This window comes from Mesorhizobium sp. M0968, from assembly GCF_040319065.1.
Classification (GTDB): Bacteria; Pseudomonadota; Alphaproteobacteria; order Rhizobiales; family Rhizobiaceae; genus Mesorhizobium.
The window spans coordinates 57,672-114,479 of the sequence record NZ_JAMYNL010000010.1 but is presented as its reverse complement, the minus strand read 5'-3'; the positions used below and the strand labels follow the sequence as shown (position 1 = coordinate 114,479).

General features: G+C 61.8%; 56 protein-coding genes and 4 pseudogenes (1 of these 60 cut by a window edge). 40 read left to right on the top strand and 20 right to left on the bottom strand.

Features of this window, described 5'->3' with window-relative positions:
* Positions 1–63: 63 nt before the first annotated feature.
* The 10 genes from nifA to NKH67_RS19215 all read right to left on the bottom strand — a co-directional run bounded on the left by nifA (position 64) and on the right by NKH67_RS19215 (position 9,381).
* Positions 64–1,827, bottom strand: coding sequence for a nif-specific transcriptional activator NifA (nifA, locus tag NKH67_RS19260; protein WP_353031590.1), 1,764 nt, complete (start codon positions 1,825–1,827; stop codon positions 64–66).
* 181 nt (positions 1,828–2,008) lie between these two features.
* Positions 2,009–2,305: a ferredoxin family protein gene (locus tag NKH67_RS19255; RefSeq protein WP_353031588.1), complete on the bottom strand. Its 297-nt coding sequence runs from the start codon at positions 2,303–2,305 to the stop codon at positions 2,009–2,011.
* Between the two features lie 11 nt (positions 2,306–2,316).
* Positions 2,317–3,624, bottom strand: a complete 1,308-nt coding sequence (locus NKH67_RS19250; protein ID WP_023678244.1) for an FAD-binding protein — start codon at positions 3,622–3,624, stop codon at positions 2,317–2,319.
* A gap of 9 nt (positions 3,625–3,633) precedes the next feature.
* Complete coding sequence (locus NKH67_RS19245) at positions 3,634–4,743, bottom strand: electron transfer flavoprotein subunit alpha/FixB family protein (protein WP_353031586.1); 1,110 nt, start codon at positions 4,741–4,743, stop codon at positions 3,634–3,636.
* Between the two features lie 18 nt (positions 4,744–4,761).
* Positions 4,762–5,613 (bottom strand): electron transfer flavoprotein subunit beta/FixA family protein, encoded by an 852-nt coding sequence (locus NKH67_RS19240; RefSeq protein WP_352748009.1) that lies wholly within the window; start codon positions 5,611–5,613, stop codon positions 4,762–4,764.
* Between the two features lie 187 nt (positions 5,614–5,800).
* Positions 5,801–6,181, bottom strand: a complete 381-nt coding sequence (gene nifW / locus NKH67_RS19235; RefSeq protein WP_352752956.1) for a nitrogenase stabilizing/protective protein NifW — start codon at positions 6,179–6,181, stop codon at positions 5,801–5,803.
* Complete coding sequence (nifV, locus tag NKH67_RS19230; protein ID WP_353031584.1) at positions 6,178–7,386, bottom strand: homocitrate synthase; 1,209 nt, start codon at positions 7,384–7,386, stop codon at positions 6,178–6,180. Before nifV ends, nifW begins: the two co-directional genes overlap by 4 nt.
* Positions 7,383–8,600 carry a cysteine desulfurase NifS gene (nifS, locus tag NKH67_RS19225; protein WP_353031582.1) on the bottom strand — a complete coding sequence of 406 codons (1,218 nt, stop codon included), beginning with the start codon at positions 8,598–8,600 and terminating at the stop codon, positions 7,383–7,385. The genes nifV and nifS overlap by 4 nt, the downstream gene beginning before the upstream one ends.
* Positions 8,551–8,796: a NifU family protein gene (locus NKH67_RS19220; protein WP_352491468.1), complete on the bottom strand. Its 246-nt coding sequence runs from the start codon at positions 8,794–8,796 to the stop codon at positions 8,551–8,553. The genes nifS and NKH67_RS19220 overlap by 50 nt, the downstream gene beginning before the upstream one ends.
* 264 nt (positions 8,797–9,060) lie before the next feature.
* A complete protein-coding gene (locus tag NKH67_RS19215) occupies positions 9,061–9,381 on the bottom strand; it encodes a HesB/IscA family protein (protein WP_023678237.1) in 321 nt (106 codons plus the stop codon).
* Positions 9,382–9,970: 589 nt separating this feature from the next.
* Between NKH67_RS19215 and hemP the strand changes: the two genes are divergently transcribed.
* Together hemP and NKH67_RS19205 are read left to right on the top strand one after the other, a co-directional pair.
* The gene (gene hemP, locus NKH67_RS19210; protein WP_352692227.1) at positions 9,971–10,075 is read left to right on the top strand and encodes a hemin uptake protein HemP; all 105 of its coding nucleotides are present in this window, start codon (positions 9,971–9,973) and stop codon (positions 10,073–10,075) included.
* Positions 10,076–10,107: 32 nt separating this feature from the next.
* On the top strand, positions 10,108–11,175 hold the full coding sequence (locus NKH67_RS19205; protein WP_353031580.1) for a hemin-degrading factor: 1,068 nt from the start codon (positions 10,108–10,110) through the stop codon (positions 11,173–11,175).
* Positions 11,176–11,266: 91 nt separating this feature from the next.
* Here the strand turns inward: NKH67_RS19205 and NKH67_RS19200 are convergent.
* A pseudogene (locus tag NKH67_RS19200) lies at positions 11,267–11,607 on the bottom strand (hypothetical protein).
* 445 nt (positions 11,608–12,052) lie between these two features.
* Here NKH67_RS19200 and NKH67_RS19195 point away from each other — a divergent pair.
* From NKH67_RS19195 to NKH67_RS19180, 4 genes and pseudogenes are all read left to right on the top strand, one after another.
* Positions 12,053–13,270 (top strand): cytochrome P450, encoded by a 1,218-nt coding sequence (locus NKH67_RS19195; protein WP_353031578.1) that lies wholly within the window; start codon positions 12,053–12,055, stop codon positions 13,268–13,270.
* A gap of 38 nt (positions 13,271–13,308) precedes the next feature.
* Entirely contained in the window at positions 13,309–13,545 is a 237-nt protein-coding gene (locus NKH67_RS19190) for a ferredoxin (protein ID WP_353031576.1), read from the top strand.
* Between the two features lie 289 nt (positions 13,546–13,834).
* A complete protein-coding gene (locus NKH67_RS19185) occupies positions 13,835–14,479 on the top strand; it encodes a nitrogen fixation protein NifQ (protein ID WP_353031574.1) in 645 nt (214 codons plus the stop codon).
* A 140-nt stretch (positions 14,480–14,619) separates the two neighbouring features.
* Positions 14,620–14,954: pseudogene (locus NKH67_RS19180) on the top strand (ABC transporter permease); the annotation flags it as partial.
* A 705-nt stretch (positions 14,955–15,659) separates the two neighbouring features.
* Here NKH67_RS19180 and NKH67_RS19175 read toward each other — a convergent pair.
* From NKH67_RS19175 to NKH67_RS19160, 4 genes are all read right to left on the bottom strand, one after another.
* Positions 15,660–15,809, bottom strand: coding sequence for an ATP-binding domain-containing protein (locus tag NKH67_RS19175; protein WP_352833768.1), 150 nt, complete (start codon positions 15,807–15,809; stop codon positions 15,660–15,662).
* Positions 15,810–16,254: 445 nt separating this feature from the next.
* Positions 16,255–17,010, bottom strand: a complete 756-nt coding sequence (locus tag NKH67_RS19170) for a zeta toxin family protein (RefSeq protein ID WP_353031572.1) — start codon at positions 17,008–17,010, stop codon at positions 16,255–16,257.
* Positions 17,003–17,335 (bottom strand): hypothetical protein, encoded by a 333-nt coding sequence (locus tag NKH67_RS19165; protein ID WP_353031570.1) that lies wholly within the window; start codon positions 17,333–17,335, stop codon positions 17,003–17,005. Before NKH67_RS19165 ends, NKH67_RS19170 begins: the two co-directional genes overlap by 8 nt.
* A gap of 4 nt (positions 17,336–17,339) precedes the next feature.
* On the bottom strand, positions 17,340–17,528 hold the full coding sequence (locus NKH67_RS19160; RefSeq protein WP_353031629.1) for a ribbon-helix-helix protein, CopG family: 189 nt from the start codon (positions 17,526–17,528) through the stop codon (positions 17,340–17,342).
* 101 nt (positions 17,529–17,629) lie between these two features.
* On the opposite strand from NKH67_RS19160, the gene NKH67_RS19155 reads away from it, so the two are divergent.
* The 5 genes from NKH67_RS19155 to NKH67_RS19135 are packed head-to-tail and all read left to right on the top strand — an operon-like array spanning position 17,630 to position 20,942.
* The gene (locus NKH67_RS19155) at positions 17,630–17,923 is read left to right on the top strand and encodes a multiubiquitin domain-containing protein (RefSeq protein WP_352833682.1); all 294 of its coding nucleotides are present in this window, start codon (positions 17,630–17,632) and stop codon (positions 17,921–17,923) included.
* A 4-nt stretch (positions 17,924–17,927) separates the two neighbouring features.
* Positions 17,928–18,317: an E2/UBC family protein gene (locus NKH67_RS19150; RefSeq protein ID WP_352833683.1), complete on the top strand. Its 390-nt coding sequence runs from the start codon at positions 17,928–17,930 to the stop codon at positions 18,315–18,317.
* Positions 18,314–19,702, top strand: a complete 1,389-nt coding sequence (locus NKH67_RS19145; RefSeq protein WP_353031567.1) for a ThiF family adenylyltransferase — start codon at positions 18,314–18,316, stop codon at positions 19,700–19,702. The genes NKH67_RS19150 and NKH67_RS19145 overlap by 4 nt, the downstream gene beginning before the upstream one ends.
* Positions 19,699–20,037 carry a ubiquitination-like system serine protease family protein gene (locus NKH67_RS19140; protein WP_352833689.1) on the top strand — a complete coding sequence of 113 codons (339 nt, stop codon included), beginning with the start codon at positions 19,699–19,701 and terminating at the stop codon, positions 20,035–20,037. Before NKH67_RS19145 ends, NKH67_RS19140 begins: the two co-directional genes overlap by 4 nt.
* A complete protein-coding gene (locus NKH67_RS19135; protein WP_353031565.1) occupies positions 20,034–20,942 on the top strand; it encodes an SDH family Clp fold serine proteinase in 909 nt (302 codons plus the stop codon). The genes NKH67_RS19140 and NKH67_RS19135 overlap by 4 nt, the downstream gene beginning before the upstream one ends.
* A gap of 63 nt (positions 20,943–21,005) precedes the next feature.
* Here the strand turns inward: NKH67_RS19135 and NKH67_RS19130 are convergent, their stop codons facing one another.
* Positions 21,006–21,158 carry a hypothetical protein gene (locus NKH67_RS19130; RefSeq protein WP_353031563.1) on the bottom strand — a complete coding sequence of 51 codons (153 nt, stop codon included), beginning with the start codon at positions 21,156–21,158 and terminating at the stop codon, positions 21,006–21,008.
* Between the two features lie 6 nt (positions 21,159–21,164).
* Entirely contained in the window at positions 21,165–23,759 is a 2,595-nt protein-coding gene (locus NKH67_RS19125; protein ID WP_353031561.1) for a 3'-5' exonuclease, read from the bottom strand.
* A 1,127-nt stretch (positions 23,760–24,886) separates the two neighbouring features.
* Between NKH67_RS19125 and NKH67_RS19120 the strand changes: the two genes are divergently transcribed.
* On the top strand, positions 24,887–25,249 hold the full coding sequence (locus tag NKH67_RS19120) for a hypothetical protein (protein WP_353031559.1): 363 nt from the start codon (positions 24,887–24,889) through the stop codon (positions 25,247–25,249).
* A gap of 295 nt (positions 25,250–25,544) precedes the next feature.
* Here NKH67_RS19120 and NKH67_RS19115 read toward each other — a convergent pair whose 3' ends face one another.
* From NKH67_RS19115 to NKH67_RS19105, 3 genes are all read right to left on the bottom strand, one after another.
* Entirely contained in the window at positions 25,545–26,762 is a 1,218-nt protein-coding gene (locus NKH67_RS19115; RefSeq protein WP_353031557.1) for an MFS transporter, read from the bottom strand.
* 57 nt (positions 26,763–26,819) lie between these two features.
* The gene (rpoN, locus tag NKH67_RS19110) at positions 26,820–28,256 is read right to left on the bottom strand and encodes an RNA polymerase factor sigma-54 (protein WP_353031555.1); all 1,437 of its coding nucleotides are present in this window, start codon (positions 28,254–28,256) and stop codon (positions 26,820–26,822) included.
* 70 nt (positions 28,257–28,326) lie between these two features.
* Positions 28,327–28,860 carry a peroxiredoxin gene (locus NKH67_RS19105; RefSeq protein WP_352646666.1) on the bottom strand — a complete coding sequence of 178 codons (534 nt, stop codon included), beginning with the start codon at positions 28,858–28,860 and terminating at the stop codon, positions 28,327–28,329.
* A 730-nt stretch (positions 28,861–29,590) separates the two neighbouring features.
* Here NKH67_RS19105 and NKH67_RS19100 point away from each other — a divergent pair.
* The 28 genes and pseudogenes from NKH67_RS19100 to NKH67_RS18965 form a co-directional block, all read left to right on the top strand.
* Complete coding sequence (locus NKH67_RS19100) at positions 29,591–29,755, top strand: hypothetical protein (RefSeq protein ID WP_353031553.1); 165 nt, start codon at positions 29,591–29,593, stop codon at positions 29,753–29,755.
* A 672-nt stretch (positions 29,756–30,427) separates the two neighbouring features.
* Entirely contained in the window at positions 30,428–31,630 is a 1,203-nt protein-coding gene (locus tag NKH67_RS19095; protein WP_353031551.1) for a cytochrome P450, read from the top strand.
* Between the two features lie 94 nt (positions 31,631–31,724).
* Positions 31,725–33,014: a cytochrome P450 gene (locus NKH67_RS19090; protein ID WP_353031549.1), complete on the top strand. Its 1,290-nt coding sequence runs from the start codon at positions 31,725–31,727 to the stop codon at positions 33,012–33,014.
* Positions 32,998–33,141: pseudogene (locus NKH67_RS19085) on the top strand (ferredoxin); the annotation flags it as partial. The gene NKH67_RS19090 and the pseudogene NKH67_RS19085, both read left to right, overlap by 17 nt.
* A gap of 168 nt (positions 33,142–33,309) precedes the next feature.
* Entirely contained in the window at positions 33,310–34,152 is an 843-nt protein-coding gene (locus NKH67_RS19080; RefSeq protein ID WP_353031627.1) for an SDR family oxidoreductase, read from the top strand.
* Complete coding sequence (locus NKH67_RS19075; protein ID WP_353031547.1) at positions 34,152–35,495, top strand: cytochrome P450; 1,344 nt, start codon at positions 34,152–34,154, stop codon at positions 35,493–35,495. The genes NKH67_RS19080 and NKH67_RS19075 overlap by 1 nt, the downstream gene beginning before the upstream one ends.
* A gap of 157 nt (positions 35,496–35,652) precedes the next feature.
* On the top strand, positions 35,653–36,645 hold the full coding sequence (locus tag NKH67_RS19070) for a polyprenyl synthetase family protein (RefSeq protein WP_353031625.1): 993 nt from the start codon (positions 35,653–35,655) through the stop codon (positions 36,643–36,645).
* Positions 36,646–36,792: 147 nt separating this feature from the next.
* Positions 36,793–38,343 (top strand): hypothetical protein, encoded by a 1,551-nt coding sequence (locus NKH67_RS19065; RefSeq protein WP_353031545.1) that lies wholly within the window; start codon positions 36,793–36,795, stop codon positions 38,341–38,343.
* On the top strand, positions 38,340–39,242 hold the full coding sequence (locus NKH67_RS19060; RefSeq protein ID WP_353031543.1) for a terpene synthase family protein: 903 nt from the start codon (positions 38,340–38,342) through the stop codon (positions 39,240–39,242). The genes NKH67_RS19065 and NKH67_RS19060 overlap by 4 nt, the downstream gene beginning before the upstream one ends.
* Before the next feature lie 28 nt (positions 39,243–39,270).
* Positions 39,271–40,377: a type 2 isopentenyl-diphosphate Delta-isomerase gene (gene fni / locus NKH67_RS19055; protein WP_502893773.1), complete on the top strand. Its 1,107-nt coding sequence runs from the start codon at positions 39,271–39,273 to the stop codon at positions 40,375–40,377.
* Positions 40,378–40,837: 460 nt separating this feature from the next.
* Positions 40,838–41,164 carry a helix-turn-helix domain-containing protein gene (locus NKH67_RS19050; protein ID WP_352798341.1) on the top strand — a complete coding sequence of 109 codons (327 nt, stop codon included), beginning with the start codon at positions 40,838–40,840 and terminating at the stop codon, positions 41,162–41,164.
* The gene (locus NKH67_RS19045; RefSeq protein ID WP_353031541.1) at positions 41,088–41,585 is read left to right on the top strand and encodes a HipA N-terminal domain-containing protein; all 498 of its coding nucleotides are present in this window, start codon (positions 41,088–41,090) and stop codon (positions 41,583–41,585) included. Before NKH67_RS19050 ends, NKH67_RS19045 begins: the two co-directional genes overlap by 77 nt.
* Positions 41,582–42,346 (top strand): annotated as a pseudogene (locus NKH67_RS19040) (type II toxin-antitoxin system HipA family toxin). Before NKH67_RS19045 ends, NKH67_RS19040 begins: the two are co-directional and overlap by 4 nt.
* A 520-nt stretch (positions 42,347–42,866) precedes the next feature.
* The gene (gene nifH / locus NKH67_RS19035) at positions 42,867–43,760 is read left to right on the top strand and encodes a nitrogenase iron protein (RefSeq protein ID WP_352571098.1); all 894 of its coding nucleotides are present in this window, start codon (positions 42,867–42,869) and stop codon (positions 43,758–43,760) included.
* 98 nt (positions 43,761–43,858) lie between these two features.
* On the top strand, positions 43,859–45,361 hold the full coding sequence (gene nifD, locus NKH67_RS19030) for a nitrogenase molybdenum-iron protein alpha chain (RefSeq protein WP_352623436.1): 1,503 nt from the start codon (positions 43,859–43,861) through the stop codon (positions 45,359–45,361).
* 128 nt (positions 45,362–45,489) lie between these two features.
* Positions 45,490–47,031, top strand: a complete 1,542-nt coding sequence (gene nifK, locus NKH67_RS19025) for a nitrogenase molybdenum-iron protein subunit beta (protein WP_352466635.1) — start codon at positions 45,490–45,492, stop codon at positions 47,029–47,031.
* 56 nt (positions 47,032–47,087) lie between these two features.
* Positions 47,088–48,578 (top strand): nitrogenase iron-molybdenum cofactor biosynthesis protein NifE, encoded by a 1,491-nt coding sequence (nifE, locus tag NKH67_RS19020; protein ID WP_353031539.1) that lies wholly within the window; start codon positions 47,088–47,090, stop codon positions 48,576–48,578.
* Positions 48,579–48,586: 8 nt separating this feature from the next.
* The gene (nifN, locus tag NKH67_RS19015; protein ID WP_352872959.1) at positions 48,587–49,969 is read left to right on the top strand and encodes a nitrogenase iron-molybdenum cofactor biosynthesis protein NifN; all 1,383 of its coding nucleotides are present in this window, start codon (positions 48,587–48,589) and stop codon (positions 49,967–49,969) included.
* Positions 49,935–50,432 (top strand): nitrogen fixation protein NifX, encoded by a 498-nt coding sequence (gene nifX, locus NKH67_RS19010; RefSeq protein WP_352872957.1) that lies wholly within the window; start codon positions 49,935–49,937, stop codon positions 50,430–50,432. The genes nifN and nifX overlap by 35 nt, the downstream gene beginning before the upstream one ends.
* 17 nt (positions 50,433–50,449) lie before the next feature.
* On the top strand, positions 50,450–50,929 hold the full coding sequence (locus NKH67_RS19005) for a NifX-associated nitrogen fixation protein (protein ID WP_352516022.1): 480 nt from the start codon (positions 50,450–50,452) through the stop codon (positions 50,927–50,929).
* Positions 50,930–50,956: 27 nt separating this feature from the next.
* Positions 50,957–51,733, top strand: coding sequence for a response regulator transcription factor (locus NKH67_RS19000; RefSeq protein WP_353031537.1), 777 nt, complete (start codon positions 50,957–50,959; stop codon positions 51,731–51,733).
* 455 nt (positions 51,734–52,188) lie between these two features.
* Entirely contained in the window at positions 52,189–52,722 is a 534-nt protein-coding gene (locus tag NKH67_RS18995) for a universal stress protein (RefSeq protein ID WP_353031535.1), read from the top strand.
* A 732-nt stretch (positions 52,723–53,454) separates the two neighbouring features.
* Positions 53,455–53,592, top strand: a complete 138-nt coding sequence (locus NKH67_RS18990) for a hypothetical protein (protein WP_353031623.1) — start codon at positions 53,455–53,457, stop codon at positions 53,590–53,592.
* Between the two features lie 468 nt (positions 53,593–54,060).
* On the top strand, positions 54,061–55,230 hold the full coding sequence (locus tag NKH67_RS18985) for a TlpA disulfide reductase family protein (RefSeq protein WP_353031533.1): 1,170 nt from the start codon (positions 54,061–54,063) through the stop codon (positions 55,228–55,230).
* 332 nt (positions 55,231–55,562) lie between these two features.
* On the top strand, positions 55,563–56,030 hold the full coding sequence (locus NKH67_RS18980; protein WP_353031531.1) for a NifX-associated nitrogen fixation protein: 468 nt from the start codon (positions 55,563–55,565) through the stop codon (positions 56,028–56,030).
* Positions 56,031–56,055: 25 nt separating this feature from the next.
* A complete protein-coding gene (locus tag NKH67_RS18975) occupies positions 56,056–56,259 on the top strand; it encodes a CCE_0567 family metalloprotein (RefSeq protein WP_353031529.1) in 204 nt (67 codons plus the stop codon).
* Entirely contained in the window at positions 56,256–56,576 is a 321-nt protein-coding gene (gene fdxB / locus NKH67_RS18970; RefSeq protein WP_352485057.1) for a ferredoxin III, nif-specific, read from the top strand. Before NKH67_RS18975 ends, fdxB begins: the two co-directional genes overlap by 4 nt.
* Before the next feature lie 27 nt (positions 56,577–56,603).
* Positions 56,604–56,808, top strand: the 5' portion of a protein-coding gene (locus NKH67_RS18965; RefSeq protein ID WP_353031527.1) for an exopolysaccharide production repressor protein. 119 nt of this gene lie beyond the right edge of the window; 205 of the gene's 324 nt are visible here — the first part of the coding sequence; the start codon lies at positions 56,604–56,606; its stop codon lies beyond the right edge, outside the window.

Sequence of the window (56,808 nt, the reverse complement as noted above, 5' to 3'; positions counted from 1 at the left end):
GCCTTGGGCGCGAAGGGTGTGAGGGAGACTACTTCGGGCTTACGTTTGACGTCATCACGAGGTCTAGAATTTCTTCACCTCGATACCATGCCGGCGCAGCGCGTAGCCGATTTGCCGCGGCGTGAGGCCGAGGATACGAGCCGCCCTGGCCTGAACCCAACCGGCCTTGTCCATCGCGTCGATCAGCCGGTCGCGTTCCGTCAGACGCGGGGGACAAGCGGGATCGTTCGGATCGCCGGCCGCAAGGGGAGATACGTTGCCTGCGGAGGCACCGATGCGACTGGCCGGCAGCCGCAATCCGACCGGCACTGCGTTGACCCGTGCGAGATCGTCGATGGTATTGCCGCCATTCGAGCGGTCGGCTCGCTTCCAGAGGAGCCAGGAAAGGCACTGGCTCTTCTTACAGGCGAAATCGGATGGCGTGATCGTCCTTGAACGCGCAAGTGTCGCCGTCCTTTGGACGCAGTTCTCCAGCTCGCGGACGTTACCAGGGAAGTAGCATTGCGAGATCAGGTCAAGCGCCGACGGCGCGAAGGCGAGTGCGCGATCGTTCTCCTTGTTGAATCGGTTGAGGAACGCGTTCGCAAGGCGTGGAATATCGCCGGGTCGCTCTCTGAGCGGAGGCAGGATAATTGGCACCACATTGATGCGGTAATAAAGGTCGGCCCTGAACTCCCCTTTTATGACGGCCGTCTCGAGGTCCTTGTTGGTGGCGCATATGAGGCGCACGTCGACCTGTAGCGTTTTGGTGCCGCCGACTCGCTCCAACTCGCCTTCCTGCAAGACACGCAACAACTTGGCTTGAAAGGCCGGCGAAATCTCGCCGATTTCATCAAGTAGCAGCGTTCCCTCATTTGCCAATTCAAAACGACCGGCGCGCTGGGAGATAGCACCCGTGAAAGCGCCCTTTTCATGCCCAAACAGTTCTGACTCCAGAACGCTTTCAGACAGTGCGGCGCAGTTCAATTTGACGAAAGACTTCTTCCTCCGACGTGAGAGCTTATGGATGGCTTGCGCAAAGAATTCCTTGCCGGTGCCGCTTTCACCCCGCAGTAGCACGGTGGAATTGGTCCCTGCTACGACCGAGACGGTTTCGAGCACCTGCTTGAGTGCGGGGCTTTCCCCGATGATCCCGTCGATTTTGACATCCGCATGCCGGGCAGGGTCGTAGGTCCTCCCCTCGTTGGGCGATTTCTCCGGTCTCCATTGCTTATGGACAGACCGCTGACGATCTGTACTCAGGATGCGATGGAGACGGATGGTCCGGCCGACAAGGTTGGCGACCATCGTCAGGAAGTATGTGTCCTCCTCGTCGCGAAGGTCGGTGGCACCGTTTCCGGGGCGGTCGATCGACAACGTCCCAAGGATCTTATGCTCAGCCTTTAGCGGGATACCGATAAAGGCAATCGGGATGGTGCCGCTGCTCGAAGATGTTTGAAGGTCAGCCTGAAACAGTTGGGACTTGCGGACGTCCGGTATGAAGAGCGGCGTCCCCGTAGCGACGATTTGATCTGTTATGGCCTGTGGTATGACGCGGCGAGTGCCTGATTGAGGTGCGTGGGAATTGCCGGCAGTTGCGGCAATCTCCGGCTCTCCTTCAGCGTCCAGGACGACGATTGCTCCGTGACGCATCTGCAGAAATGAAGGCAGGATGTTCACGACATTGGCGAGCGTAATCTCCAGCTCGCTGGGGGCGGTCAGCACCTTCGATATCTCGTAGAGTCCCCTGAGCGCGATATCTGCTTGGGGCATGCTTTTGATGGGCGGTTCAGGGCGGGTATCCCGAGGTGCTACCTCGTCGACCCGATCTTGCGGTACGTGAGCCATGGAAACACCTCAGCGGTTGTCGTCCAGAGTGCTCCTCCTTTTGTGTCTGAGTCTGAATTCTGAAAGCACAGTATTCACGAGCTTCTCTTCGTGGCGCGGCAATTCAAGCAAAGATAGACTTGGCGTTGGTCGCGACCTCAGGTGTACCAAGATTGACCCTCTTGATACGGTGCGTGCGTCCTCATCCGAATTTGAAGAGGACTCCGAAGCCGCCGCGTGGATAGTTCCACTCGATCTCGCCACTGGTCTCGCACAAAATCCGGCAGGTGCCGCACTCCATGCAGCCGTCGGCAGTGATCTCCACTTGACCTTTGTCGTTCAACTCATAACATTTCGCGGGGCAGACGTGGGTCAGCGCGAGCAAGTTCGCGCTTGGCCTCTCGTGCGGTCGCACTTTGATATGCGGACGGCCGGAATCCACCAAGTAGCGGTTCTGGTAAAGCTTGTCCTCGACACGTGACTTCGTCACTGCAGTCATTTCGTCTCCCCTCAGCGCCACGCCAATGCAAGGCGGACCGCGTCGCTGACCAGCCCCCAGCGCGAGCGCGCCTTGATGAAGGCCGCCGTGGTCGCCTTTTCCTTCTCGATCTTCGGCGTGCCGTCGACACGCATGAAGTTCTGCGCGGCTTGCGACATCAACCGCGGATAAGCCGTGAAGTAATTGCAGGAATTGGTGTGGAGCAAGGCCGGCATGTCTTTGTATTTCCTTAGGTCCTTGACCACGAAGGACTTGTCCAGCATGGCTTTGTAAAGGGCGAGATTCCGTTTGGTCATAGGACCGTTGCGGCTCTTGACCTCGATGATTGCCTCAGCCGCGATGCGGCCGGAGGTCATGGCGAGGTTCGAACCCTCGCGGTGAATGGCGTTGTTCAGTTGCGCGGCATCGCCGACCACGACCCAACCGTCGCCAAAGAGCTGCGGAATAGCCTTGTAGCCGCCTTCGGGAATGAGATGCGCGGAATATTCTTTCACTTCCGAGCCGGCAATCAGCGGCCGGATCGAAGGATGGGTTTTTAAGGCGTCGAGGAGGACGTAAGGGCTCTCGACCATCGCGGCGAAATCGGAGACGAGGCAGCCAATGCCCAGTGAGATCGACTCCTTGTTGGTGTAGAGGAAGCCGAGCCCGGCCATGCTGCGGGAGGTCGTGCCCACCGCCTCGATCACGCAGCCTTCATCGCCTTTGAGGCCGAACCGCTGCTCAATGACCTCTTCGGGCAGGAAATGCATTTCCTTGACGGCGAGCGCCACGGTTTGCGGCTTCGGCATCTCGCGCAGGCCGGCCCGCGTGCCAAGCAGTCCGCAGACACCTTCTGCGAGGACGACCACGTCCGCGTAGATGGCTCCGCCGGCCCGGTCTGTGCGGACGCCGATCACCCTGTCCTTGGCGTCACGGATGAGTTCCGTCACGGTCGTCTCGCACAGAACCGTCGCGCCGGCCTCGCGCACCTTACGCGAAAACCATTTATCGAACTGGGCACGGATGATCGTGTAGCGGTTGGGCTTCGCCTCATTGAAGTCGTCCGACCGATAGTGAATCCCGGTATGGGATGTGTCGTCCATCACCCAAAGCCGCTGTTCAACCAAATGCCGCTCGAGAGGCGCATCGTCCCGGAAATCCGGGATGATCTTCTCCAGCATGTTCGCGTACATGATGGCACCCTGGACATTCTTGGAGCCCGGATATTCACCCCGCTCCAACTGCAGCACCTTCAGGCCGTGGCTGGCCATGGTGTAAGCAGCTGCGTTTCCGGACATGCCGGCCCCAATAACAATGGCGTCGAATTGTTCCTCAATCATGTCCATCCCTTAGCTCGCAAGCTTGTCGCGACTGTGGGGCGACAGCCGCCGGGTGAAGGCTTCCGTCAGTGCGGGCAGGAAGCGGATCGCGTCGGTGACGATCCCGAGGTGAGCGAAATCGAAAATCGGCGCGTTCGGGTCGGTGTTGATGGCCACGATGAGATCCGCCCCCTCGACGCCAACCCGATGCTGGACGGCGCCGGAAATCCCGGCCGCTATGTAAAGCTTCGGCCGGATGGTCTTGCCAGTTTGGCCGATCTGCCGATCAGCCGGCATCCAGCCCTTCTGGACCAACGGGCGCGAACAGCCGTGCTCGGCGCCGATTGCCCGCGCGAGATTCTTCACAAGCTGCAGGTTCTCCGCCGCGCCTAGACCGAGGCCTCCCGCAACCACGACGTCGGCATAGGCAAGATTTGCCTTTGCCGACTGACTATCCGGCAGGAAGCCGAGGATTTTGGTAACGATCTCGTCCTCGGCTACCGAGAGCTTGTGCCGGATGACACGCCCGACCGGTTTATCCGCCCGCTGCGGCATGGGCATGACCCTCGGTCGCACTGTCGCCATCTGGGGGCGGAAATTAAGCGTATAGATCGTGCACAACAAGGAACCGCCGAAAGTCGGACGGGTGGCGGCGAGCGAACCGTCGGTATCCACATCGAGTTCGGTGCAGTCGGCCGTGAGCCCTGTCTGCAAGGTCGTCGCCACGGAGCCGGCAAGATCCCTGCCGAGTGTGGTGGCACCGAGAAGAAGGATCTCGGGTTTGTGGGTATCGACCAGATCCGTCATCGCCTTGGTGAATGGCTCGTTCCGATAGTCGGCGAGCAGCGGCGCCTCGACGATGTAGACAAGGTCGGCGCCATAAGCGAACGCTTCGGCAACGGCGTTCCCGATGGCCTCTCCCGGCGGTCCAAGCACGACGCCCGCAAGCTGGACCTGAAGCTTGTCTGCTAACTTGCGGCCTTCGCCGAGCAGTTCGTATGATACGGGATGGACCTGACCGCGTTCGAGCTCGATAAAAACCCAAACGTGCCGGTAGTCCTTGAAATGCGCGGGCAGCTCCTTCTTTATGCCGGCACGGCCGGCGGCAGGGCGAGGGGTTTCTCGGTTCGCGGTCGACATCGTCTGCTCCTTGCCCTCTCACGCGCCGCCGTTGAAGGCGAGCTCATGTTCCAATGCCGGCTGGCGGGTGAAAATTGCCGTGATGAGTTCGTCAGCGACATCGCGCAAGGCCATCTCGGCGGTGTCGATTTTTGCCGCCTTTTCCGCCCGCGCAGGAGGCGCGAAAACGCGCTTGACCACCGTCGGTGAACCGCGCAGGCCGCATTTGGTGAGATCCTCAATGCCGGCGTCGGCCGCACTCCATTTCAAGACCTGGCTGCGCGCGGCGCACAGGGCGTCCTGGATCGAGCCCCGGCGGATCTCGTTTGTGCCTTCCAGCATGGTGATGAGGCAAGGGAGCCTGCTCTTCAGCATCTGTGTGCCGCCTTCGGAGCGGCGCTCGACCTTGATCTCGCGTGCAGCAACGTCAATAGAGGCGATCTTCGCGACATAGGTCAGTTGCAGGAGTCCGAGGCGCTTGGCGATGCCAGGCCCGACCTGGGCGGTGTCGCCATCGATCGTCTGCTTGCCGGTGAAGACGAGGTCTGGCGTGCCGAACGTCTCGCCAACCTTCGCGATTGCCTGGGAAAGGGCGAACGAGGTCGCCAGCGTGTCGGAGCCGGCAAAATAGCGGTCGGTCAAGAGCACCGCTCGGTCGGCGCCGTAACCGAGCGCCTTGCGCAGCGCGTCCTCTGCCATGGGCGGACCCATAGTGAGCACGGTGACTTCGCCACCATGCGCGTCGCGCAGTCTGAGGGCTTCTTCGAGGGCGAACAGGTCGTAAGGGTTGATGATAGTCGGAACACCCTGGCGCATGATCGTGTTCGTCACCGGATGGACCCTTATCTGTGCCGAGTCCGGCACCTGCTTGATGCAGATTACGATGTGCATTGGCGGTTTCTCTAGGCTCCTGTCCGGATGCGGGCTTGGCGGTTATCACTTTGGTGCGCATCATTCGTGCCAACTGTTTTGCGCTGCCCCTATTCCTAGAACTTCGCTTGGTTGCTTCTGAGGGCGCCGTGGTGATGACCGGATTTGTCGGCTTCTCGACATTGTCGCGTCGCAACCCGTGTCGCGGTCATTCCTGTCCGAACCGCTTCAGTACGGAGTCGAACGGGACAAAGGTGCGGCCCGGCGTGGCAGGTTTGTTCGGATCGTGGTCTTTGAGCACCTTGAAGACCCGATGGGTGAGCGGCGAGGAAACCGCGAAGTCCTCGTAAGCGCGTTCGAGCGTCGCGCGCACCCGCGCGGCAATCACCTGGTCGGGCAGACCGGAGAAATCTTCTTCGGCAAGATATTGGCCCACGCGCTTCATGATATGGAGCCGCGAGACATTCAGCACCTTCGGGTCATAGGAGACGCCAAGGACTGAGAAGAACTCCTCCGCAGCCGACAGGCGCTTCAGTCGTGCGAGGATGTCGGCGACATCAATGGGGCGGCTGTCAGCGGAACAATTCATTGCATTCTCCCTGGTCGCAAAACTGTGGCGTCGGTGCGCTCGCGAACGGCTGACCTGGACCCGCACAGCTCCGCGAGGGATGCCTCGCTGCACATTCCATCGTAGAGCTCGACCAGTTGAGTTGCAGTGATGGTCGATTTGGTCTCGGCCGCCTCGCGCCGGACGCGGGCCACCATCGCGGCTGCCAGATCCGGGTCGAGATCGCGACCGCTTTCGCTCAGCACATGGGCAATCGCAGTAGCGCCGGAATGCTTGCCGATGACGATACGCGGGCAGCGGCCCACGAGAGCTGGATCGAGCCCCTGATAAGTACGCGAGTCCTTCAGCAACCCTGCGACGTGAATGCCGGATTCGTGGGTGAAAACATCGGCGCCGACGACCGGCTTAATGGCCGCGGTTTGCCGGCGGGCGGCCCAAGCCACCTGGGCGGCGAGGTCGGGCAATGCGGTCAGCTCGATGCCGGTATCCGCGCCGTCGAGGACCGCCATCGCGGCGGCCACCTCTTCCAGCGCGGCATTGCCCGCACGCTCGCCGAGCCCCAGGACGGTGACGGACGCATGGCGCGCGCCTGCGCGGATCGCGGCAAGCGTGTTGGCGGCAGCAAGTCCGAGATCGTTGTGCGCATGAAATTCAAGGTCGATTGGAGACTGCGCCACAAGCTCGGCGACAAGTTCGAAGGTCGAAAACGGGTCGAGAACGCCGACTGTGTCGGCTAGCCTGAGGCGGCTTGCGCCGGCGCGTGCAGCCGTCTCGATGACGCGGGCGAGATGATCCCGATTGGCCCGCGAGGCATCCTCGCAGCCCACCGCGACGAAGAAGCCGGCGGCGGCTGCGCGCCTGACCATATGCTCGATGACCTGGAGCGCTCCCGCCTTATCGAGGCCGAGCTTGGCGGCAAGTTGGATGTCCGACGCAGGCAGCGATAGATTGACGGCGTGGACGCCGCTCTCGATCGCTGCATCGAGATCCAGCGACGTCATCCGGCACCAGGCCATGAGCCGAACCGGGAGACGCCGCGCGACCACGGCGCGAATTGTTTCGATCTCGTCGGCGCCCATGACCGGCGTGCCGATCTCGATCTCTGTGACGCCGGCCGCCGCAAGAGACTCGGCGATCTCCAGCTTTTCCGTCGTGGTAAAGGCGACGCCGGGCGCCTGCTCGCCATCGCGCAAGGTCGTATCGTTGAGAAAGACATGACGGGTCATGAACGGTAGCCTGTTTTGCTGCCGCTCAGGCATAGACCGGATTCAACGTCTTCGGAGCTTCGCTTACCCGGCACAGAACTGGGAAAGCCACGCAGCTTCTCCACGATTGCCGGCATGACCTCGAGCACCCGGTCGACGTCCGCTTCGCCGTTGTCCCGCGCCAAGGAGAAGCGGACTGCCGCGTGTGGCGTTTTCATCGCGCTCAGGACATGGCTCGGTTCCAGAGAGCCGGAGGTGCAGGCAGAGCCGGAGGAACACGCGATGCCCACGCGGCTGAGGAGGAGTGGAATTCCATCACTTTCGACATGTTCGAAGGAGATGTTTGCGGTGTTCGGCAACCGTTCCAGGGGATCTCCAGTGACACAGGTGCTTGGGATGCGCTGGAGAATCCCGTCCTCTAAACGGTCGCGGAGCGACTTTACCCGTGTGGTCTCGTCGTCCATGAATTTCAAGGCGAGTTCGGCCGCCATGCCGAGCCCGACTATGCCGGGCGTATTCTCGGTGCCAGCACGCCGGTTGTGTTCTTGGTGGCCCCCCTTGATCAGCGAGTGGAAATTGACGCCACGTTTTACGAAAAGCGCGCCGATCCCTTTCGGCCCGTGCAGCTTGTGGCCGGAGAGCGACAGCATGTCGATTGCGGTCGACTTCAGCTCCATCGGAAGCTTGCCGACCGCCTGCACAGCATCGGTATGGAAAAGGGCGCCAACTTCCTTGGCCAACTCGGCAAGCCTGGCCACGGGGAAGATCACACCAGTCTCATTGTTCGCCCACATTATCGAGACGATTGCGACCTGTGGGGTGAGGGCGGCCATATAGGCGTCGAGGTCGAGCCGGCCACGGCAATCCACCGGGATCCTGTGCACCTTGACGCGGCGGGTCTTCTCAAGATGCGCGCAGAGCGTCAGCACGGCGGGATGCTCGACCGCGGACGTCACGATCTCGGTTCGGTTGGGCGTCGCCTCGAGCGCCGAAAGAAGCGCTGCATTGTCGCTTTCTGTCCCACCCGAGGTAAAGGTGATCTCATCGTCGAACTCCGCGCCGATCAGAGCTTGCAACTGCCTCCGCGCCTTTCTCACCGCCGCACTGACTGAGGCGCCAAGAGCGTGCGCCGACGAAGGGTTGCCGAATTGATCCCTAAAGAACGGCAACATCGCTTGCACGACCTCAGGATCGACCCGTGTGGTTGCGTTGTTGTCGAGGTAGACAGGTTTCATGTGCGATCCTCAGTTGACCGGAATGACGCGAGCGCGCGACCGCCTCATTGAGCCTCTGGCGTATGCCGTTGATGATGATGGGCCCGAACTGGCAGCCGGCGCAGACGCCCGAGAGTTTGACGTAGACCGGATCGGCGTCGACATGGACAAGTCCGCAGTCGCCGCCGTCAGCCCGCAGGCAAGGACACCCGAACACGACAACGTTATCGATAAGCCGAATTTGGCGGAGCGGCGCGATTTGGCTGCCAGCAGCTTGGGTGCCACCAGGAACCGAACTGTTTCGGGAGGCGACCTTCTTTGCATCCTACCTGAAGCGATTGCCGGTCCCAAGATCGGCTTCGACCTTGCCTTGTTCTCGAGGACAGGGACATCTGTTGTGCCGGCCATATAAGCCTCCTCTGCCGCAAATGAGTCCGTCGGCGGCAATCGCTTCATGGACCCGCACAGGCGCTTCGGGCGATCAACTGAAGGACTTGCCGCAGCCGCACTTCTCGCGCGCGTTGGGGTTATCGAAGACAAAGCCGGAAGATTCGAGCCCGGTGAGGAAGTCGACGGTCATGCCGGCGACATGCGGTTGGGAGCCCGCGTCCACGAACAGCTTGATCCCATCTGTCTCGGTGATCGCGTCGCCCTCGCGCGACACGCTCTCCAGGCCCATTAAGTATTTGAAGCCGGCGCAGCCGCCGGCCTGGACCATGATGCGAAAGCCTTCCGCCGGCTCGCTGGCGCGGGAAAGAGCAGTCTTGATGGCGGCAACAGCGTTGTCGGTGAGCGTAATCATGGCTCCCTTCTCCTCAGTCCGGGACCTGCTTGCGCATCACGTTGCATGCACCGTGCCAAAGCGAAAAAACGTTTCAACACAGCGCGGCATCTCTGACACTGCCGTGGTTCTTGTGAGTCCATTGCTGCGAAGGTGTCGGCCAACCGACACGTACTGTCGGGTTTGTCGGGTCCGCCACGCGGGATGTTGGGCCTGAGTTGTTGGCTGAACTCACATTAAACCAATGACCATTACAGAAGACTCCTTCTGAGCTTGCTTCGGCGCAATTGGCACGGTTTTTGAAGCTCCACTGGCGAGGCGGCAAGAGACTGCCGATCCACAATCGTGTCGTGGGTGCCCTCGCGATCGATGCGGCGAAGCAAGGGAGCAACATGGTCAGGACTGGGTCAGACACGCTTTGTTTGGCGAAGCAGCGCCGCCCGTGGCATCCGAATGACCGATTGGCCGATTGCGACAACACCCACAATCGCTCACCACCGCCCGGTGGCCACCGACCGGCTCGATGAGATTCCATCGGCATGTGCCTGCTCATGTCACTCGGGTCTCGCCGCTCCGATAGCACCCCCGGTTTTCGCGCGGGTGCGACGACGTGCGCACGCTGTCCAGCGACACTTTGTTCACGGGCCAGCAGCAGATCAGGGTCGAGCATTACGGCACGCCCTATCGGCTGAAGATTCCCCGGCAGGGCAGCTGATCCTTACACGTAGGTGGAAGCAGGGGTAAGACATGGACCAGCGCGAGAAACCGTCGCCGGACGAAATCCGGCGGGCGTGCGAAGACAATCCGAAAATCCGGGAGCATGATCTCGCCGCTCGATTGGGCATTTCGGAAGCCGAATTGGTCGCGGCGCATTGTGGTCACGGCGCGGTGCGCATCGAGCCGCGTGTCGATGATCTGCTGACCGGCCTCGAAGCGGTCGGAGAGGTGATGGCGGTCACCCGCAACCAAAGTGCCGTGCACCAAAAGATCGGCGTCTACGACAAAGTGGTCACCGGCAACCCGCATGCCATGGTGCTCGGCGACGAGATCGACCTGCGCATCTTCCCGAAAGCGTGGGCGTATGGCTTCGCCGTCGAGAAGCGCGAGGGAGCCGAGATCCGCCGCAGCCTGCAATTCTTTGATGCCACCGGCGAGGCGATGCACAAAGTACATCTCAGGCCCGCCTCGAACCTGCACGCCTATCAGAATCTGGCGGCAGAGCTCGTATCCTCCGACCAGGAGCCGATCATATCGGTCGAGGCGAGCGGGGCGCGCGATAACGCAGTGAGTCCAGACCAAGCCGCCACGGTCGAAGACTTACGCGAGCACTGGAGCCGGCTGAGCGACGTGCATCAGTTCTACCATATGTTGAAGACACTGAAGCTCAGCCGCTGCCAGGCGATGCGTATGGCCGACGAGGATTACGCGTGGCTGCTCGACAATGATGCCGTTGGCGCCCTGTTCCAACAGGCGGCCGAAGACGAGATGCCGATCATGTGCTTTGTCGGCAATCGTGGTTGCATCCAGATCCATTCCGGCCCGATCAAGTCGGTCAAGCAGATCGGGCCGCGGATCAATGTGCTCGACGAGAACTTCCATCTCCATCTTAGGACTCATCACATCCGCGAGGTCTGGGCCGTGCGCAAGCCGACGAGGGACGGTCACGTCACGTCCGTTGAAGCCTATGGCGCCGACGGCAAGATGATCATCCAGTTCTTCGGCACCCGCAAGGAAGGCGAACGCGAGGGCAGCGACTGGCGGTTTCTGGCCGAGAGTCTGCCACGCATTCCCGGTCCGACCGACAGGGATGTGTAGTGTGCCGACAGGCCCTCGGATTGAACCGGCCGCCATAGGACTCGGCACCACGTTCCGACAGCGGCTGCCAGGTCGTAGCGCATACGGACGGTCAGGTGTGCACGCCGGAATTGACCGCATCGATACAGTTAGGCTCGTCGTCGGCCGGACCGCTGCGCGCGAGTGGATCGCCGTCTAACCGCAAATCCTTGCAGCGGCTCCGAGCGATATAACGCATACGCCATCAGTGCCGAACCGAAGCGCGGCTCGACCTTGTTGATAATTTCGATCATCGCGCGCAAGCGCCGCCGGGTCTTGTCGGACCGCACCCGATCCTTGCGCTGGATCGCGTCGTTGCTCAGTCCGGGCCGTGCGAGCGATCTCCTCGCTCGTCGACCGGAAGGCAGTGCAGCAGCAGCAAGGTCGAACAGCCCGATGTCGCGGACTCGACAAAACCAACCGTGGATGTCGGTGGTCGGACGTTGTCGTAAGAATGATGGACAGGTGAGCATCAACCTAGCGGCGGTGGGCCCAGTGCAGGCTGGCATCGCTTGGTGCAGCGCCATGGGTACGCCTATCCGGCACGCGACTTGCTTTGACAATTTGATCAGCAGGGCATCAGCAGGGCATCAGCAGTGCGTCACGGAGCTCAGCGATTGACCAGCCTCTCAACCCTAACGGGGATAAGCGGCGGCTTTGCTTCATGACCGCAGCGCGGCGGAGATGCCCCTTCTGATTGAATTCGCAACCGATCTCGTCCGCGCTGGTGCAGGTGGGCTGTATCGGGCGACAGAATCTAGAAGGCGCCCGACAAGAGATGTACCCATGCTGGAAATCGACTTTATGAACAGCGGTGCAATCTCAATCGAGCCATGAACGCCAATGTAGAGAAAGCAAAGTGGCGACCAACCCCGTTCCAGATCATGTCCCGCCCGAAATGGTGAGGGACTTCAGCCTGTTTACGTCACCAGGGATGTCACCGACGCCCAACGGGGATCCGCAAGCAGCCGCCGCTTGCGTACATGCCGGGCCGCCGATCTTCTATTCGCCCTGCAACACGCGCGATGGGCGAGGTACCTGGGTCATCACTCGCGCCAGTGACCAGCGCCGGGTGCTGCAGGACGCCGAAACGTTTTCGAGCCATCGCAGCATCTTCGCGTCCGCGCTTGGCGAAAACTGGCCGATGATCCCGCTTGAACTGGATCCGCCTGCCCATGGCGTTTTTCGCTCACTACTCAATCCGCTGCTTTCGCCAAAGCGGGTGATGGCTTTGGAACCGGCTGTCCGCGAACGGGCGGCCGAGCTGATCGAAAGGATCGCCGCGTCGGGCACAAGCTGCGACGTCATGAAGGATTTTGCCTTTCCTTTCGCGGTGAGCATCTTCCTTCGCTTTCTGGGGCTGCCGGATGACCGACTCGACACATTTGTCGGCTGGGGGAAAGATCTGCTTCACGGTGACGATGTGAAACGCCCGGCGGCGGCCCGGACGATCGTGGCATTCATCGACGAACTTGCAGCCACGCGCCGCGAGGAGGCGGTTGATGATTTCATGACCTTTATCGTGCAGGCACAGGTCGAGGGCCGCCGGCTGACGGACACCCAAGTCCGCGGCATCGGCGTGCTTGTCTTCGTCGCTGGGCTCGACACGGTCGCAGCAGCTATAGGCTTTGACTTGGCCTACCTCGCGCGCAACCTCAAAGATCAGCAATTGCTGCGGAGCGAACCGGACCGGATCGTGCTCGCGGCCGAAGAATTGCTTCGCGTCTATCCGACCGTTCAGTTGATCCGCGTGGCAACGAAAGATATCGACTTCGAAGGCGCGCCGATCCGGAAGGGGGACTATGTTTCGTGCGCCACGATGATTGCCAATCGTGACCCGGCGGAATTCGAATGCCCTAACACGATCGATTTGGAGCGCGAGGACAACCGCCACGCCGCCTTTGGCTATGGTCCCCACCGTTGCCTTGGCTCACACCTTGCCCGGCGGGAGATTGTCATTGCCCTGGAGGAGTGGCTGGCGCGCATCCCGGCCTTCCGGATCAAGGAGGGTACGGCACCCATCACCTCTGGTGGCCATGTGTTCGGGATCGAAAATTTGATCCTGGACTGGTCCTAGCCCGCCCCGAGCCGGGGCACAGACATGGAGGCAGCGTCATGCGCATCATCGTCCAAAATGCCAAATGCCAGGGTCACGCCCGATGCGCGGCGCAAGCGCCGGACATCTTCAAGCTTGATGGCGAGGGTTACATCCTGCCTGGTGACATTGAAGTTGCGGAAGGGGAGGAGCTGCCTGCATCGCGAGGCGCGCGATCCTGTCCTGAACGTGCGCTGGAACTCACCCGCGGACGCTTTGAATCGGACGTCATTCAACCGAGAGTCTGGCGGGCTTGAACGGGGTCGACCATGTGGCCCACTGGAAAGGACGGCACGCGACCTCTGTCCCAGCACGGTCCACGTCCAACTCCGCGGGGCATTTCCGGCGCCGAGGTGTTCCCCATGAGCCGCAAACGGCAGGGCGGGGGTTCGCGAAACACCTCTTCCAATCACAGAATTTGCGACAGAGCCGATGGACCAGACGAAAATGACCGAACTACTCGACCGCGAGGCGATCCGCGACTGCCTCTACCCGAAGAACTGCCCGACCCATGTTGCGGCCGGCCGGGTCGCTGCATGACTTGATATGACAAACCAGGAGAACGGCACCATATTTGCCCAACACTATGCCCGGCTCAGCACCGGCCGATGGCCGCAGATCGAGCTGGAGAGGAGGTTCGACCAGCATGTGCTTGCCTGTGTGCTTTCACGTGCGCTCGAGGAGGGCGAGGCCGGCGAGGCGACGGTGACGGAGGCAACCGGCCTTTCGCGCGCCGAGCTGCGCGATGTCCTGGCCCGCTGTTTCCCTGCTATTCCTATCAACGCGTTTGCCTTGGAAGAGGTGAGCGAGCCCGAGCCGGATCCGGAGGAAGAACTTCTGCGCGGACTGCTGCTGGAGCATGCCCGGCCGGGCGACCCGGCGAGCGCCCGCTTCGCCAAGATCATCGCCCGGCGTGCCATGCGCAATGACCATCTCTGGCAGGACCTTGGCCTTTTTAATCGAAGCGACCTCGGCTGCCTGCTCGCCTCGCATTTTCCGACGCTGGCGGCCGGCAACACCCAAAATATGAAATGGAAGAAATACTTTTACCGCAAGCTCTGCGAGGCCGAAGGTTTTTCGCTGTGCAGCGCGCCCAGTTGCCGGGAATGCAACGATTTGGAAAGCTGCTTCGGCCCGGAGGAAGGCGAAAGCCGCCCCACACGGATCAAGACCGGCGTCGCCTCGGATTGAGAGCCGCTTCGTCAGTCGTACAGCGCCAGCGCTCGCGCCGTGCCATAGGTCTCTTGTCGAATGTCGACGGACCTTCGAGGATTTGAATGCTGTGCCTGCTGTCCGATTGCTCCAATGCTCGCTTCGGCGGGCGCCGTCACATGGCGGTGCAGGACCCGACCTGCACCATCGCCGCCGAGCAACTGCTGTTCTCCCGGTCGTTGCTCCTCGCCTGCCTGGCCGGGGTCTATTCGGAGCGGGCCGGCGTCTTCGACACCGGGCTCGAGCGCAAGATCTGGCCGGCACCTTTGCGGCGCCTCGGCGGCCGCGGTTAAAGGCTCGGCCCGGCTCGGCCTGGGCGCCGCCGTAGCCACCGCCGTGGATTTTTCGCGCTAGTGCACGGTTTCGCCTGGATTACCCATCGCGGCGGCCAGATTGTCTTCGGCGTCGCCATCAATTTCATTGCTGCCGCTCCACCATCATTCTAGGCCAGGCTTCCGGCAGGGCGCGCGCCGGCGCTCTCTGGGGAACCTGGATTCGGAGTCAGAGCCCGTTCGACCGATAGCCAAAGAAGAGGTACTTGCCGTAAATTGACCGAGACGATGTTCTGCCATCGCATCGATCTAACCCGTTGAGGGTGAACCGAAAAAACGGACGTTTCCCGATGCATTCCGAGAGGAACCGAAGCCTTCCGGTAGCTCCGTGCAACATCTGCAACACAGCCTAACACGCCCACCATGGTTGCGGGAAGGACTCATGCTGGAACTAGCCCTCGCTGTCACATTCTGGGGGAGGTTTCCCTACCTTCCATCATTGCCATGCTTACGCGTCTCGTTTGATCGAACCGTTGACGGCAACCTTTGCGGTGTTGCGCCGTACGCGCTGATCGACGACGTTTCGTTCCTTCAAATAATCTGCACACCGTTGCCTGTCTCGGCATCATCAAAGGGGCGGCAAGTGTGCTACGGCGCGCCTTGGGTAATTCAAGGCGGAGGATATCGCCGCCTATCGCATGCAGAATGCCCCGCGGCCTGGCGCACGAACTCCACGCTGAGTAGGTCCCCAACTGTTGTCCGCGACTTCCTCTACGCCACGCGCTCGACACGCTCGCCTGCAGGCTCTTGCGTTCGAAGTACGACATGTTCTTCATCTACCATACCAGCGACCATTGACGAGCCAATGGCCTCATAGTCACAACCCATCAGAGCCGCGGTCGGCTAACTGCGACGTATAGCGAATTCCTGCCGACAGCGTCCGAGCCATCGTACGAGGCCAAGTTCGGGATCACAACCACGTCGAATTCAAGCCCTTTGGCTTCTACCGGGGTCGTGAAATGAGTGTGAAACCGCATCGTCAGCTTTGAATGGCCGAGATCATTGGATTTCGGAAGTTCGCATCGAGATCGCCCTGCATCAACGCAAACCACCGATCAACATCCTGGTCGTCTGCACAAATTAGGGCCACGCTCGCGGTCTCCGGAGCGCGACAATGCGATCGATCGCCATCCGGGCGAACTCCGCGGGATCCTCGTATACGTCCAGCGGAGCATAGCAGGTTGCTCGACAGTTACCTTACACGAGGCGAGCAATCGCGAAGGGAAGCGGCAGTATATGAGAGCTGCGCTTGGAGTCACTCCCTCTACAATGTGATCCGTCAATACCACAATGACGCGGACAAGTGGTTGAAACACCTCGGCCTGTAGTTCGCTGTTAAGCAGCCCAGCAGTCCTTGTGCGCGGTGGCGGCGGTATCTTCGTCTACGGCACACTGCTTGCCGCCCGCCGACTTGATTGCCTTTCATTCAGCCGGAGGTTGGTCTTCTCGTGGTGCTACGAGGTCAAGCCAGGCGAGCACGGAGGCAGGTGGCGGCGCATCCCCATTGTCGCGCCAATCAAATAGCGCCTCGTTCCCCGCCCGTACGTGACAGACGGTAAAGGCCACTTCCCGATCGCGGCTATTGTCCACGAGAATAGCTGCGTCCGCGACGTCTAGCGCTTTATTGATTGCCTTCTGCGTGCGTGGGAACCGATCGAAGAGCTTTTGCGGGTCAACTGCATGACCGCCGCGGCTAACGCGTGTCTCGACGCGAGCAATGGAGAGCTCGGCCGAGGTAAGGCCGACGAAGAAAATGATGACGTAGTACCCTTCTGCTTGCATTTGCCGAATCTGGTCGATCTTGGAGACAACGGTGCCGTCGTCCTGGGGCTGCCAGTATGAGAAGACGGTCTCCATGGCGAAGGGGACTTTGTTGGCCAGGGCCTGGGCGACGAAGGCTTCGACGCCCTTCTGGGCGACGCGCATCCAACTCTGGTCGTCGTCGCGCAACTGCTGCGCCCAATGCGGGAGTGCGCCACTCCTTCGAGGCTCAGGCAATATCGACATCATCATGCGATCGGCGTTTATTAGCGGAATCTTAAGCACAGGGGCAAGCTGCTGCTGCCACATAGTCGACTTGCCCGAGCCATTGTGGCCGGCCAGCACAATGGCAAGAGGCTTGGAGGACTCGATCTGAAGGGCGACGACCCGCCTTACGGCAGGTCCAAGCTTATCCATTCGAGGCGACGAACTTGCCGCTGTGGAAAACGCCGTACACCTTCTGGCCGTCAAGTTCGCGCACGATCTCTTTGGGCCGGGCGTCATCGACGTAATAGAGCGGCACGCCCTTGGAAGGCCGGAGCGATATGCCCGGCCGCGAGATTTTGTCGGCTGCACGCTTCAGCGCCGACTGGCCGGCGGCGACATTTCGCGCCACCACGTCGGCCTTAGGTTTGGCGGAGGCTACCGTAACCTTGCCAAAGGTGACATTTCGGTTGGACTTAGGCTTGAGTCCACCGGTGCGCGGTTCGGCCGCAAATCTGATTTCGGTTTTCTTGGCCATTGTCTCAGCGCTCAAGCAAACGTCTGGCGACGTTGATTCTCTCTTTAAGGCCCTGTTGGAAGTCGGGATCCTTCCGACGAGCATCGATATGTTTTGATATGGCAGCGCGGATGATGTCCGACACGGGTCTATCCTCGACACTTGCCACTGTTTCCAAGGCTTCCGCCTGCTCGGCTGATAGCCGAATGGTCATAGCTTTTGGTGCTTTCATGGCACCAATATGGTTACATCGCACCTATCTTGTCAACCGGTATGGTGTCATGGTATCTCGGTATCAATTAACGGAGATATAAGATGAGCGACGAAATGAAAAAGGATGGCGCCGACGATGATCATGGTCATCATGGTGGCGATCAGAAAATCAACATCAAGATCGACCGGGAGACCTTTAAGGTCGACAAGGAGCGTATGACCGGGCACGAACTGCGCCTCCTGCCTACCCCGCCGGTGGGGCTGGAGCGTGATTTCTTCGAGGTTGTACCCGGCGGGTCGGATCGCAAGATCGCTGAAACCGATGTGGTTGAGCTCAAGAATGGGATGCGGTTCTTCACTGCCCCCGCTCAGATCAACCCTGGTTGCGAGGGCTAGGTCGATGCTCCCGGCGGCTGATGTCGAATTTCTCGAGGCGAAAGCGCCAGGCCATTCCACGGCGCTCGACTCCGGCATGATCTGTGTGAGGGTGCCGGAGTTTGTCTTGCCGCCCGGGCTGAGCGTCCGGAATGCAGACCTGCTGTTGCGCCTGTCGCCGGGCTATCCTGACGTGCCGCCAGATATGTGGTGGTTTTATCCGGGGGTGTTTCGGGCCGACGGCTCGCGCATCGAAGCGACCGATTCGATCGAGCACTATTTTGGGCGTGACTGGCAGCGCTGGTCACGGCATCTGGACCCGCAGCGCTGGATGGCCGGTATCGACTCCCTGGAGAGCTATTTCGCCTTGATCGCGAGTGAACTCCACAAGGCGGCGAAACGGATGGCAGCATGACTGCCACCCTCGTGCTTTCCAACCCGGTGATGAATGAGATCATGGTGGCCTCGGGCAACCCGCTCGAGACAGCCGGGGTGCTCCGAGCCGTGTTGGTTAGGACGCCTGCGGGCCATATCCGGCTCTTGGGCCGTGGCATCGACTGGGTGCCGGACAATGCCTATCTAGACCGCCGCCATGATGGCCTCGGAATCTCGTCGGAGGGATATGTTGGCTCGCTTGGGAAGGCGGAGGCCCGTGGTGAAATTGCTATCTGGTTTCACACTCATCCGGGCGTCGGCTCCTCGCCGCGGCCGAGCCAACATGACGAGCAGGTCGACGGTCAGATAGCAGACCTCTTCCGGGTGCGCACCGGGCAAGAGTTTTATGGCACTCTGATCGTGGCGCCCACTGGGCACGGCATCGCCTTTACCGGAACGTTGCAACACGAGGACGGCGCGCGCTTTGCGCTCGATCGGTTGTGGGACGTTTCCGACACTTGGCGCCTCGTCAAGTCCTACAACGATCCCTCGCCGCCACTGGCATCGATGTTCGACCGTAATGTGCGGGCCTTTGGCGGTGAGGTGCAGCGTACCCTGAGTGAGCTGACGATAGGGATCGTCGGTACCGGCGGCACCGGTTCGGCCGTCGCCGAGCAATTGGTACGGGTGGGTGTCCGGCATCTGCACGTGATCGATGCCGATGAGTTGTCTCTTTCCAACGTTACACGTGTTTACGGCTCCCATCCGGACCAGGTCGGGCAGCCCAAGGCGGAGGTGGTGCGCGATCATCTGCTTTCGATCGCTCCTGATCTGGACTGCCAGGTCCAAGTGGGGATGATCGTCGACCAGCCTATTGCCCGTGAACTCTGTGAGTGTGACCTTGTGTTTGGCTGTACCGACGACAATGCCGGGCGGCTGGTGCTGTCGCGGCTCGGGACCTACATGCTGACGCCGGTTATCGACATGGGAGTGCTGCTGTCGAGCGATCACGGGGGCAATCTGCGCGGTATCGACGGCCGCGTTACGGTGATGGCGCCGGGAACGGCGTGCCTCCTCTGCCGGAACAGGATCGATGTACGCCGCGCCGCAGCCGAGCTAATGAACGAAGACGAGCGCCATCGCCTCGCCGGCGAAGGCTATGCGCCCGTGCTGGCCGGCGTCGAGCCGGCGGTGGTCACCTTTACGACGGCGGTGGCCGCCGCCGCCACTTCGGAGTTGCTCGAACGGCTGACCGGTTATGGCCCGGATCCGAGACCCTCGGAAGTTCTGTTGCGGCTGCACGACCGTGAAATCTCAACCAATATTGTTGAGCCGCGCGAGCATCACTATTGTCATCCGGCCAGCGGCAAGCAAGGTCTCGGAAATACGACTCCCTGGCTCGAACAAGTTTGGCGGAATGCATGAAGATCAGGTGGTGGGACTGGCTCCCGTTCCGCAGATGGCGGGTCGTGGGGTTGGTCGAGGACGCGGACGAGCTTCCCCCTCGGCTGCCGCGCACCGGCGCTGTATTGGTGACCTCGGCTGGCTATGACAAGTGGGTCGCGTTCGACTGCCCGTGTAAGCGGGGTCACCGGATAATGCTCAACATAGACGAGGCCCGCCGGCCATACTGGCATGTCGCCCTGGGCAAAGATCGCATTCTCACCATCGCGCCTAGTATTGATTACACCGATGCGCAAAAGCGCTGCCATTATTTCATGCGCGATGGCCGCATTCAGTGGGCAAAGGATTGGCTATGACCAATGCAAAGATCGACAAAAAGTCCGAGAAACCACCAGCGTCGGTCGCCGCGGCCGCGCCGGCGCCCAAGCCATCCAAAACGCCACTCTATTCGGCCTTCAATGCGTCCCGCTATATGCGGCAGCAACTGATCAAGCAGATCGAGGAAGAGACCGGAGCCAAGCTGCTCTGCTACATGGCAACAGCAGAGATCGACCGCGACGATGTCATGTTCTTCGTCGACTTGATCCATAACGTGCCCAAAGGCAGCAGCATCGATTTGTTGCTGCACACGCCCGGCGGGGACGTCGATGCGGCTGAAAAGCTGATTGAGCTAGTGCGGAACCGCAAGGGCGACGGCAAGTTCCGAGTTATTGTTCCGGATCGCGCCAAGAGCGCCGGCACCCTGATCGCGCTCGGCGCGGACACTATCGTAATGAGCGACACCTCCGAGCTAGGTACTATCGATCCGCAGTACATCGGCAAGGATGCGCACGGCAACGAAGTGCACCTGTCCGTCTTTGACTACCTCTCTTCGTACGAGACCTATGCTGAGCAGCTGCGGAAGGACCCGAACGATCCCGCCGCTCGGGCGATGTTCGAGAAATTCGATCCGGCTGTCCTCAATAAGTTCAAACAGGTTAAGAGTCGCGCCCGCATCTTCGGCGAGAACCAGCTCAAGCGTCATGGCACGACCTACACCGCCATCGTCGCGCAACTCATGGACACCAAGACCTATCCTTCGCACGGACAGATGATCGGCGCCGATCACGCCAAGCAGATGGGTCTGCAGGTCGACGTGATGCAGATGGACGAGCCGTTGTGGCAATCTCTGTGGCAGCTCTACTGCCACTTCCGGCTAGCCCTAACTCAGCCAGGCATCAGCAAGATGTTTGAATCTGCCTACGCTTCCAACTCGGAATGAGCGTGCATGGTTGATTCCGGAATTTGGTAGTAAAGGCTACCGACCAGCTTAGGCTCCGGCAGCCTAGGAATCTAAGAAAGTGTGGCGCAGCTGGCGCCACGAGAGATTCAAGCCGCCGTTGATTTCGGGAACACCACCATCCCCTGCTTCTTCCATCAGACGCGCGCCAAGTACGGTTTGCGCACTTAAAACACAGCTGGCCGCGTAACGATTCATTCCCGTCTATCCAATCGAGAGTCTTCGCAGTTCCCCCGCCACATTGGCTCCGAACTGCAGATCATGCAGTCGGCTTTCGTTGAGGTCGGTAATCAGGGCGCCCATGTTCTGCCACCTGAGACGACGACCACCACCTGATGCCCGCATGCCTCGACCATCGACCAACTCGATCAGCTTGTCCTGGGCTTCGGGCGAGATACCGAGTGCATTGCCCGTATAGACGAACTGAAGTCCGGTCAGCTTGCCGAAGTCCCCTATATGCCTGTCCGGTTCAAACTCCGGCAGAATCTCTGGTACCCCCTGAACAAGAGTGGGATTAAGGATTTCGACCTCGCTCCACATGGCCGTGCCGATCGTGTTGGTGACCTCCGAAATCCACGGACTTGCGACGCCGTGGAACGAAAGGATCAATTCTCTTTTGGCGCGGGTCATCGCGACATAGAGTTTACAAGAAGTGCGATACGCCTCCTCTTCAGGAGCATCGTGCGGCGGCAAAATTCCGTCACGGCACTGAAGAATGATCAGCGTGTCAAATTCGTAACCCTTCGTCTGCTCCAGATCGCAAAACACGAGGCGATCCGAGCTGGGATCGTAGGCGCCGTCAAGCGCGGTGACGCCGCAACTCTTTGCGAATCCCTTTACGTCCCGGCTGGAAAACCCCGCAAAAGCGACGCACACGGTCTTGGCGCCTTGCTCCAACCGCGACGCGGCATAAGTCCGTGCATAGGCTATTTCCTCTTCCAGCGTATCCGCCGCAAGCGCCATTGGAACGTCGCCGCTGAAGTTCGCGAACTTTGGGTCCAGAATTTCCAGATCCTCACTGTTGAACATTTCCTCGTAAAGATTGTTTCGCAGCACGTCATAAGCTGCCGTGAGGATTTCTCGGCTGTTTCTATAATTCTGCCGGATACGTTCGCGGGTGATGCTGGCGAGACCCGCATCGGTAAGGGATCGGTGCTTCGGCAGTATGGTTTGGGCGATGTCGCCACACAGGAATATGTCGTTTGGTCCGGTTTTGACGAGATGTCGAATAATGCGAAGCTCAGTGGTGCCGAAGTCCTGTGCTTCGTCAACGAGGATGTTCGTGTAGAGGGGCCCAATTTTGTCCCGGTGCTTCGTCAATGCCGATGTCAAACCGAGATAGTCGATGACGCCTACATCGCGCATCTTCCTCTCCCAGCCGTCTAGTCCCTCCAGCAGGCTCTGCCTGCGTTCGGGTAAGATCGGAAACCTGCGACCCTTTCGCTCTAGATCCAAATATGTCGCGCGACCATCCGGTGCGACGGCACTTCTTATCCAGTCGAATTCCTCACGCAAATAGGCTTCGCCATTGACGTTGCGCGCAGTCATCGATCTGTGCAGCGGCATCAGTATCTTCGCGTCGTCATTGTTCGTCCACTGGCGGTAATACTCGCGGAACACCTCGTCGACATGTTCGCCAGACTTCCAGGTCACATCGCTGAAATGGCGGTCATTCTGCGGTTCGAACATATGCAGAAGCCGCTGAGCCAATTGGAAAAATGAGATGACTTCAATCCTGCCCCTCACCAAAGCGTCGGTGCAGGCGGCATCGACGAGCTGTCCGAGCAGGCCGGCAAGACTCCGGTTCAGCGTGAGCAACAAAATCTTCGCATTCGACGATTCCGCCAAGCGCATAGCACGGCGAACGGCTACACAGGTCTTGCCCGAACCCGAAACGCCAGAAAGCTGGGAAACACCGACGTAGTCGGCTTTTACCACCTTTTCCTGCTCGGGGTGAAGATAGAGAAACCACTCGTACCAGTTGGATCGTTTGTCAAATGCGGCCAGCCAGGCCTCGTATTCGGGAGACCCGATGCGCAGCCGACGGATGTCCTCCCCATCGGCCACCTCGAGCATCTCGGATTCGCCGACATCGTCGAGGAGCCCGATCCGGCCCATACTGAGATCGACATGGGCCTGTGCGCCGTCATAGTTACCCGCGAGGAGTAGACTAAAGACGGCCCGCGCGAGTTCAGCCTTCTGCGCTCCGGGAATCTCGCCGACCAGGGATTCGAGCTCGGCCGTGGTGGAGCGGGCGTCGAGCGCCTCAAGCTTCCTCGCCACGCTACGCGGGAGGCCGTCCAGCACGTGATCCATCGCTTCTGCGTCGAGGCGCTCGACGAGCGGCTTGTCGTGGTGGTCGGCGCGAAACTCGCTCCCATGTGCGATTTGGAGGCCCGATCCCGGAACCAGTTTCGTTCTGCCGTCCTTAACGGCAAACTGCTGACCACGGTGAGCATCGAGCCAATGGTCAGTGTCAGCGTGGTCGCCGACGAAGAGAAATCCGCAGGTCTTGTCCGTTTGCTGCGTTACAAGTCGCCAGCCGTCACCGAGATCGTATTTGACGCAATTGCGTATGCGGTTCTCGCCGTGGTTGGTGACGGAAATTCCAATGAATCGGAAAGGGTCTGGTTCTCCAAGGCTATTCAGAATTGCCTTGACTTTGATTGCCCTGTTCTTCCCTTGCCCCCCGGTTTGAATGGCGCGGTGTAAGGACTTATCGAATTCCTTCGTGATGAAATATGCGATTTGCCCGCCGCCGGGGCGGGCCTCGGCCTTGATGCCTGATGTGATGTTCACGATTCCCCCGGTTCTCTTGCTATACCCCAGCCGACAGTCCTGATCGGCGATGCTGGTTCTTCTCCGAAGAGTACTCTTACCGCCACCCTCGAAACGATGCCCGTGATCGGGCCTAGGCGGCTCAATCGAGCAGCCGGCCCCAATCACGAGCGCCACGCGGCTGCCACCTGGCCCCGATATCGCCTGAAGCAGGTCCGGTCGGAAGGTTCACCCTGGATCCTTTGCTTTCACTACCGAATGGCAAACGACAATTAGCCGTTGATTGTAGGCGCAAGTACAAGAGTTTGTCACTTGGCCTCCCCACCACGAGAGAAGACGTCTATATGGGAAAATTGCGGGGGATCATACATCGGCGTCGTTTCGCAAATGAGCCGACCGGATTGGTAGCGTGAGGGCATGAAAGTTCCGCAGAAGCGGCAGTTCATTGCGTCTCCTGCCGTGCCGCGGTGAGGGTCTGCGATGGCGCACCGCTCCATGACACCCGCAGGGTCCTTTTCGCCACCTCGCGGCCACATGTAGCAGCGAACGCTCCCGCTCAAGGGTCTCTCGCCGGTCGGCAGCACCAACCGCCGCAGATAGGGCCACCGTTGGTGGGAATTTCACCCTCTGAAAGGAAGGGGATCCGAACGGCTGCGAACTCCAGTCCCTTTGGCCGCAACAGCGCCGTACGCAGGACGTAGAACGTCTGGCTGCGGCTGCCGTACGGTGCGTGGCGTGAGTCCAGATCCTGCTAGATTGCAACTAGAACGTTACTAGCAACGGGGAGGGACATGGCTGCACCACAGAAATCCACGAAGACAATGAAAACCGCGAGCACGATGCACGTGCGTCGCGGTGATAGGGAGCTTCGTGCCCTCGGCCTGAGAAAAATAGGCGCATACACATGGGATGAGCGACTGCTGAAGCAGCCCGCCTTCGAAGGCACAGAAACAGTCAACGCGCCATTGGATTGCGCCAGATCAATGTCGTAGTCTCACGAGTGAAGACGCTCGGGCGGGCGATCAAAACGGTCGCTGGGAGACTGACGACGGAGCCGTCTACGGCAGCCATCCTCGCGGACCTTGCTGCCCAACCGGCGCTCTCTTCCTTCGCGACGGGCCCGCAAATTGTACATCGGAATCTCACGCTTGTTGGTCATTCGCGCTAGGAGCGGGAGTTCCCGCGGCATTGTGCTGGTTTGTTCTCGGTTAATCCTGGACATCAAACGTAGCCTCGGCTCCTACCGTCCTCAGGAAGCGGACCGGCTGCGGTTCAGGATGCTGGCGGTGGCGGCGATAGCGCCGGAATGGGTGGCTGAACACCAGGGGCCTCTCCTGGTGAAGATCGAGACCGCGATCGTCGATGGAGCCGATCAGGTGTCCGATCCCGAGCGGGGCGTCTTCCGGCTTTCAGAGATCGACGAGCTTCTCGAATCCGAGGGCGCTGCTGACTCCATCAGGCAGTTCCGGGAAGCGTTCTCCGGTCGGGTCCAGGATGAGCTTGCGGAGTGAACCCTGCGGGCGATCATCCGCTACCTAGGCACGAGCAGGCCTCTGTCATTTCATTGTAGGCGTCTGTGACGCAACAGCCCCGCTTCGGATACGCGCAGCGCTCATCGTCGCCAAATGGAAACCGGTGCCGGCGAGGTTCGCGTGTCTGGCGGCGAAGGTCGCCATGGCCCGGAGGTGAAGCCGGCGAGGCGCTTGCGCTGGTCCATGCGTAATCATGCGGAGGATCGCGCCGCGCCGTGCATGCGATTGCATCTCTCGTCCCGCTGCGCTGCTGAGGCCTCTTCTGTCAGGCGGTCTAGGTTTCGCGCTTCGGGCCGAGCAGGAACACTGTCAGGGCGGCGAGGAACGTGGCAACAGCACTGTAGGCAATGGCACTGGTAATCCCGGCATTGTCCACCAATAGTCCGCCGAAAATCGCGCCGGCTGCGATTGCCACTTGGAACGCTACGACCATCAGCACACCGGCGCTTTCGGCCTGCTCGGGAGCGGCGCGCCACACCATCCACGTCTGCAATCCCACCGGCACTGCGCCGAAGGCAAAGCCCCACGCGGCAACCGCAACCGCCGAGGCCGAGGCCGATGCTCCCGCCGTCAGCAGCGAAACAGCGGCTATCGCTATGAGCAGCGGTGCAAGGGCCGCGACTGCCTTGAGACTGTACTCGGCCAGCAGCCCGCCGGCCAAATTGCCGAAGAAACCGCCGATGCCAAAAGCAAGCAACACAAGCGAGATCGTCTCGACATCCAGCGCGGGAACCTTCTCGAGGAAGGCGCGGATATAGGTGAAGCCGGCGAAGTGGCCGGAAGCGACCAGCAGGACGACCAAAAGCGCGACCTTGATCGTCGGAATCTTGGCCACATCCAGCGGGCTGCGGAAGCTAGCCACTCCAACCGGAGGCAGCCTCGGAATGGTTATGAGTTGCACCAGCAGTGTAGCGGCGCCGACGACTGCGGCGACCATGAAGGCGCTTCGCCATCCCCAGATATCGCCGACATAAGCGCCGATTGGAGCTGCGCAAACGGTAGCGACGGAAACGCCGGTGAGGATGATCGACATGGCGCGCGGCAGGAGGTGGCTTGGAACGAGCCGCATCGCCAGTGCTGCCGACATCGACCAGAAGCCTCCGAGCGCTATGCCGAGCACGACGCGTGCCGTCAGGAGTACTGCCAGCGACCACGCGCCGGCCGCCAGAACGTCCGACAGGATCAGCAGCAGCGTCATCGCCCACATGACGATCCTGCGGTCCAGGCGCTTTGTGATGATGGCCACCGTCGGCGCCGAGATCGCCCCGACGATAGCGGTCGCCGTCATCGCCTGTCCAGCCGCACCCTCGGTGACACCGAGATCACGCGCGAGAGGCGTGAGGAGGCTGACAGGCAGAAACTCTGCCGTCACCAGCCCGAAGGTGCCCAAGGAAAGCGAAATGACCGCACCCCATGCGGGACCAGACGGTTGGTCGGGCTTTTCTGGGTCGTGCAGAACAGCGTCCATGACGCCTGCCGCGGATCGGGTCATGAACGAAGTCTCCACTTTGGATGCACTGCAACATGAGGTTGGCTGCCTTGACCCACATTAAAGACACAAGCGCATTTCGCGGCGGCGTTGCACGGAGGAGGGGATGTTCATTGCTTCGCGATATTTTGTGACGGTGCGGCGCGCAACATCGATGCCGGTTTCCTTCAGCCGGACAGCGATGTCATCGTCGGAAAGCACGTCGCCGGGAGATTCTGCGGCAATCATCGCTTTGATCCGATGGCGGACAGCTTCGGCGGAGTGCGCATCGCCGCCTTGGCAGGACGCGATCGCGACGGTGAAAAAATACTTCAGTTCAAAGACTCCGCGCGGGGTAAGCATGTACTTGTTCGAGGTCACCCGGCTTACCGTCGACTCGTGCACGCCGATCGCGTCAGCGACGGTTCTGAGATTGAGAGGCCGCAGGTGGGCGACGCCATGTTCCAAAAAGGCATCCTGCTGGCGCACGATTTCAGCCGCAACCTTAACAATCGTCTTGGCGCGCTGATCGAGGCTGCGGATTAGCCAGTTCGCGTTTTGCAAGCATTCGTTGAGAAATGCTTGATCTTTCGAATTTTGGACAGTTTGACGCGACACTTCGGCATAGTAGGTTTGGTTGATCAGCAGCTTGGGCAGTGTGGCCGGATCAAGTTCGATCTGCCACCCGCCTTCCGGCGAGGGCGTGACCCAGACGTCGGGTATGATTGATTCAGACGCACCGGATTGGAATCGGTTTCCAGGCTTGGGATCGAGCGCCCGAATCTCATGCATCATGTCGAGAAGGTCGTCTTCATCGACGCCGCAATGCTGCTTCAGTGCCTGAAAATCGCGTCGCGCAAGCATTTCAAGATTGGCAACCAAAGCTGCCATTGCCGGGTCGAACCGGTCTCGCTGGCGTAACTGGATTTCGAGGCATTCTCCGAGAGTTCGCGCAAAAATTCCCGGTGGATCAAAGTGCTGCAAGGTTCCGAGAACCCGCTCCACGTCAGCCTCCCGGACATTCAGGCTCTCGGCCAGCTCCAAAAGGTTTGCCCGAAGATAGCCAGTGTCTTCCAGATCGGCGGCAAGCTGGCCAGCGATCAGCCGCTCCTGTGGTGTGAACGCAGTGAGGGCGATCTGACGAGCGACATGGTCGTGCAATGTCTCGGCGAGGCTGGCAAACTCGTCGAGGGAAGGGCCATTACCCGGCGGGTTGTTGGTCGTGTTGCGAAGTGATTTCCATTGCCCGAGCCGTTCAGGCGACCCGGCCCCGGTCGGTCCGTCAACGGCGTTTGCGCGTGGGCCGACAGGCTGATCCGCTCCCGAAATCGAAACATCGCCAAAAGGCCCGCCATCGTTTGACGCAGATTCCAAGAGCGGGTTCTTCTCGATTTCCCGCTCCACGAACTGATGCAGTTCAGTATGCGCCAGTTGCAGCAAGCGAATCGACTCAATGAGTTGAGGCGATGCGACCATGGATTGCTTCTGGCGCTGAAGCAGGCTTGCTGAGGATTGCATGGTGAGCGCGATAATCCTGTCGAGGGAGCCTCTTGGGGCGGGCAATGGCACCAGTGAGACGTTTTCTAGGTCATGCGGCGGCTTTCAGCGTTTCGAGAACGTTTTGCGGGGATGAGACGCCATAGGGGTCGGCCTCGCAGTTGTCGGAGAAACCTTCCTCCTCGAACCACTGCTCCACCACACCATTGTTGATCAGGGCGGCGTAGCGCCAGGAGCGCATCCCGAAGCCGAGATTGTCCTTGGCCACCAGCATGCCCATCTTGCGTGTGAACTCGCCTGAGCCATCGGGAATGAGCTCGACCTTCTGCAGGCCCAAGGACTTCCCCCACGCATTCATGACGAAGGCATCGTTGACGGAGACGCAGTAAATCGCGTCAATTCCCTCCTTCTCGAACTCATCATAGAGCTTTTCGAAATTGGGCAGTTGGTAGGTCGAGCAGGTCGGGGTGAAGGCGCCAGGCAGCGAGAACAGGATGACGCGCTTGCCGGCAAAGTAGTCGTCAGACGTCTTTTCTTCCCAGCGATATGGATTAGGGCCCTGGACTGACTCATCGCGAACACGCGTGAGAAAGGTGACGAAGGGAACTTTCTTTTGAACGGTCATTAAGTTGCTCCTTAAAAAAACTGGCGCGCTGGATTCTCGCAGAGGCTGGCGCAATACCGAGCAAAGGCTCGTGTGCCGGGCACGGAATGAGGACCTCGCGGCTCGCAACTCCTTTTCCATCGCAATGGATGGGAACGTCTTGGCTGCTGGTCTTCGCCACCCGAACGAAATCAATCTGAGCGAGCTGGAGACCGTCGAGCCGCTTGGGCAACTTTCCACGGCTATGGCGCCGGAAGCGGGATCGATCACTCGCGCTCGTGCCCGCGAAAAAGTGATAGCGGCCGGAAGTAGCCAATGTCGGAAGCGTGTGGAGGCCTCAAATGTGACTTCACGCAAGAGACCCGCTTTACTGAGCTGGTTCAGCTTATTGTCGATGTTTGCCAGTGGCCCGCTGACCTTGGCTTGGGTGACCCTTTGATGGGGCTCTCGGGCACTCACATGCTGATCAGAACCGGTAAACGGCAATTGCGCGAGCGCCATGTGTTGGCGTGCCGGCATCGGACCAGCCGTGCGCAAAGCGGCTGCCGAGGAGGGACCTCCGGAGGAGATGATGTGCCGATGTTCAGCGGGAACGGGCACCGTCTCCTCAGGCCACGGTCTATAGCTTCGCGTGTCGGGCATGGCGCAAGTCGCTTTCATCGTGTTTTGATGGGCTCTGACCAGGAGCAGCAAGCGGCGTGCCATTTCAAATATAGATGCTTTTGGAGCCATCCTTTTTCTTGGGAGGACCGTGTCTTCAAGACCGGGCGCGCCCTATAACCGCCTCGTCAGCACGCTCGACAAGGGTGCTGTATGGTGCGGATATTCGGCGCTTCCGCCCCGGCTGGGCAAAGACGAACCGGAAGCCGAGCCGATGCACTACCTCACACCGGCGGGCACTGCAGCGATTGCGTAGCGTGTGCCGCTAGCGTGTTCTTGCGTGCGCAGGCACGGCTATCGCGAACACGCGCCTGTCGCAGCAACCATGAGCGCGCGCGCTTCGGCAGGCGCCCTGATTCCGTGAGGTTCGAATTCTCCAAGCGTGTCGCATTCGCAACCCTCTTATGTTCGAAACTGGACAAGAATGTCGCAGGCCCGACCGAAAGGTCCGCAAAGGCGCGGCTTCTGCTGGGTCGGCCAAATTGGCACGAGTTTTGAAGCTCCCTCGTTGCGAGCCGGGAGCCCCGACCGATTCATTTCGTGGATAACACCGCGATCGATGGAACGAAGAAAGAAAAGCAAATGCCAAATCCGCATCGGATAGCATTCTATGGGAAGGGGCGCTCGGCGAAACCGCCCCCACCAAACAGGCTCGCCGCCTTGGTCGAACCCTTGCGCAGGAAATCTTGATGGCCGGCTGCGACTCAATGGCCCGCCACTCGCGTTATCCTGAACTCGAAGGCGCAGGATAACGTTCTGCATCTCGCCGCGCGGTATGCCTAGGCAGTTAGACGTTGGCCGATCTTGATAATCGAGTCGGGCTACGCCGCGGAGGACGTCGTCTACATGCCGTCTTACGTCATTCGATGCCCGTAGCGCCTGCCGGTCACCTTCCGCCCTTCCATCGCTTAGAGAGTGAAGTGCCACCATGTCCGAACAACCCTTGCCGACGCTGCCGATGTGGCGCGTCGATCACATCGAGCCCTCGCCCGAGATGTTGGCGCTAGGCGCCAACGGTCCGATCCACCGCGTGCGCTTCCCGTCCGGGCACGAAGGCTGGTGGGTGACAGGCTACGATGAAGCCAAGGCGGTGCTGTCCGACGCGGCGTTCCGGCCCTCGGGAATGCCGCCGGCGGCATTCACCCCGGATTCGGTGATTCTCGGATCGCCGGGGTGGTTGGTCTCGCACGAGGGGGGCGAGCATGCTCGGTTACGCACGATCGTGGCGCCGGCCTTCAGCAACCGCAGGGTGAAGCTGCTCGAGCAGCAGGTCGAGGCGATCGCCGCGCAGTTGTTCGAGACACTGGCGGCCCAGCCCCAGCCCGCCGACCTGCGGCGCCACCTCTCCTTTCCGCTTCCGGCCATGGTCATCAGCGCGCTGATGGGCGTGCTCTACGGGGATCACGCCTTTTTCGCCGGGCTGTCCGACGAGGTGATGACGCACCAGCATGAAAGCGGCCCGCGCAGCGCGTCGCGCTTGGCCTGGGAAGAACTGCGCGCCTACATTCGTGGCAAGATGCGGGACAAGCGCCAGGATCCTGGCGACAACCTGCTGACGGATCTGCTCGCGGCGGTCGACCAAGGCAAGGCGACCGAGGAAGAGGCGATCGGCTTGGCGGCGGGAATGCTGGTGGCGGGGCACGAGAGCACCGTCGCGCAGATCGAATTCGGCCTGCTGGCCATGTTCCGCCATCCGCAACAGCGCGAACGCCTGGTCGGCGATCCATCCCTGGTGGACAAGGCGGTGGAGGAAATCCTGCGCATGTACCCGCCCGGCGCGGGCTGGGACGGCATCATGCGCTATCCGAGTACCGACGTGACCATCGCGGGCGTGGAAATTCCTGCGGAGAGCAAGGTGCTTGTCGGCCTGCCGGCGACGTCGTTCGATGCGCGCCATTTCGACGACCCGGAAATCTTCGACATCGGACGCGACGAAAACCCGCACCTGGCGTTCTCCCATGGGCCGCACTACTGCATCGGCGCGGCGCTGGCCAGGCTGGAACTCAAGGTGGTGTTCGGTTCGATCTTCCAGCGCTTTCCCGCGCTGCGCCTGGCCGTGGCGCCCGAAGAACTGAAGTTGCGCAAGGAGATCATCACTGGCGGGTTCGAGGAGCTCCCGGTGCTCTGGTGATGCGCGGACGCCGCCGGGAATCGCGATCTTCTCCGCAATTTGCCGGCGCGCCTGGCGCGCGCCGGTCAGATCAGCCAGCCAACAGGTAACCAAGATGGACGTGCAAGAAACCATGGCAGCATGCCGGGACGCCTTCGCCGAACTGGCGTCGCCAGGGTGCATTCAGGACCCGTATCCGTTCATGCGGTGGTTGCGCGAGCACGATCCGGTGCATCGCGCGGCGTCGGGCCTCTTTCTGTTGAGCCGCCACGCCGACATCTACTGGGCGCTCAAGGCCACGGGCGATGCGTTTCGGGGACCGGCGCCGGGCGAACTGGCGCGCTATTTCCCGCGTGCAGCGACCAGCCTGTCACTCAATCTGCTGGCGTCCACGCTAGCGATGAAGGAACCACCGACGCATACGCGTCTGCGCCGGCTGATCTCGCGCGATTTCACCATCGGCCAGATCGACAACCTGAGGCCGACCATCGCTCGCATTGTCGCAGCGCGCCTGGACGGCATGGCGCCCGCACTGGAGCGCGGGGACGCAGTGGACCTGCATCAGGAATTCGCGCTGGCCTTGCCCATGCTGGTTTTCGGCGAACTGTTCGGCATGCCCCGGGACGACATGTTCGGGCTCGTCGCCGGCATCAGCGCGATTCTGGAAGGCCTGAGCCCGCACGCCAGCGATCCCCAACTCGCTGCGGGGGACGCGGCCAGCGCCAGGGTGCAGGCCTACTTCGGCGACCTCATACAGCGCAAGCGCACCGATTCCCGCCACGACATCGTGTCAATGCTGGTCGGCGCACACGACGACGATGCCGAGATGCTGTCGGATGCGGAATTGATAAGCATGCTCTGGGGCATGCTGCTGGGCGGCTTCGCCACCACTGCCGCGGCCATCGGCCATGCGGTCCTGGCGATGCTGGCGTATCCCGAACAGCGGCACTGGCTGAAGGGAGATGCCGTGGGGGTGAAGGCATTCGTCGAAGAAGCACTGCGCTACGACGCGCCCGCCATGTTCAGCTCCATTCCGCGTATCGCCCAGCGCGACATCGAACTGGGCGGCGTGGTGATCCCGAAGAACGCGGACGTGCGCGTGCTGATCGCGGCCGGCAATCGCGACCCGGACGCCTTCGCCGATCCCGATCGCTTCGATCCCGTGCGGTTCTACGGCACAAGTCCTGGCATGTCGATCGACGGGAAGATCATGCTGACCTTCGGCCACGGCATCCACTTCTGCCTTGGTGCGCAACTGGCCCGGGTGCAGTTGGCCGAAAGCCTGCCGCGGATCCAGGCGCGCTTCCCCACGCTGGCATTGGCCGAGCAGCCGACCCGGGAGCCCTCCGCGTTCCTTAGGACGTTCCGCGCGCTGCCGGTGCGGCTGCATGGGCAGGAGGGCTGAGATGCGCGTCCTGGTCGATCAGGATCTGTGCGGAACTACCGGGCAGTGCGTGCTGACGCTGCCGGGCACCTTTCGCCAGCGCGAACCGGACGGCGTGGCCGAAGTGTGCGTGGCGACGGTCCCGCAGGCGCTGCACGCCGCCGTGCGGCTTGCGGCCAATCAGTGCCCGGTCGCCGCCATTCGGGTCATCGAAAGCGACGCTGGCCATGACGAGCGCGCCAGCGCCGACCCTGCGCCTTCTCCGGCGGAGGCCGAGCGGCATGCTGCGAAAGACCAATGCAGTTCAGGAGACACGATGGGACGGTTTGAAGGCAAAGTGGCCGTGGTGACCGGCGCCGGCGCCGGCATTGGCAAGGCATGCGCTCTCGCCATCGCGCGCGGGGGCGGCAGAGTGGTGGTGGCCGACATTGATGGCTCGGCGGCCATCGCCTGCACCGCGCAGATCGCGGCCGAAGCAGGCCACGCGCTGCCCATAGCCATGGATATCGCCGATGAGCAGGCGGTGGCAGCGCTGTTCGAGAGGGCGGAGCGGCACTTCGGGGGGGTCGACCTGCTGGTGAACAATGCGAGCGCCATGCATCTGACCCCGCGCGACCGCGCGATCCTCGACCTGGACCTGGCGGTCTGGGACCAGACCATGGCGACCAATCTGCGCGGCACGCTGCTCTGCTGCCGGCAGGCCATCCCACGGATGATCGCCCGTGGCGGTGGCGCGATCGTCAACATGTCGTCGTGCCAGGGGCTCAGCGGTGATACCGCGCAAACGTCCTACGCTGCCTCGAAGGCGGCGATGAACATGCTGTCGGCCTCGCTCGCCACCCAGTACGGTCACTCGCAGATCCGCTGCAACGCGGTTGCGCCGGGTCTTATCATGACCGAGCGTCTCCTTGGCAAGCTGGACGAGTGCATGCAACGGCATCTGCGCCGGCACCAGCTCCTGCCGCGCGTCGGCCGTCCCAAGGACGTGGCCGCGCTCGTGGCGTTCCTGCTCTCCGACGATGCTGCGTTCATCACCGGCCAGGTCGTGTGCATCGATGGCGGCATGCTGGCGCATGTGCCGACATACGCCGACGGTGGCAACAGCTGCGCCGCGCGCCCTGCCGGCGACACCGAATCGGCGGCGGCGGCCCGCTGCTGATGGACATACTACTCAACCCCCTCAACCGTCGGCACCGGCTGCGATGCGACATCCCGGTCATGCCTGGCGCTTTCCCCCTGGTCGGGCATCTTCCGGCCATTGTCTGCGACCTGCCGCGCCTGCTGCAGCGCGCAGAACGGACGCTGGGCAGCCACTTCTGGCTGGATTTCGGCCCTGCCGGACATCTGATGACCTGTGTGCATCCGGATGCGTTCGCACTGCTCCGGCACAAGGACGTGTCCTCGGCGCTGATCGAAGAGATCGCGCCCGAATTGCTTGGCGGAACGTTGGTTGCCCAGGACGGCGGCGCGCACCGGCAGGCGCGCGATGCGATCAAGGCGGCGTTCCTGCCCAAGGGGCTGACCGAGGCCGGCATCGGCGACCTGTTCGCGCCCGTCATCTGGACGCGGGTGCAGGCGTGGCGCGACTGCGGCGAGGTAACCATCCTGCGCGAAACCGGCGACCTGATGCTCAAGCTCATCTTCAGCCTCATGGGAATCCCCGCGCAGGACCTGCCGGGATGGCATCGCAAATACCGGCAACTGCTGCAGTTGATCGTCGCGCCCCCGGTCGACCTGCCCGGACTGCCCTTGCGGCGCGGCCGCGCCGCCCGCGACTGGATCGACGCGCAGTTGCGCCAGTTCGTCCGCGACGCGCGCGCGCATGCCGCGCGCACCGGGTTGATCAACGACATGGTGAGCGCCTTCGACCGCAGCGACGATGCGCTTTCCGATGACGTCCTGGTCGCCAATATCCGCTTGCTGCTGCTTGCCGGTCACGACACCACTGCCTCGACGATGGCCTGGATGGTGATCGAGCTGGCGCGGCAGCCTGTGCTGTGGGACGCCCTGGTCGAGGAGGCGCAACGCGTGGGCGCGGTGCCGACCCGGCACGCGGACCTGGCGCAGTGTCCGGTCGCCGAGGCGCTGTTCCGCGAGACGCTGCGCCTGCATCCGGCGACCACGCTCCTGCCGCGTCGCGCCCTGCAGGAATTGCAACTCGGCCAACGGCGCATTCCCGCGGGCACCCATCTGTGCATCCCGCTGCTGCATTTCTCGACCTCGGCGCTGCTGCACGAGGCGCCTGATCAGTTCTGCCTGGCGCGGTGGCTGCAACGCACGGAGCCGATCCGGCCGGTGGACATGCTGCAGTTCGGTACCGGCCCACACGTCTGCATCGGCTACCACCTGGTATGGCTGGAAATGGTGCAGTTCTGCATCGCCTTGGCGCTGATCATGCACAGGGCCGGGGTGCGGCCGCGGTTGCTGAGCGGCGTCGAAAAAGGCCGGCGCTATTACCCGACCGCACATCCGTCCATGGCAATCCGCATAGGCTTCTCATGAGCTGGCATCGCATGCCCCGTGTGGCGAGGCAGCGGCGGCGCCGGCGAGGCTCGGCATTGCTGCACTCAGCGCACGCGCTCGGTGCGACGCCGGCAACACCGCGGCGGCTTGGCGCTCGCCGTGGCCATCTCGTGTCAGGTACAAGGACATGAAAAACATGCAGACCGGTTCCACGCTACACGACGACCGAACTGGCGTTTCCGCGCTCGGCGGATTGGGCGCGCAGGCGCGCGGCGCATCCGGCAGGCTGCTGCCGGAGATCTGGATGCAGGACGGCGCAAAGCGGGTCGAACAGGCGCTGGCGCGTCTTCTCTGCGCCGAAGACGACGGTGAGACCGAGCTGATGGCGGCGATGCGCTACGCCACCTTGCATGGCGGGAAGCGCACCCGCGCCTTGCTGTGTCTGGCGGCCGGCGCACTGGCCGACACGCCGGCGCACATGCTCGACGACGTCGGCGCAGCCATCGAGATGATGCACGCCTGTACCCTGGTCCACGACGACCTGCCCGCGATGGACGACGACGTGCTTCGCCGCGGCCTTCCGACCGTGCACGTCAAGTTCGGCGAAGCCACTGCGATCCTGGTCGGCGATGCGCTGCAGGCGCACGCCTTCCTGACCCTGGCGAGCCTGGATGCGCCGGGCGACAACCGTATCGCGCTCGTGCGCGAACTGGCGCAGGCCGTGTCCGCCGAGGGTGCCGCAGGCGGGCAGGCCATGGATCTGTCGCTGGTCGGAAAGCACGCCGAGCTGGACAGGATCGTGGCAATGCACCGGATGAAGAGCGGAGCGCTAGTGCGCGCGTCCGTTCGCATGGGCGCGCTATGCGCCATCGCGGAGGATACCGCGCACGCTTGGCTGTACTGTGCGCTCGATCGCTACACCGCCTGTTTCGGCCTGGCGTTGCAGGTGGTCGACGACATTCTGGACGCGACAGCGGATACCGCGACGCTGGGCAAGACCCCCGGCAAGGACGCGGCGGCGCAGAAGCCGACCTGCGCGTCGATCATGGGGCTGCAGGCAGCGCGCCAGTTCGCGCTGGATTTGTTGCGCGACGCCGGGGAGGCCATCGCCCCGCTGGGGCGGCGTGCGGAACGGTTAGCGCAGATGCTGCAGCGGGCCAACGTGTATCTGTCCGCGCCATACGCATGAGCGCGTCCGTCCGCATGGACTCGCCCCTGTGCTGCTGCGATCGGCCGGCGGGCGGTGCATGCTGCACTGTGTCCGAACCGGCGGCGACGTGCGCGGCGTCTGCCCGATCCTGGTTGTCGTTAGCCCTCTGCACAAGGAACATCCCGCGTGAACGCGCTGTCCGAACAAATCCTTTCCGAATTGCGCCACCTGCTGAGCGAGATGAGGGACGGCGGCAGCGTCGGTCCGTCCGTCTACGACACGGCGCGAGCTCTGCAGTTCCACGGCAACGTCACCGGTCGGCAGGACGCATACGCGTGGCTCATCGCGCAGCAACAGGCCGATGGCGGATGGGGAAGTGCGGACTTCCCGCTGTTCCGCCATGCGCCCACGTGGGCGGCGTTGCTGGCATTGCAGCGTGCCGATCCTCTTCCCGGCGCTGCCGACGCAGTCCAGGCTGCAACCCGGTTCCTCGAGCGCCAGCCCGATCCCTACGCGCATGCGGTGCCGGAAGACGCGCCGATCGGCGCGGAGCTGATCCTGCCGCAATTGTGCGGCGAGGCCGCATCCTTGCTGGGCGGGGTGGCGTTTCCGCGCCACCCAGCGCTGTTGCCGTTGCGGCAAGCGTGTCTGGTCAAGCTGGGGGCGGCGGCGACGTTGCCGAGCGGCCATCCGTTGCTGCACTCCTGGGAAGCCTGGGGGACGTCGCCGACCACCGGATGCCCGGATGACGACGGCAGCATCGGCATCAGTCCGGCGGCCACCGCCGCGTGGCGTGCGCACGCCGTGACACAGGGAAGCACGCCTCAGGTCGGGCGCGCCGACGCGTATCTCCAGGCGGCATCGCGGGCGACGCGCAGCGGCATCGAAGGTGTCTTTCCCAACGTCTGGCCGATCAATGTATTCGAGCCATGCTGGTCGCTGTACACCCTGCATCTGGCCGGTCTGTTCGCGCATCCCGCGCTCGCCGAGGCGGTGCAAGTGATCGTCGCGCAGCTCGACGCCCGCCTGGGCGTGCGCGGTCTGGGCCCGGCCTTGCACTTCGCGGCCGATGCGGACGATACCGCCGTTGCGATGTGCGTCCTGCGCCTTGCAGGCCGCGACCCGGCGGTCGATGCGTTGCGCCATTTCGAAATCGGCGAGCTGTTCGTCACCTTCCCCGGCGAGCGCAATGCCTCGGTGTCAACCAACATCCATGCCCTGCATGCGTTGCGAATGTTGGGAAAGCCCGCCGCCGGCACCAGCGCCTACGTCGAGGCCAATCGCAACCCGCACGGTCTATGGGACAACGAGAAATGGCACGTTTCGTGGCTGTATCCCACCGCGCATGCGGTCGCTGCGCTGGCGCAAGGCAAGCCCCAGTGGCGCGACGAGCGCGCGCTGGCGGCGCTGCTGCAGGCGCAGCGCGGCGACGGCGGCTGGGGCGCCGGTCGCGCGTCCACATTCGAGGAAACCGCCTATGCGCTGTTCGCGTTGCACGTGATGGACGGGAGCGAAGAGCCGACAGGGCGCCGGCGCATCGCGCAGGCGGTGGCGCGTGCGCTGGAGTGGATGCTCGCCCGCCATGCGGCGCATGCATGGCCGCAGACGCCGCTGTGGATCGGCAAGGAACTGTATTGCCCCACCCGGGTGGTGCGCGTGGCCGAACTCGCCGGGTTATGGCTGGCGCTTCGTTGGGGGCGGCGCGTCCTGGCCGAGGGAGCAGGAGCGGCGCCATGATCCAGACCGAACGCGCGCTGCAGCAGGTGCTGGAGTGGGGGCGTTCCCTGACCGGGTTCGCCGACGAGCATGCCGTGGAAGCGGTCAGGGGCGGCCAGTACATCTTGCAGCGCATCCACCCGAGCCTGCGCGACACCAGCGCCCGCACCGGCCGCGATCCGCAGGACGAAACGCTGATCGTGGCGTTCTATCGCGAACTGTCGCTGCTGTTCTGGCTCGACGATTGCAACGACCTTGGCCTGATCGCGCCGGAGCAGCTCGCCGCGGTGGAGCAGGCGCTGGGGCAGGGCGTGCCGTGCGCGCTCCCCGGATTCGAGGGCTGCGCTGTGCTGCGCGCTTCGCTGGCCGCGCTCGCCTACGATCGTCGCGACTATGCTCATCTTCTCGACGATACCCGGTGCTACTGCGCGGCGCTGCGCGCCGGACACGCGCAGGCGGCAGGGGCGGAACGCTGGTCTTACGCCGAGTACCTGCACAACGGCATCGATTCGATCGCCTACACGAACGTGTTCTGTTGCCTGTCGTTGCTGTGGGGACTGGACATGGCGACCTTGCGCGCGGGTCCGGCGTTTCGCCAGGTCCTGCGGCTCATCTCCGCGATAGGGCGCCTGCAGAACGATCTGCATGGACGCGACAAGGACAGGTCGGCCGGCGAGGCCGACAACGCGGCAATCCTGCTGCTGCAGCGCTATCCGGCTATGCCTGTGGAGGAGTTTCTCAACGACGAGCTGGCCGGCCATACGCGCATTCTGCACCGGGTGATGGCGGAAGAACGCTTTCCCGCGCCGTGGGGACCATTGATCGAGGCCATGGCGGCCATCCGCGCGCAGTACTACCAGACCTCAACCAGCCGCTACCGCAGCGACGCTGCGGGGGGAGGCCAGCGTGCGCCGGCCTGAACGCACGGGAGGCGGCGGCGTGCGCGCGCTGCCGTCGGTCCGATCCGACACAACGCCGTCGCCCGATGCGACGGATGGAGCGAGCGTGAGCGACACCGCCCTGAGCCGGCGCAAGGACGACCATCTGGACATCGTGCTGGATCGGCGAACGGCGACGGCCACGGTCGCCGCCGGCTGGGAGTACATCCGTTTCGAACACTGCGCATTGCCCGAGTTGGACTTGACGCAGATCGACCTGCGCGCCTGGCTGCTGGGCAAGACCATGCGCGCGCCGCTGCTGATCAGCTCCATGACCGGCGGCATGCCACGCGCCGAGGCCATCAACCGGCATCTGAGCGAGGCAGCGCAAGCCTTGGGGATCGCCATGTGCGTCGGTTCGCAGCGCGTGAGCCTGCAATCCCGCAACTCCCAGGGGCTGACGCGCGCGCTGCGCCGCCTGGCCCCAGACATTCCCCTGCTGGCCAATATCGGCGCCGCGCAACTGCGCGAGGCCGACGGCCTGGACCTGGCGCGCCGGGCGGTGGATGCGCTGGAGGCCGATGGACTCATCGTCCATCTCAATCCGCTGCAGGAAGCGGTACAGCCGGAGGGAGACCGCGACTGGCGCGGCGTCCTGGCGCAGATCGCTCGCGCCGCGCGCAGCGTGGGCGTGCCGATCGTGGCCAAGGAAGTGGGGTCAGGCCTGTCCGCCTCGGTGGCCTGTGCGCTCGTCGAGGCGGGCGCGGCGGTGATCGATGTCGCCGGCGCCGGCGGCACCAGTTGGGCCGCGGTGGAGGGCGAGCGCGCCCGCGATGCCGCCGACCGTGCAGTGGCGATGGCCTTCGCCGATTGGGGGATTCCGACCCCGGCCAGCGTGCAGGCGGTACGTCGGGCGCTGCCAACGGTGAAGCTGATCGCGTCCGGCGGGATCCGCGACGGCGTCGACGTGGCCAAGGCCATCCGCCTGGGCGCGGACATCGCCGGGCAGGCGGCCGGCGTGCTGCGCGCGGCTACGGTATCCACCGAGGCGGTTGTCGCGCATTTCGAGATCGTCATCCGCCAGTTGGCCGTCGCCTGCTTCTGCACCGGCTCGGCTGATCTGGCGGCGTTGCGTCAGGCGCGCTTGTTGCCCTCAGCGCGTCTGCCCGTCGGTTGATGCCGGCGTCGCCCGCACGTGGCGGCGGGCGCCTAGTCTTACTGAGTCAGAAAGGATGGAAAGCGCTACCGGGCTGGGCTTCGCCGTCGCCACCACTCTCGCCGAGTCGGCGGTGAACTCAGTCGTCGGGAAACGTATGGTCAAGAAGCAGCAGATGCGCTGGTCACTTCACGGTGCGCATATGCTCGTGCAGCTCCGGGCGGCGGAGATCAAGGGCGAACTTCGCAACCGGCTTCGGGCGCCTTTCCGACAGCCAGAACTGAACGGGCCGCCAACAGCCTACGCGCTTTACCGTCTATCTCAGCTGCGCTGTCGATTATGTCCGAAGCAAGGCATCGATATTCCCGCCGAGTTGCTCTCCCAGGTCGCACCGGTTCCTTGGGCTCATATCGCACTCACCGGAGCAATGAGATACCTTTGCGTATCATCGCGCATTGGAATAGATCGTATAGGTATCATGATGGCATCTGAATCGGAAATTCTGCGCGAAATCGGTCGGCTTTTCAGGCAGGCGAGGCTGGCCGCTGCCATGACGCAGGAGCAGGTCGCTGATTTGGCGGGTATATCCCGTCCCCGCTATCGCGACATCGAAAAGGGAGCCGCAGCGGCGCGTGCGACGACGCTCATGAATATCGCTCGCGCACTCGGTCTGGAAATGATGATGGTTCCGCAAGTCATGGTGCCGGCTGTCCAGGCTCTATTGCGTCCGAATGATGATGACGATCGACCCGCTTTTGTTCCTCAACCTGACGATGACGATCATGGCTCCAGTTTTTCGCGCACCTAAGACGATCCCGTCGCTGGACGTGCTCTTGAACGCACTGAAGGTCGGCACAATCGTTAGGACGCCGGGCGATTTCAATGCATTTAACTTCGATGAGGCCTACCGCGCGACGGGCGGCTTTCCGGTTTTCAGCCTGTCGTTCCGGGCAGCGACGGGAGGATTGCGGAAAGATCCGAAGCCTCTGGCGGGCGCCTTGCCCGCTTTCTTCGCGAACCTCCTGCCGGAGGAGAAATTGCGCGAGGCGATGGAAAAGCACCACCAAGGCAATGTCCGGCCAGGCAATGATTTCGATCTTTTAGCGGCGCTGGGCGCCGATCTGCCGGGAGCCGTACGGGCGTTGCCCAGTGACGGCGCGATAGCGGTTTCGCAGGATGCTTCAAAAGATAAGCCCAAGGCACGTTCTCACTTGCCGGCGTGCAGATGAAGCTGTCGGTCATGAAGAACACTGGAAAAGGCGGTGGCCTTACCTTGCCGATGGACGACGAGCAGGACCGGTACATCGCCAAGTTCCCTTCGGCGGCGTTTCCGGTTTCCGAGAACGAATTCGCCAACCTGGCGCTGGCTGCAGCGATCGGCATGGAGGTTCCTGAATGCGAACTGGTCGAGAAGTCCGATTTTGAGGGCGTTCCCGAAGAATTCAACACGCTGTCGGAGGGCAAGGTCCTTCTCGTCAAACGCTTCGATCGCGGCGCCGATGGCGAGAGGATACACATCGAGGATTTCGCTCAGGTCTTCGGTGTCTATCCTCGCGCAAAAATGAGGGGGCCGCTTATCACGACATAGCCTTGGCCCCTTGGCGTAGCCGTCTCGCCTACGGCGGCTCTCGAATGCGTCCGCCGCCTGGTGCTGACGGTCATCACCGGCCATGGCGACATGCACCTGAAGAACTGGTCTTTGGTTTATCCCGGCAACGGCGACAAGCCGGTGCTTGCACCAATCTACGACGTTCTGTCGACCGTGCCATATATTCCCGCCGACGCCATGGCGCTTTCGCTTGGAGGGGAGCGCTCGTTCAAGGCGCTAGCAGCACCGCGATGGAAAGCATTCGCGAACCGTGCAAGGCTTCCGGAGCCGGCAGTCCTGAAGGCAGTGGTCGAGACCGTCGAACTCGTCAACGAGCACTGCATCTGCCTGAGCGCGACGTTGTCGCGGCGAAAGTGCTCGAGCGGATCGACGAACATGTGAAGGCGATGACGCCGATACTGAACTCCTGCGCCAATAAGTGAGCCGAGCCTCTTGGGTTGATGATATTGCGGATGATCGCCCGCAGCCCCGAATTGATGGCGGTGGCTCGCAGGTATGCCAGCGTGGCGCAAGATTCCGCGCAGTGTCGATGAGGGCACGCGAGACCAAGCACGTCAGCTCGCCGGAACAGGAGAGTTCGCAGCATCCCGCAAAAACGCAAGAGGGTCGAGATGCTGTTCGCCCACCTCAACACAATGATGCGGTTCGAACGAATGCGTGACTGGGGATCGCGATCCGACGCTTTGTGTCGCCATTGTCGGGTCCGCTACACGGCTTGTTCCGACGATCCTTTCTGCGGCTTCAAGCTAAATACCTGAAAAACAACCACAAATTTATTCTTCGATTCGACGAGCCAAATTGGCACGAGTCTTGAAACCTTGAGTGCGAGGCGGCGACAGCTGCCCGACCGGCATTCGTGTCGCGGCAGCCGCGATGAATGGAACGAAGGAAGGAAAGCTACATGTCAGGTTTGCGTCAGATCGCCTTTTACGGCAAGGGCGGCATCGGCAAGTCCACCACCTCCCAAAATACCCTCGCCGCCCTTGTCGACCTCGGGCAGAGAATCCTCATCGTCGGCTGCGACCCCAAAGCCGACTCCACCCGCCTGATCCTGAACGCGAAGGCGCAGGATACGGTCCTGCACCTCGCGGCAGAGGAAGGTTCGGTGGAAGACCTCGAACTCCAGGATGTGCTCAAGGTCGGCTACAAAGGCATCAAATGCGTGGAGTCGGGCGGCCCCGAGCCGGGTGTCGGCTGCGCCGGTCGCGGCGTGATCACCTCGATCAACTTCCTCGAGGAGAACGGCGCCTATGACGATGTCGACTATGTCTCCTACGACGTGCTCGGGGATGTAGTGTGCGGCGGTTTCGCGATGCCGATCCGCGAGAACAAGGCTCAGGAAATCTACATCGTCATGTCCGGCGAGATGATGGCGCTCTATGCCGCCAACAACATTGCCAAGGGTATCCTGAAATACGCTCATTCGGGTGGCGTGCGGCTCGGCGGCCTGATCTGCAACGAGCGCCAAACCGACCGCGAGCTCGACCTCGCCGAAGCGCTGGCTTCCAGGCTCAATTCCAAGCTCATCCACTTCGTGCCGCGCGACAACATCGTCCAGCACGCCGAGCTCAGGAAGATGTCTGTGATCCAGTATGCGCCGGACTCCAAGCAGGCCGGGGAATACAGGGCGCTGGCCGAGAAGATCCATAACAATTCGGGCCAGGGCACCATCCCCACCCCGATCACCATGGAGGAGCTCGAGGACATGCTGCTCGACTTCGGCATCATGAAGACCGACGAGCAGATGCTTGCCGAGCTTCAGGTCAAGGAAGCGGCGAAGGCGGCCGCACAGTAACGACCGCTACTGACTGGTGGCGCGGCCTGACGTGGCGCGCCTTTCAAAGAACGGCGCCTCGTTGGTGAGGCGTCACCCTGAACCTTGAAAGGGGTCTCATGAGCCTGGAATACGAGAATGACGGCGCCCTACATGCGAAGCTTATCGAGGAGGTGCTGTCGCAATATCCTGACAAGGCGGCGAAGCGCCGCAAAAAGCACCTCAGCGTCGCAAAGAGCGGCGACGAGGCTGGCGAGGAAAGCGAGGTCCTTTCCGAATGCGAGGTCAAATCGAATATCAAGTCCATCCCCGGAGTGATGACGATTCGCGGCTGCGCCTATGCCGGCTCGAAAGGCGTGGTCTGGGGTCCAGTCAAGGATATGGTCCATATCTCGCACGGCCCGGTCGGCTGCGGGCAATATTCCTGGTCGCAACGCCGCAACTACTACGTCGGCACGACCGGCATCGACACGTTCGTCACGATGCAGTTCACCTCCGATTTCCAGGAGAAGGACATTGTTTTCGGCGGCGACAAGAAGCTGGAACGGATCATCGACGAGATCGAGGAACTGTTTCCGCTGAACAAGGGCATGACTGTGCAATCCGAATGCCCGATCGGCCTGATTGGCGACGACACCGAAGCGGTGTCCCGCAACAAGGCCAAGGAGCACGAAAAGACGATCGTGCCGGTGCGCTGCGAGGGCTTCCGCGGCGTCTCGCAATCACTCGGCCACCACATCGCCAACGACGCGATCCGCGACTGGGTGTTCGAGAAGAAGGAGGTCGAGTTCGAGGCCGGCCCGTACGATGTCAATGTGATCGGCGACTATAATATCGGCGGCGACGCCTGGGCTTCGCGCATCCTGCTCGAGGAGATGGGCCTGCGCGTGGTCGGCAACTGGTCGGGCGACGCTACGCTGGCCGAAATAGAGCGAGCGCCAAAGGCCAAGCTCAATCTCATCCATTGCTACAGGTCGATGAACTACATCTGCCGGCATATGGAGGAAAAGTATGGCATCGACTGGATGGAGTATAATTTCTTCGGCCCCTCCCAGACCGAAGCCTCTCTGCGCAAGATAGCCAAGCATTTCGGGCCGGAAATCGAGGCCAAGGCCGAGGCGGTCATCGCCAAATACCGGCCCCTGGTCGATGCGGTCATAGCCAAGTACCGGCCGCGCCTCGAAGGCAGGACGGTGATGCTCTATGTCGGCGGGCTGCGCCCCCGTCACGTCGTCACGGCATATGAGGACCTGGGCATGGTTATCGTCGGCACTGGCTATGAATTTGGCCATAACGACGACTATCAGCGCACTGGCCACTACGTGAAGAAGGGCACGCTGATCTATGACGACGTGACTGGTTACGAGCTGGAGAAGTTCATCGAGGGGATCCGTCCTGATCTCGTGGGCTCCGGCATCAAAGAAAAGTACCCGGTCCAGAAGATGGGCATACCGTTCCGTCAAATGCATTCCTGGGATTATTCCGGCCCGTATCACGGCTACGACGGCTTCGCTATCTTCGCCCGCGACATGGATCTGGCCATCAACAACCCGGTCTGGAACCTCTACGACGCCCCCTGGAAGAAAAAAGCCGAGCCGTCGGCGGCGATCGCAGCCGAATGAGAAGCCTGGCCTCCCGTAAGCCGGGAGGCCGTTAAACGCCTGTGGCCCTTTGTCCGCGGGAGACCTGAAACGTTTCGACGTCCCTGTGCCGCCGTATGGCGGGCCAGATGGAGAAGAGGTAACCACCCATGCCGCAGTCGGCTGAAAAAGTTCTCGACCATGCGCCCCTGTTCCGCGAGCCGGAATACAGGCAGATGCTCGCCGAGAAGAGGCTGAATTTCGAATGTCCGCACCCGGACCAGGTCGTTACCGACCAACGCGAATTCACCAAGACGTGGGAATACCGCGAAAAGAACCTCGCTCGCGAAGCGCTTGTCGTGAACCCCGCCAAGGCCTGCCAGCCGCTTGGCGCGGTGTTCGCGGCCGCGGGCTTCGAGCGAACCATGTCCTTCGTCCACGGCAGCCAGGGCTGCGTGGCCTATTACCGCTCGCACCTGTCGCGCCATTTCAAAGAGCCTGCTTCCGCAGTTTCCTCCTCGATGACCGAGGACGCGGCAGTGTTCGGTGGCCTGAAGAACATGGTTGACGGGCTCGCCAACACGTACCAACTCTACGACCCGAAGATGATCGCCGTCTCGACCACTTGTATGGCGGAGGTCATTGGCGACGACCTGCACAGCTTCATCGAGAACGCCAAGGACCAAGGCTCGGTCCCGCGCGACTTCGACGTGCCCTTCGCCCACACGCCGGCCTTCGTCGGCAGCCATGTCGATGGCTATGACGTAACGGTCAAGGGCATTTTGGAGCATTTCTGGAAAGGCGAGGAGCGAACGGAAGCCGAGGGGACCATCAACGTCATTCCGGGTTTCGACGGCTTCTGTGTTGGCAACAACCGGGAACTCAAGCGCCTGCTCGATCTGATAGGCGTGTCCTATACCTTCATCCAAGACGCCTCTGACCAGTTCGACACGCCGTCCGACGGCGAATACCGCATGTATGACGGCGGCACGAAGATCGAAGACGTGAGGAAGGCACTCAACGCCGAGGCGACGCTGTCGCTACAGCATTACAACACCCGAAAAACACTGGAGTATTGCGAGGGGGTAGGGCAGGCGACTGCCTCGTTCCATTACCCGCTCGGAGTCCAGGCGACCGACGACTTCTTGATGGAGGTCTCCGCGATTTCCGGCAAGCAAATCCCCGAGGCAATCCGCCTGGAGCGCGGCCGACTTGTTGACGCCATGGCGGACAGCCAATCCTGGCTGCACGGCAAGAAATACGCCATCTACGGTGATCCGGACTTTGTCTACGCCATGGCCCGCTTCATCATGGAGACGGGCGGCGAGCCGACCCATTGCCTCGCCACCAACGGCACCTCGGCCTGGGAAGCGGAGCTGAAGGAACTGCTTGCATCCTCGCCCTTCGGCAAGGATGCTCAAGTCTGGGCGGGCAAGGACCTCTGGGCGATGCGCTCGCTGCTCTTCACCGAGCCGGTGGACCTGCTGATCGGCAACTCCTATGGCAAGTATCTGGAGCGCGACACGGGCACGCCGCTGATCCGGCTGGCGTTTCCGATCTTCGACCGCCACCATCACCATCGCTTTGCGCTCATGGGCTACCAAGGCGGGTTGCGCGTCCTGACGACGATCCTCGACAAGATCTTCGACAAGCTCGATCGCGAGACAAGCGAGACGGGCGTGACGGACTATTCGTATGACCTCACCCGCTAAGCGTGACGGTCGGCTTTGGCCGGTCGTCTTCCCGAGGGACTTTGGAGACCGACGCAATGTCCTTGCTTAGAGCCAAAATCCAGGATGTCTTCAACGAGCCTGCCTGCGAGAAGAACCGCGGCAAGGATGCCAAGGCGAGCAAAAAGGGCTGTTCGAAGCCACTGACCCCCGGGGCGGCGGCCGGCGGCTGTGCCTTCGATGGCGCCAAGATCGTGCTGCAGCCGATCACCGACGTTGCGCATTTGATCCATGCGCCGCTCGCCTGCGAGGGCAATTCCTGGGACAACCGCGGTGCGGCTTCGTCCGGGCCAACGCTGTGGCGCACAAGCTTCACCACCGACCTCACCGAACTCGACGTTGTGATGGGCCAGGGCGAGCGGAAGCTTTTCAAAGCGATCCGCGAGATCAAGGAAGCGTATGGGCCGCCGGCGATCTTCGTCTATCCGACCTGTGTTACGGCGCTGATCGGCGACGACATCGAGGCCGTCTGTAAGCGCGCGGCGGAAAAGTTCGGCCTGCCGGTGGTGCCGGTCAATGCGCCGGGCTTCGTCGGCTCCAAGAATCTTGGCAACAAGCTTGCCGGCGAGGCGTTGCTCGATCATGTCATCGGCACCGTGGAGCCCGCCGATGCCGGCCCTTACGACATCAATATCCTTGGCGAATTCAACCTCTCGGGCGAATTCTGGCTGGTGAAGCCGCTCCTTGATCGGCTGGGCATCCGGGTGCGCGCCTGCATTCCGGGCGACGCGCGCTACCTCGACATTGCCTCCGCGCACCGCGCCCGGGCGGCTATGATGGTGTGCTCGACCGCGCTCATCAATCTCGCCCGCAAGATGGAGCAGCGCTGGGATATTCCGTTCTTCGAGGGCTCCTTCTACGGCATCACCGACACCTCGGAAGCGCTCCGACAGATCTCTCAGCTGCTCGTGAAGAAGGGTGCCGATCCGGAGATCCTCGGCCGCACCGAGGCATTGATTGCAGATGAGGAGGCGATCGCATGGACGAAGCTCGCGGCCTACCGGCCAAGGCTCGAAGGCAAGCGCGTGCTGCTCAATACCGGTGGTGTGAAGTCCTGGTCGGTCGTCCATGCGCTGATGGAGATCGGCATCGAGATCGTCGGCACCTCTGTCAAGAAATCCACAGTCGAAGACAAGGAGCGCATCAAGCACATCCTCAAGGACGACAACCACATGTTTGAGCAGATGGCAGCGCGCGAGCTTTACGCCGTGCTCTCAGAACACAAGGCCGATATCATGCTGTCGGGCGGGCGCACGCAATTCATCGCGCTGAAGGCCAAGACACCCTGGCTCGATATCAACCAGGAGCGCCAACACCCTTACGCCGGCTATGACGGCATGGTGGAACTCATACGCCAGATTGATCTCGCCATTCATAACCCAATCTGGTGCCAGGTGCGGGAGCCGGCACCATGGGATTGCCAGCCTGCGGTGAGGGAGGAACTGCCGAGCACGAAAAATGAGACCGCGACCTTACATGCTGTCCAGGAATTCGCCGGCACGACGGCCGACGATTTCGGCGAGTGTTGAGAAAGCCGATGGTCCGCATCCTTCCCCAGACCAAAGCGGCGGCGGTCAATCCGCTGAAGTCATCGCAGCCGCTGGGTGCCGCCTTGGCCTTTCTTGGCGTCGACGGCGCGATGCCGTTGTTCCACGGCAGCCAGGGGTGCACCAGCTTCGCGCTCGTGCTCTTCGTGCGGCATTTCAAGGAAGCCATCCCCTTGCAGACAACAGCGATGGACGAGGTGGCGACGATCCTTGGCGGGGCAGACCATCTGGAAGAGGCGATCCTCAACCTCAAGGCCCGCACAAAGCCAACGCTGATCGGGGTCTGCACGACGGCGCTGGTGGAAACCCGGGGCGAAGACTGCGCAGGAGATATCGCCAACATCAGGCTGAAGCGCACGGAAGAACTCGCGGGTACGGAGGTGGTGCTAGCCAACACACCGGATTTCGACGGCGCGATCGAAGAGGGCTGGGCCAAGGCTGTCACCGCGATGATCGAAAGGATTACGCGGCCCGGCGAGCAGGCGCGGCAGTCGAAGAAGATCGTGATCCTGCCTGGCTGGAACCTCACTGTGGCTGATATCGAGCATTTGCGTGAGATGGTTGAAAGCTTTGGACTGAAGCCGGTGATTCTGCCGGACGTCTCCGGCTCGCTCGACGGTACGGTGCCCGACCGCTGGGTCACGAGCACCTATGGCGGCACCAGCGTCGAGGATATCCGCGAGCTTGGCACGGCCGAGCAATGCATCGTCATCGGTGAGCATATGCGCCGCCCGGCCGAGCTGCTGCAGAGGTTGACCGGCGTGCCTTACGTGCTGTTCCGGTCGCTGACTGGATTGAAGGACGCAGACCGGTTCGTCTCGCTGCTGTGCGCGGTTTCGGGCGCGGCGGCGCCGGCTGAGATGCGCCGTCGCCGGGCGCAGTTGCAGGACGCGTTGCTCGACGGACATTTCCACTTTGGAGGCAAGAAAATTGCGATCGCTGCTGAACCAGACCAACTCTACCAACTCGCGAGCTTCTTCATCGGAATGGGCTCCGAAATCGCGGCGGCGGTCACCACGACCGACATGTCGAAAATTTTGGAGGAAGTACCGGCGCAGTCGGTTCAGATCGGCGATCTCGGCGATTTGGAAACTCTTGGCGCGGGCGCTGATCTTCTCGTCACCCATTCCCATGGCCGCCAGGCGGCGCAGCGCCTCGGCATTCCGCTCATGCGGGTCGGCTTCCCGATCTTCGACCGGCTCGGCAGCCAGCACAAGCTCACAATCCTCTATCAGGGGACCCGCGACCTGATCTTCGAGGTTGCCAATATCTTTGAAGCCAACCGGCACGCGCCGACGCCTGAGGCGCTTGATCCACTCCGTAAGCGAGAAATGCCAGATGAGCTCCGTTCGTCGCCTCTCGCTCGTCACTGACGAGGTTCACGCACCGACGCCGGAACGCCGAGCCGGCGCATTGCGCGTGGCGATCGCCACGCAGGACATGAAGAACATCAACGCCCATTTCGGGTCGGCCAGGCGCTTTGCTGTCTACGACGTGACGCGCGAGGAGTGGAATCTCGTGGAAGCCGTGGCCTTCGATGACGTTTCCGACGAGAGCGGGAAGCATCGAACTGAGGGCGATGACCCCATCACCCCGAAGGTGGAGGCGCTGAAGGGATGTCATCTCCTGTTTTGTCTGGCGATCGGCGGGCCTTCGGCAGCCAGGGTTGTTTCGGCAAAAATTCATCCGATCAAAGTGCCGCAGCCCCAAACCATCCAAGAGGTGCTGTTGCGCACGCAGATGATGCTCAGGACGTGTCCTCCCCCTTGGCTGCGCAAAGTGCTGGCGCAGGCAGGTGTCGCCGAACAGAAACCGTCCTTCGAGGACGAGGACTGAAATGAGGAGTGGGCGAAATGTCTGACGCCGTGGTTAGCCCTGCTGTCGCCGAAGACGAGGCTGCCCTTGCCACCCCGTTCGTCAAATGTCTCGTGCGGCTGGTCCGGGCTCATGATTCCCACGGGTCTTGGGAAGGCAAATCGGACGCCGAGCTGCTGGGCGACTTCATCATCACCAGGGAACAGCGCCGTACGATCCCGATCATCGGCGATCCCGATCCGGACGTGCTGTGGAGGCTCGAGATGTTTTACACCGCCGTCGGGCTTGCGATCGAGGAGCGCTCCGGCCTGATGGCATCGCCGATGATGGAGATGAGCCATGAGGGCTTTGGGCGCGTGCTTCTCACGGCCGGGCGGTTGGTCGTTCTGTCGAAGACCCTGCGCGACGTCCATCGGTTCGGCTTCGAGACGTTCTGGAAACTCGCCGCGGCGGGCACGCAACTGGCCGGCGATGCGATCACAGCCATTGAAGCCTATCCCGAGGTGGCGCGGGCATGATGGAACCGATTTTCGATCAACGGGATCGTGTCAGGCCTTGAGGACATGCGATGGCCAACCCTCTCAATCGAGGCCGATGTGGTTCTTGGGGCAGCGCTGATGAAGCCACTGGTCCTGATCTGTTCGCAAGATGCTGAGTTGTATCTGTTCCTCAGCCACATTCTGGGAGTGGACGGCTTCACGAGTGAGCCGGCAGGCGGGGTGAAGGAAGCACTTGCATTGGCCGATGAACGGGAGCTCCAGGCGGTCGTGCTGGACTGCGGGCCGGCAAGCGCGACAGGCTCCACAATCTGCGCCCGGTTCAAGGGGGAGCCCCGGACCGGCGGCCTGCCCGTAATTGCGCTGATCGCGCCCGGCGCCGAGAACCAGCACCTCGATCTCTTGAAGGCTGGTATTGACGAGAGCTTTGTGCGGCCCTTCGCGCCGGCCAAGCTGCTTGACTGTCTACGGATGAAGCTGGCGCTGCCACAGCCGGGTTCAAACGGGATAAAAAACGGCAGCTGGCTCTGTTGCGGCAGCCTTGAGATGAAGCTCGATGCTCACCGGGTTCGAGGTAATGGCCACGACATCCATCTCGGACCTCTCGAATTCAACCTGCTGCGGCAATTTCTTGAGGCTCCCGGCAAGGTCTTCAGCCGAGACGAGCTGATCGACGCGGCCTGGCCGGACAATATCCATATCGGTGAACGCACTGTCGACGTACATATCAGCCGGATCAGAAAGGCGCTGAAGGCGGCCTCGCCAAATAGCGTCATTCGTACTGTCAGGTCTGCCGGCTACTCGCTCGAGAAGCCGGACGACTGAATAGCGAACGGATGGTGTGCCACTCTCCATCTTAGTTGGAAGGCAAGTCTTGCGGCTTCGAAACGAGCTATGAGCGCGACTAACTCAGGGGAAGCATTCAAATGGCCTTCAAAAGCCTACTCAGTGTAGCGGGAGCTGACCACTCCGATCGGGACGTCAGAACAGCTGCGAGCTTGTGCGCCGAGGTCGGCGCACATTTGTCCGTCCTGATTATGTCGCCTCCGCCTCTCGTTATGTCGCCTCCGCCGCTAGGTGATGGCATCCCCGAATGGCCCAGACAACGCGCACACGCCATTGCCGCACTGGAAAAACGGTACAGGCAAATCGAGAGATTTTCACAGGACATAGCCAGTCTGGAAAAAACATCCAGGGAAATTCACAAACTGCTTAGAGCCACGTGGCGGTGCTATGATGTCGATATTGCCAGTTGCGATCAGGCCAGCGTCGGTGACGCGGTGCGACAGCGGGCGCTCTGCAACGACCTGACAATCGTCGGCCCCGCACTTCTCAACGACATTAACCTCGGACCCCTAGTTATCAACGGCAGCCTGTTCGATACCGGAAAGCCGGTGCTTGTCGTGCCGGAGGGCGCTGAGGCGACTCTGTCGCCACGGCGCGTGCTGGTCGGCTGGGATTCGCGAGTCGAGGCGTCCCGTTCGGTTCGGGAAGCGCTGGATCTGCTAGCCGGTGCTGAGGAAGTTCGTGTCGCACTAGTCGATCCGGAGGCGACCTGCACCGGAAACGGCGCCGAGCCGGGAGCCGACATGGCTGCCTATCTCACTCGGCACGGTGCTCGGGTGTCGGTTGACCGGCTGGCGAGCGCCGGCAAACCGGTGGCTATGGTGCTCGCGCAGCACGCAATCGACACGTCTGCCGACATGATAGTCATGGGCGCTTACGGCAGTCGCCGGCTGCGCGAGCGGCTCTTCGGTGGCGTGACGAGATGGATAGTTGGGAAGCCGCCATTGCCGCTGTTTTTGGCTCGCTGACGGGTTCCGAAGCAGCACCGACGCTGTTCGAAGCTCTACTCACTGGGTCAATATCCTGATGCCAAGTCAGAGAAAGATCGCGGCAAACGTGCAGGTTCGCGAAGCTTCTCGGAGCCAATCTGCACCGCGCCGCCCGAGAACATCCGCGCACGCCTCTAGTGGTTCTGCTCGCCCGAGGTTGGCCCGTGATGCTGAGCCCAACGGCCGGGCAGAGGTATGGGCAGTCCTCACTGCAGCCACGATCACGGCGCAGGTCGGCGTCAGGTCAAAGAGGGTCGTTCAGCGCGACCGAGCTCGGACCCGTAGCGGCATCGTATACGCGCTATCACGATCTCCTCATTACTGGCCGGGTAGGCTTAACAACGCAACGACCGTGCCGTGGCCGACGCCCACAACTTCGAGTGGGAACTGTCGGGCTCCTGCCGCGGTCGGCGGGATCGATCACATAAATCCACGTTGGCATGGTCTAGAATGGCAGGCGGTTAGGTGCGGACGACCGAATCTTCGGCGTTTTCAATCGGTCCGTCCCGACCCGCATGGCGACCGAGCGGTCTTTGGGGCTGGTCAACTTCCGACAACGCTCACATTCGCACCCGGCGGTCCCTGCAGCGCCTGAGCACAGGCAACGCAGAAAATATAGGCACAAAGCAGGAACCCCGGAGAGTTCACCGGCCGGCACAGGCCGGCAATCATCCTGGCCTTTTCGCAACGATCATCATCCTCGATCTGACGATGGCGGTATTGGCGAGCCGCAGCTGGACCGGCTTCGTCGTGAACAACTCCCATGTCGCCAGCCAGGAATTCAATCGCAAGGCGGACGAGGGGGCACAGGCGCGCTCGGATGGAGCGGCCCCTTGCAATCGCGAATAGCGAGATCCGCTACCGCCTGAGGGACCGGAACGGCAAGAACTCAAGCCAGGTGGCGTGAAGCGGACGATAACGGCGAGCCTGGCGGCAGCCAACGCAGTCCTGATGTTCATCTGCTCGTCCCTTGGCCCGAATACCTATTCAGTCATTCGTGGCCACGCTTTTCTGGCGGGGCGAAGCGCGTGATGCGTGTCCAAAACCGGACAGCGGCAGAAAACATGTTGGGTTCAATACAACCGGCCACCTTGGCAGATCGAGGCTTTTGAACGGCTAATCATGGGTTTAGTGCGCGCTGAGCGCGCTGGCACGGCCTTTGCGAATTGAGGTGCGGCAACTGAGGGAAAGCTGGCTGCACGCAGGCGCGCGAGACGAGAGCTGCTCTCCTTCCCTTGAGCCCTTGTGCCCCTCTCTAAGAGGGACACAAGCCCGCATAAAGTCGCGCAACCTGCGGCAACAGCTCTGGAGAGCAAAATGGTGTTGCGGATGGAGTCACCGGCTCCTTCGATCAGAGTGGAGAACTGGCTGCGTGGTAAGCCCCTTACGAACTTCCAGCCCGGCAAAGTCTATATCGTCGAATTTTGGGGAACTTGGTGCCGACCGTGTGTGGGGGAGATGCTCCATTTGATGCGGCTGCAGGAGAAATACAGGGACAGCGGACTTGAGGTCGTCGGAGTCGCGGCTAATGAAGACGCTCCAACGGCCGTTGAGGCTCGCACCAAGTTGGACGCGTGGTTGACCGAAAAGTGCCCGAATCTCAACTATCGGATCGCGTTCGACTACACAGGCGAAATGAACAAGCTTTGGATGAAACCCAGCTTTTCCGCCGGGATTCCGGCTTCGTTCGTGGTCGACCGAGACGGCCACATCGCCTTTATTGGTCGTCCGGGGCAACTCGATGAGATTTTGCCGAATGTGCTCAACGGCAGCTGGCGCACCAGCGATAAAGCGAAAGCCGCCGATACGGAACGGATCGCCAGAAGCGAATCCATGGCACGTGAACAAGCGTTGAAGAAGCCGATCGATGACAGATTCTGGGCGGCGGTGAAGTTAGAAGATTGGAAGACGGCGCTCTGGGCGATCGAAGAGGGCATCGCCTTGATGCCGGACGACATCAATTTCCGCCTGGCTCATGCGCATTTGTTGCTTCACAAAATTCAAGACATGTGGACCGGCTTGCCCGTGATGCGCCAATTGGTTCGCGACGCGATCGACAAAAACTCCGAGGACTGGATGGTTTCGGCGCTAGACCAACTTTTCCACCCGGCTAATGACCATTCGCGCCTTCCCCCTGCTGAGCGCTTCGCGATGGGCAAGGAGCTGTCCGAACACATCCTAGCGCTGAATCCCCCGCAAGGCGACAGCCCTAAGTTCCGGTCCTATCCCGCGGTCGCCCGGTACTATCACGAGAACGGCAACAATGATCGCGCGATCGAGTTGGTCGAACTGGCACTGACGTCGCTGGACGGTCCGGAGCCTATCCCGGCCCAGCTGAAAGAGCAGCATCTGCCGGATTTGCTGCAGGCCCTCGCCAAGTACAGGGGTGGGAAGGTTTGTTGCGGCGCTCTCTTTGCGGCTCCGCAAAACAATTTCCCGAAGGTGCCAAAGCGCGGTCGGCCGAGGAGGAAAGATAAAAAAGGGTAATTGGTCGAAATGGCTTACTGGCAATTCGTCCATTTCCCTGGCGTGACCGCAGCAGGAGGGCCCATGCAGCACTTGGTCGATCGTTTGCAGCAGGATCGAGGCTCGACGCTTCATGGCCTCGGGCCGCATTGCGGCGGAAGTGATGTTCGACGCGAATTAGCGTGGAAGACTTCGCAGTCGAGGACGTGTTCAAGGTCGGCCAGAGGGACATCAATTGCGTGGAATCAGCCGCGCCGAGCCGGGCGTCGGCTGCGCAAGTGTGCCCGAAGTAGGCATCCCAGAAAACAGACATCGTGCTTCGAGGAAGAGGACTGAAATGAGGAGAAGGCGAAATGTCTGATGCGGTCAGCCCGGCTGTCAACGAGGACGAGGCGGCCCTTGCCATGCCTTTTGTCAGATGCCTCGTGCGGCTGATCCGTGCTCAGGATGCCTCCGGGTCACGGGAAGGCAAATCGGACGCCGAACTGCTGGGCGACTTCATCATCACCAGAAAACAGCGCCGTGCGATCCCCATCATCGGCGATCCCGATCCGGACCTGCTGTGGAGGCTCGATATGTTCTACACGGCCGTCGGGCTTAGGATCGAGGAGCGCTCCGGCCTGATGACATCGCCAACGATTGAGATGAAACCCATGGGGGCTTCGGACGATTGCTTTTTACGGCCGGGCGGTTGGTCGCTCTGTCGAGACATCCACCGGTTCGGCTTCGAGACGTTCAGGAAGCTCGCGGAGGCCGGTACGAAACTGGTCGACGATGCGACTGCAGCCATCGAAGCCTATCCCGACGTGGCACGGGCGTGAAGAAACCGATTTCGAGGAAGGATTTATGTCAAAGCTAGATGAGATAGGGAAGAAAGTCCGAAAGCTTCAGCTGCGCGCGGCAATTGCCAAGATGAAATTGCGCGACCTTGCAGAGAATCTCCCGGGAAACTGGGCGGAGATAGAGGAAGTTGCCGAGGAAACGTCGGCCGTTTTTGCCGAGTTGGATGGTGCCAAGAGAGAGCTCGCTGCAATGAAGAAGTTACGATGACGAGCACATTCACCACCCGCGACGGCTCCGGATGGGTGCCGGAATATCTCACCGCTATAGACGGCATGACCTGCATCGGCTGCGGCCGCTGTTTCAAAGTCTGCTCGCGCGAGGTCATGCATCTTTACGGCGTCGATGACGCGGGTGAAATCCTCGGCGCCTGCGACGGCGAGGACGACGACGACTTCGATGGCGAGCTCAATCGCATGATCATGGTCGTCGACCATGCCGGCCGCTGCGTCGGCTGCGGAGCCTGCGCCCGCGTCTGCCCGAAGAACTGCCAGACGCATGTTGCGGCCGACCAGGTCGCTGCATGATCTGGCGGAAAAACCAGGAGAACGGCGTTGCCCTTTAGAATCTTCCATCGCGTCCTGTGGCTCGTCCTGTTCAGCAACGCTTTGGCTGTCTACTTCGCTTCTCATTCTATCCGGGCAGTAGTCGTCACAACGGTGGCTTGGTTGCTGCTCCTTCAGCTGGCGTATTTCGGTAGCGTGCTCTTTCTGATCTGGCGGTCGGGTTTCGCTCGCGAATCTGGGCAAAGGGCTGAGC

Bases quoted from the DNA above. Each gene is read 5' to 3' on its own strand.
- nifA (WP_353031590.1), bottom strand. From the start codon at position 1,827: ATGGCTCACGTACCGCAAGATCGGGTCGACGAGGTAGCACCTCGGGAT.
- NKH67_RS19255 (WP_353031588.1), bottom strand. From the start codon at position 2,305: ATGACTGCAGTGACGAAGTCACGTGTCGAGGACAAGCTTTACCAGAAC.
- NKH67_RS19250 (WP_023678244.1), bottom strand. From the start codon at position 3,624: ATGATTGAGGAACAATTCGACGCCATTGTTATTGGGGCCGGCATGTCC.
- NKH67_RS19245 (WP_353031586.1), bottom strand. From the start codon at position 4,743: ATGTCGACCGCGAACCGAGAAACCCCTCGCCCTGCCGCCGGCCGTGCC.
- NKH67_RS19240 (WP_352748009.1), bottom strand. From the start codon at position 5,613: ATGCACATCGTAATCTGCATCAAGCAGGTGCCGGACTCGGCACAGATA.
- nifW (WP_352752956.1), bottom strand. From the start codon at position 6,181: ATGAATTGTTCCGCTGACAGCCGCCCCATTGATGTCGCCGACATCCTC.
- nifV (WP_353031584.1), bottom strand. From the start codon at position 7,386: ATGACCCGTCATGTCTTTCTCAACGATACGACCTTGCGCGATGGCGAG.
- nifS (WP_353031582.1), bottom strand. From the start codon at position 8,600: ATGAAACCTGTCTACCTCGACAACAACGCAACCACACGGGTCGATCCT.
- NKH67_RS19215 (WP_023678237.1), bottom strand. From the start codon at position 9,381: ATGATTACGCTCACCGACAACGCTGTTGCCGCCATCAAGACTGCTCTT.
- NKH67_RS19205 (WP_353031580.1), top strand. From the start codon at position 10,108: ATGGACCAGCGCGAGAAACCGTCGCCGGACGAAATCCGGCGGGCGTGC.
- NKH67_RS19190 (WP_353031576.1), top strand. From the start codon at position 13,309: ATGCGCATCATCGTCCAAAATGCCAAATGCCAGGGTCACGCCCGATGC.
- NKH67_RS19185 (WP_353031574.1), top strand. From the start codon at position 13,835: ATGACAAACCAGGAGAACGGCACCATATTTGCCCAACACTATGCCCGG.
- NKH67_RS19175 (WP_352833768.1), bottom strand. From the start codon at position 15,809: ATGCGGTTTCACACTCATTTCACGACCCCGGTAGAAGCCAAAGGGCTT.
- NKH67_RS19170 (WP_353031572.1), bottom strand. From the start codon at position 17,010: ATGGATAAGCTTGGACCTGCCGTAAGGCGGGTCGTCGCCCTTCAGATC.
- NKH67_RS19165 (WP_353031570.1), bottom strand. From the start codon at position 17,335: ATGGCCAAGAAAACCGAAATCAGATTTGCGGCCGAACCGCGCACCGGT.
- NKH67_RS19160 (WP_353031629.1), bottom strand. From the start codon at position 17,528: ATGACCATTCGGCTATCAGCCGAGCAGGCGGAAGCCTTGGAAACAGTG.
- NKH67_RS19155 (WP_352833682.1), top strand. From the start codon at position 17,630: ATGAGCGACGAAATGAAAAAGGATGGCGCCGACGATGATCATGGTCAT.
- NKH67_RS19150 (WP_352833683.1), top strand. From the start codon at position 17,928: ATGCTCCCGGCGGCTGATGTCGAATTTCTCGAGGCGAAAGCGCCAGGC.
- NKH67_RS19145 (WP_353031567.1), top strand. From the start codon at position 18,314: ATGACTGCCACCCTCGTGCTTTCCAACCCGGTGATGAATGAGATCATG.
- NKH67_RS19140 (WP_352833689.1), top strand. From the start codon at position 19,699: ATGAAGATCAGGTGGTGGGACTGGCTCCCGTTCCGCAGATGGCGGGTC.
- NKH67_RS19135 (WP_353031565.1), top strand. From the start codon at position 20,034: ATGACCAATGCAAAGATCGACAAAAAGTCCGAGAAACCACCAGCGTCG.
- NKH67_RS19130 (WP_353031563.1), bottom strand. From the start codon at position 21,158: ATGAATCGTTACGCGGCCAGCTGTGTTTTAAGTGCGCAAACCGTACTT.
- NKH67_RS19115 (WP_353031557.1), bottom strand. From the start codon at position 26,762: ATGACCCGATCCGCGGCAGGCGTCATGGACGCTGTTCTGCACGACCCA.
- rpoN (WP_353031555.1), bottom strand. From the start codon at position 28,256: ATGCAATCCTCAGCAAGCCTGCTTCAGCGCCAGAAGCAATCCATGGTC.
- NKH67_RS19105 (WP_352646666.1), bottom strand. From the start codon at position 28,860: ATGACCGTTCAAAAGAAAGTTCCCTTCGTCACCTTTCTCACGCGTGTT.
- NKH67_RS19095 (WP_353031551.1), top strand. From the start codon at position 30,428: ATGTCCGAACAACCCTTGCCGACGCTGCCGATGTGGCGCGTCGATCAC.
- NKH67_RS19090 (WP_353031549.1), top strand. From the start codon at position 31,725: ATGGACGTGCAAGAAACCATGGCAGCATGCCGGGACGCCTTCGCCGAA.
- NKH67_RS19080 (WP_353031627.1), top strand. From the start codon at position 33,310: ATGGGACGGTTTGAAGGCAAAGTGGCCGTGGTGACCGGCGCCGGCGCC.
- NKH67_RS19075 (WP_353031547.1), top strand. From the start codon at position 34,152: ATGGACATACTACTCAACCCCCTCAACCGTCGGCACCGGCTGCGATGC.
- NKH67_RS19070 (WP_353031625.1), top strand. From the start codon at position 35,653: ATGCAGACCGGTTCCACGCTACACGACGACCGAACTGGCGTTTCCGCG.
- NKH67_RS19060 (WP_353031543.1), top strand. From the start codon at position 38,340: ATGATCCAGACCGAACGCGCGCTGCAGCAGGTGCTGGAGTGGGGGCGT.
- NKH67_RS19050 (WP_352798341.1), top strand. From the start codon at position 40,838: ATGGCATCTGAATCGGAAATTCTGCGCGAAATCGGTCGGCTTTTCAGG.
- NKH67_RS19045 (WP_353031541.1), top strand. From the start codon at position 41,088: ATGATGATGACGATCGACCCGCTTTTGTTCCTCAACCTGACGATGACG.
- nifH (WP_352571098.1), top strand. From the start codon at position 42,867: ATGTCAGGTTTGCGTCAGATCGCCTTTTACGGCAAGGGCGGCATCGGC.
- nifD (WP_352623436.1), top strand. From the start codon at position 43,859: ATGAGCCTGGAATACGAGAATGACGGCGCCCTACATGCGAAGCTTATC.
- nifK (WP_352466635.1), top strand. From the start codon at position 45,490: ATGCCGCAGTCGGCTGAAAAAGTTCTCGACCATGCGCCCCTGTTCCGC.
- nifE (WP_353031539.1), top strand. From the start codon at position 47,088: ATGTCCTTGCTTAGAGCCAAAATCCAGGATGTCTTCAACGAGCCTGCC.
- nifN (WP_352872959.1), top strand. From the start codon at position 48,587: ATGGTCCGCATCCTTCCCCAGACCAAAGCGGCGGCGGTCAATCCGCTG.
- nifX (WP_352872957.1), top strand. From the start codon at position 49,935: ATGAGCTCCGTTCGTCGCCTCTCGCTCGTCACTGACGAGGTTCACGCA.
- NKH67_RS19005 (WP_352516022.1), top strand. From the start codon at position 50,450: ATGTCTGACGCCGTGGTTAGCCCTGCTGTCGCCGAAGACGAGGCTGCC.
- NKH67_RS18990 (WP_353031623.1), top strand. From the start codon at position 53,455: ATGGCGGTATTGGCGAGCCGCAGCTGGACCGGCTTCGTCGTGAACAAC.
- NKH67_RS18985 (WP_353031533.1), top strand. From the start codon at position 54,061: ATGGTGTTGCGGATGGAGTCACCGGCTCCTTCGATCAGAGTGGAGAAC.
- NKH67_RS18980 (WP_353031531.1), top strand. From the start codon at position 55,563: ATGTCTGATGCGGTCAGCCCGGCTGTCAACGAGGACGAGGCGGCCCTT.
- NKH67_RS18975 (WP_353031529.1), top strand. From the start codon at position 56,056: ATGTCAAAGCTAGATGAGATAGGGAAGAAAGTCCGAAAGCTTCAGCTG.
- fdxB (WP_352485057.1), top strand. From the start codon at position 56,256: ATGACGAGCACATTCACCACCCGCGACGGCTCCGGATGGGTGCCGGAA.